This is a genomic window from Nocardioides sp. Z43_10 (genome assembly GCF_059766615.1).
Map to the genome: position 1 here is coordinate 1 of NZ_JCBAJY010000006.1, position 53,646 is coordinate 53,646.

Consider the following 53,646-nt stretch of genomic DNA (forward strand, 5'->3'; position numbering starts at 1 on the left):
AAGTTAAGCCTCACAGCGCCGATGGTACTGCAATCGAGAGGTTGTGGGAGAGTAGGACGCCGCCGGACAACACTTCAACGTAGAGGCCATCACAGACCCACGGGTCAGTGATGGCCTCTACGTGCATTTACTTCGCTACGCATTCGCCGCGTCTCGCCCTAGAGTCGATGCCATGGCGGAGCAGCCCGCACCACCACCGGATGCCCCACGTGCGCACCCCGGGCGCTGGGCGCTGAACCAGGTCGAGCGGTCCGGCGGCTTCACGACCCGGGTCACCTGGAGTGCTCCCGACGGCACCATGGCCCGCTGGGCGTCGCGATCGGCCCGGCGTCGTGGCCGGATGGAGTTGCTCGACGCTACGGGTAGGAGCGCCGGCTTCGTGGAGGCGGATCCGACGACTGCACGCCTGCTGGATCGGGCCAACCGGGTGGCCGCCACGTCCTTCGCGCTCGGTGGGGCACTCTTCGCGATCGGTGCGCTACTGGCGCAGCTGGGCAGCGGGACCGTGTGGGACGTCGACGCGGTCTATCTCGTCGGGGGAGTGCTCTTCAGTGTGGGCGGCTACGTGTCGCTGCTGCAGGCCTCCAACACGCCCACCGAGATCGACGAGCGCGGCTCGCTTTCCTCGCCCCGATGGCGCTGGTTCACCGTCGAGGCGCGACAGATCGGCTGGCTCAGCGCGGCCGTGCTGTTCGTCGGCACCCTGCTCTTCGGTGCCAGCCTCGTCGCGGCTTTCGCCTCGGGCCTCACTCCACGTCAGAGGGACGGCGGGATCTGGTTGCCCGACATGGTCGGTTGTGTCTGCTTCCTGGTCTCGGGCCACCTCGCCCTCGTGGAGGTGGGACACGGTCGGATCTGGCGGGTCGTCAACGACCTCGGCTGGTGGATCGTCGCGGTTAACCAGCTCGGGTCGATCATCTTCTTCGTGGCCGGGGTCGCCTCGTTCACACTCCCTTCCACCTCCACCGACCTGGATCCGGGGTTGGCGAACTGGGGGACCTTCGTCGGGTCCGCGTGTTTCGCGGTGGCGGGGGTACTCCAGCTGTTCGAGCGACCGACGGTCGCGAGGGCGGCTGAGCGGCGCTAGCTGCTGATCGGGGCCTGGAGGAGCCCGGCGATCGCGTCGCACAGGAACGCGCCGGCCTCGCTCCAGCGGGCGGGCTCGCCGGAGCGCTCCGCGCGCTCCTCGATCTCGGCGCAGGCGGTGGAGACGAGGTGCGCCATGAGCCTGGCCCGTGACTCGATCACCGACCGGTCAAGGTCCGCGAGCCGGTCCGCGGCCGAGGCGACGATGCGTGTCGAGGTCACGTACTGCCCGCCCACGCGGTGGCGCATCAGGTCCGCGGTCGACGGGTCGGTCAGTGCCTGGCGCAGGAACCGCGCGCGCCACGACGGGGTCGGGAGCTCGGCGAACGCGTCGGTGAGCGGGATGACCAGCGCCCGGACGTCCCCGAGCAGGGACTCGGAGCACTCGAACATCTGCGCCTGGTTCGCCTCCACCGACGCGTAGTGCCGCTCGAGGAGCGCCTGGATCAACCCGGGACGCCCGCCGAAGTAGTACCGGACGGCGGAGTGGTTGCTGTTGCCCGCGGCCTCGGCCACCTGACGGTCCGAGACGGTGGCGATGCCGTGCTCGGCGAAGAGCCGCTCGGCGGCATCCAGGAGGGGCTGCCGGGCGTCCGGACGCGGCATGGGGTTCCTCTCGATCGGTGCGTCGTCTCATCCCGAGGATGTCATTTCGGCGTTTTAAGCCACGTGGCTTAGTATTGCACATTCCGCCCGACCGAGCTCTGCCGATACACCTGCCGCGACCCCTGCACGGGGCGCCGCACGAGGAGACCGACCTTGCCCACGAACACCGACGCCACCCCGGACCAGTCAGGTCCGGCCGACGCGAAGTATCCGCCACCGCCGCCGGAGAGCTCCGCCGAGCGCAAGGGTCGGCTGATCGCGCTCTTCGTGATGCCGTTCCTGATCATCACCATGATGTACGCGACCTACATGGGGACCATGCACGACCCGCACCCGCGCGACCTGCCGGTCGCCGTCGTGGGTCAGGGCGCCGCCGCTGAGCGATTCGCCGACAAGCTCGAGTCGGGCTCCGACGGCGGACTCGAGGTGCGCCTGCTCGACGACGCGTCCGACGCCGAGGAGCTCATCGGTGAGCAGGAGATCGCGGGAGCGATCACCGTCCCGGCCGAGCGTGGCGCCAAGGCCAAGGTCCTGCGGGCGATGGCCGGCGGCGCGTCGCAGGCCACGCTCGTCGACCAGACGCTGACCTCGGCCGCCGTCGCCGAGTCCTGGGGTGTCGACACCGTCGACATCGAGCCGCTGCCCGAGGGCGACGGATCCGGGACCATGGTGCTGTTCGCCGCGATGGGCATGATGCTCGCCGGCTACGTGCCGCTCAGCGGCCTGCTGATGGGCACCCCGAACCTGCTCCGGGTCCGCCGCTTCCTGCCGCTCTCGATCGGCTGGGGTGTGCTGACCAGCTCGCTGATCTGGTTGATCCTGGACCCGATCGTCGGCGCCGTCGACGGGCACTTCCCGCTGTTCCTGGGGGTCGGCACGCTGGCCACGGTCGCGGTCGCGAACGTCCAGCTGCTGTTCACCAAGGTGCTCGGCCCGTTCGCGGTGCTGCTGGGCATGCTGCTCCTGGTCGTCTTCGGCGTCCCGTCCTCCAACCTCGCGCTCTCGGTGCACACGATGCCGGAGTTCATCCAGTGGCTGAACGGCGTCCTGCCGCTCCCGGCCGCCGGTGAGGCGCTGCGCTCGGCGATCTACTTCGACGGTGCCGGCTTCGGCGGGCACCTGCTGACCCTGGTCCTCTGGCTCGTCGTCGGTGTGGGCCTGTCGGTGCTCAAGGAGCGTCGCTCCGGCCACCTGGTGGTCGGCGGGCCGCTCTACACCGAGCCCGACGCGCCGCTCCCGGCGCTGTCCGGTGGTCCGGTGCGGCGCTACCGCACCCGGCTGATCGCCGTCGCGCTCTTCCCGCTCAGCATCGTGGTCACCGTGGTGACGGTGATGAGCCTGTCGATGCACCAGCCCGAGGTCCACGACATGCCGGTCGCCGTGGTGGGTCAGCCCGCCCAGGCCGACCAGGTCGTGGCCGGTCTCGAGCCGGACCTCGGCGCGTACCTGGACCTGCGGGTGGTGGAGTCCGCCGAGGAGGCCGAGGAGCTGATCCGCAGCCAGGAGCTGGTGGCGGCGTACGTGCTGCCCACCGTCGCCGACGCACCCGCCACGCTGATCACGGCCGGCGGCGCCGGCGCCAGCCAGCAGTCGGCCGTCACCCAGATGTTCTCTTCGGTCGCGGCCGGCAGCGGAGTCGAGCTGGCCAGCGACGACATCGCCCCGCTCACCGACGACGACGCCGGTGGCGCCAACAGCATGTACGTCGGGATGGGCTGGATCATGGCCGGCTTCCTCTTCTTCGCGGTGATGCGCGGCGGAGCGCCCGACCTGACCCGCACCCGTCAGCTGCTCCCGCTGGTCGCCGGTTGGTCGGTGGGCATCTCGGTGTGGCTGTGGTTCCTCTACGACGTGCTGATCGGCGCGGTCAACGGCTACGCGCTCGAGATGATCGCCTTCGGGTCGATCACCGTCTTCTCGGTCGCCTGGGCCAGCGCCGTGCTGATCCGGGTCCTCGGGCTCGGCGCCCTGGTGCCGGTGATGATCGTGGTCATGCTGGCCGGTGTGCCCGCCTCCGGCGGTGGCCTGTCGCTCTACATGGTCCCGGAGATGTTCCGTCCCCTCGCCGACGTCCTGCCGCTGCCCGCGGCCGTGGACATCGCCCGCTCGCTGGTCTACTTCGACGGCGTCGGCGTCGAGGGCAACCTGCTGGTGATCGGGATCTGGGGCGCGGTCGCCCTGCTGCTCAACTTCGCGGTGGTCGACCCGTGGCTGAACCGTGCGAAGGCCCTGGCGCCGGCTCCGATGGGCCCGCGCTACCGCCCCGAGCGCCCGAAGAAGTCCTCGGAGAGCGACGACCTGGAGCTCGAGCTGGAGCGAGAGCTGGCGATGGAGCTCGAGCGCGAGCTGGAGAGCGAGCTGGATCGCGCGGACACCGAGCGCGAGATCAGGCGCCGCAGCTGACGCCCTCGCCTGGGCGCCCGGTCTCCCCGGGCGCTCAGGCGAGCTGCAGCGTGGTCAGGCAGGTGGGGTCGTCCGGCCCGGTGGCCACGTCGGCCTCGCCGCTGCGCCCGTCGTAGCTGACCCGCAGCGTCGCCTCGATGTCGCGGGGCAGCCAGAAGCCGGTGAACCCGTTGGCGAACGTGGTCCGCGTCTCGGCCACCAGCACCTTCCCGTCCGCATCGACGATCTCGACCTCGATCTCGGCCTCCGACAGCTCGCCCTGGCAGGTCGTCAGCGAGTGGTTGAAGCACTCGTGGGTCTCGTCGACGTACGGCGCCACCGACAGGTAGAAGCGGTCGTCGGCGACCGCCAGGGACACCTCGTCGTCACCCGAGGTGAGCACCAGCTCGTCGGGACGCACCGAGGCGATCAGGTCGGTGGGCCGGTCGTCGCCGCCGAGCCGGTCGAGGTGGTCGATCACCTCGGCGGTGTCCATCCCCGCCAGGTCGTGCTCGGCCAGCACCTGCTCGGCGCGGTCCGGTGCCGCGGCCGTCGGCTCGTCGCTCTCACCGGCGCAGCCGGTGAGCGTCAGGCTCAGGCCGAGCGCCAGCGCAGCCAGCATGGGGGCCCCCGTGATCGTCATAACGCCACGATCTCCCGGGTCCGCGCGCCCCGCCCGCGGCACAAGGTCCCCTCTGCGCGGACCGTTGTGCCCGGATCGGGCAGGATGCGCCCATGGATCTCACCTACTTCCGCCTCGACGGCGACGCCCTGGTGCCCACCGAGGTCGCGCTCAGCGGCTGGGGCGCCGACCACGTCCACGGCGTAGCCGTCAGCGGAGCCCTCGCCCGGGCGGCCGAGCGGTGCCTGGGTCAGACCGGCAGGGCCGACCTCCAGCCGGCGCGCTACACCGCCGACCTGTTCCGCGCCGTCACCACCGCGCCGTGCCTGGTCACCGCCGAGGTGGTCCGCGAGGGGCCGCGACTGTGCCTGATCGACGCCGTCCTCACCCAGGGCGGGCGTCCGGCCGCGCGGGCCAGCGCGCTGTTCCTCAAGCCCACCGAGAGCGCCGCGGGCGAGGTCTGGACCCCGGCCGAGCGGCCGCTGGCCCCGCCCGCCGACGTGGTACCGCCCTCCGAGGAGCCTCGGGTCCCGTTCCTGCACAGTGACGCCGGCTGGTCGCAGGACTTCCGCACCCACCAGAACGCCTCGCACAAGCAGTCGTGGACCACCGCACTGGCGGTGGTGGACTCCGAGGCGGTCACGCCGTTCCAGGCCGTCGCGGCTTGCGCGGACGGGATCAACCTGGTCAGCAACTGGGGGACCAGGGGAGTGGAGTACATCAACACCGACATCACGCTGACGCTGGTGCGCGAGCCGGTCGGCGTGGAGATCGGGCTCTCGGCGCTGGACCGCGTGGAGCGTGCCGGGATCGCGGTCGGCGCGGCTGCCGTCTTCGACCGCAGCGGTCCGCTGGGCACCGTGGTGGCCACCTCGCTGGCCAACGCCCGGCGCACGGTCGACCTGGCGGCCAAGGTGGACGAGGACGAGGCCCGGCGCGCGTCCAGCGTCTGAGTCGGAAGGCTGCGCGGGCGCAGCGCCGTCGCCTACCGTCGAGAGCATGCCCCTGCCTCGCCGCCGTACGACGTCGCGCCCGCGCGCCGCGCTGCTCACCCTGGTCGCCGGGCTCGTCCTGGCGTGCGCCATGACCGGCGCGCCGGCGTCCTCGTCCGCACCCCGCGGCGAGGCTCCGGCCGCGACGCGTGCGCAGGCCGTCGACAACCCGCTGGCCGGTCGCCCGTGGGGCGTCTACCAGGGCAACGCGGACCAGGCGTGGCGGCCCTACGTGAAGGCGACCGGGAAGCGCAAGCAGCTGCTCGCCAAGATCGCACTGCGCCCCAAGGCCAAGTGGTTCGGCGCCTGGATCCCCGATGCCCAGATCGGCGCGAAGGTGCGCGACTACATCGCCAACTCCACCGGGGGAGACCCCGAGGTGATGGTCCAGATGACCATCTTCCGGATGGTGCCGTGGGAGCACGCCGCCTGCAAGCGGCTCCCGAGCGCTGCCCAGCAGAAAAGCTACCGGCGTTGGATCAACCGCTTCGCGGCCGCCGTCGGCGAGACCCACGCGGCGATCATCCTGCAGCCGGACGGCCCGTTCGCGCTGTGCGCCCCGCGCGGCTCCCGGCTGCCCTCGCGGCTGATCGGCTACGCGGCCAGGAAGCTGGCGGCGCTGCCGCACACCAGCGTCTACATCGACGCCGGCGCCTCCGACTGGCCCAAGGACGACCCGGCCGAGGCCGCCCGGATCCTGATGCCCGCCGGCATCCAGCACGTGCGTGGCTTCGCGCTGAACTCCACCCACTACGTCTCCACCGCCAGCGACATCGCCTTCGGCACCCGGCTGGTCGCCGAGCTGGCCAGGCGTGGGGTCCCGGGCAAGCACTTCGTGATCAACACCGCCCAGAACGGGCGGCCCTTCCTGTTCGGCGACGCGGTCGGCTCGCACCCCGACAACGCCGACACCTGCCGGACCAGGACGCAGACCCACTGCGTGACGCTCGGCATCCCGCCGACCACCGACGTGGCCAACCCGCGGTGGGGGCTGAGCGCCACCGAGCGCGCACAGGCGCTGACGCACGTCGACGGCTACCTGTGGTTCGGCCGGCCGTGGCTGCACATGCAGGCGGACCCGTTCGTGATGAGGCGGGCACTGGCGATCGCCCGCACCACCCCGTACTGAGCCGCCCGCGCTGGCAGCCGGTGGTCTGGACCGGCACAATGACCCGGCACCTGCCCCTGCTCTCGGGAGAACCATGTCATCGCGCCCCCGGCTCCGCCCTGCTCTGTGGAGCCTGCTGCTGCTCGCCCTGCTGCCCCTGACCCCCCTGACCGCCCACGCGGCGATGCCCGAGGCGACCACGGCGTCGCTGAGCGGGACCGCCGCCGCGGCCGGCGCTGCGAGCACGCTGAGCCTGCGCCTGACCGGCACCGACGGGCGGCCGATCGGCCGGGCTCCGCTGAGCGTGGAGCGGCGGGTGGGCGGCGTCTGGGAACCGGTGGCCAGCGACGCGGTCACCGACGCCGAGGGGCGCGCCACGGCCCACGCGACGATGTCGCGCGTCGTCGCGGACAACGTCTTCCGGGTCCGCTACGCCGGGGACGCGACGTACGCGCCCTCGACGTCCGCACCGGTCCAGGTCGCGCTCGTGAAGCGGGGGAGCACCCTGACCCTGTCCGGCCCGGGCCGGGTCGTCGACGAGCGCTCGGCCGTCCTGCGGCTGCGCTGGGTCAGCGGCAACGGCGAGCCGGTCAGCGGCCCGGTGCGGGTCCAGACCCGGGCGGGCGGGACGTGGCGCGCGCACACGCAGGTGCGCACCGACGCCCAGGGCCAGGCCACCGTCTCGGTCACCCCGCGCAGCGACAGCCGGTGGCGCGCCGTCGCCGACGGGCTGGACTGGGTCAGTGGCGACACCAGCGGGGTCCTCGCCATCGACAACGTGGCCCCCGGCGTCCCGGTCACGCTGCCGGCCAAGGCACCCAAGCCGCGCCGCAAGCTGCCCAAGCAGCCGCACGCCGTCGGCGTCGGCGCCAACCCCACGGTGAGCACCATCTCCACCAAGGTGTGGAGGCAGATGCGCGGGGTCTCCTGGCGCCGCGGCTGCCCGGTCGGGCGCGCCGGGCTGCGCCACCTGCGGGTGAACTACTGGGACTACGAGGGCTACCGGCGCCGCGGCGAGATGATCGTGGCCGCCTCGGCCGCCGAGCGCGTCGCCCGGGCGCTGCGCGCGATGTACGACGCCAAGCTGCCGATCCGCTCGATGTACCGCGTGGACCGCTTCGGCTACTCGCGCAAGCTGCGCGGCGGCAACGACTACGCCTCGATGGCGGCCGGCAACAGCTCGGCGTTCAACTGCCGCGACGTCGTCAACAAGCCCGGGGTCCGCTCGCCGCACTCCTACGGACGCTCGGTGGACATCAACCCGTGGGAGAACCCCTACCGCTCGCGCACCGGCCTGGTGCCCAACACCTGGTGGCACAGCCGCAGCCACGCCCGGGTGGCCTGGCGCTCGCGCAGCCACCAGGTGGTCCGGCTGCTGGACCGGCACGGGCTGCGCTGGACCTACGGCACCGGCGACAGCCACCACTTCGACGCGATCACCGCCAGCGGCCGGGTCCTGCGCGCGCCGCGGTGCGCCGGGGTGTGCCACTGATGAGCTGCGTGTTCTGCGCCGTCGCGGAGGGGGAGAGCCCGGCCGAGAAGGTGCTGGAGACCGACGAGTTGGTGGCCTTCCTGGACCAGCGCCCGGTCTTCAAGGGCCACACGCTGCTGGTGCCGCGCGCCCACGTCGAGACGCTGCCCGAGCTGCCCGCGCCGCTGCGCGACCCGTTCCTGGCCGCCGGGCAGCGACTGGCCACCGCGATGGTCGAGGGGCTGGGCGCGCAGGGCTCGTTCATGGCCGTCAACAACACCGTGAGCCAGTCCGTGCCGCACCTGCACCTGCACGTCGTGCCGCGCACCAAGGGCGACGGGCTGCGCGGGTTCTTCTGGCCTCGCCACGGCTACGCCTCGCCCGAGGAACGGGGGGAGTACGCCGCACGACTGCGGGCGGCTCTAGAGTGACGATCGGTCCACCCCACCAGCGTCGAGGAGTGTAGTCACATGGGTCGTTTTGACGGTCGCGTCGCAGTCATCACCGGAGCCGCGCGCGGCATCGGCTTCGGCACCGCCCAGCGTTTCGCGGACGAGGGCGCCTCGGTCGCCATCATCGACCTCGACGAGGCAGCCGCCGCCGAGGCCGCCGGCCGTCTCGGCGCCACCAAGGCGATCGGGATCGGCTGCGACGTCGCCGACGCCGCCTCGGTCGACGCCGCGATCGCCCGCGTGGTCGAGGAGCTCGGCGGCATCCACATCCTCGTCAACAACGCCGGCGTCACCCGCGACAACCTGCTGTTCAAGATGTCCGAGGACGACTGGGACATCGTGATGAACGTCCACCTCAAGGGTGCGTTCCTGATGACCAAGGCGGCCCAGAAGCACTTCGTGGCGCAGAAGTACGGCAAGATCCTCAACCTCTCCAGCGTCTCCGCGCTGGGCAACCGGGGCCAGGCCAACTACTCCGCCGCCAAGATGGGCGTCCAGGGCTTCACCCGCACGCTCGGCATCGAGCTCGGCCCCTTCGGGATCAACGCCAACGCCATCGCCCCCGGCTTCATCGCCACCGAGATGACCGACGCCACCGCCGCCCGGCTGAAGATGGACGTGGAGGAGTTCCGCAAGCTCAACGCGGAGGCCAACCCCGTCAAGCGGGTCGGGTTCCCCGAGGACATCGCGGCCGCCGCCGCGTTCCTGTGCAGCGACGAGGCCTCCTACATCACCGGCCAGACGCTCTACGTGGACGGCGGCGCCAAGCTCGGCTGAGCGCGCCCGTCACCGCGGGCGCGCCTCCCTGGCCGACGGGCGGCGCGCCCGCACACTTGCTCAGAACCCTTCCCCGCTCGATCCTGCAGGAGCTTCCCGTGCACCGTGTCCGTCTCTCCGTCGTCGCTTTGGTCGCCGCCACCACGATGCTCGCCGGCTGCGGCGGCGGTGACGACTCGTCCGGCCCGCCGAAGGGCCAGGACGTCTCGGAGGGGGCCAGCCTCAACGCGGTCTGGCCGCTGACCGGGCTCGACGCGAAGGGCGACAAGGGGGCCACGCGCGACCACCCGGTGATGGTCGTCAAGATCGACAACACCTCCTCGGGCAGCCCGCAGCTCGGCCTCGGCTCCGCGGACCTCGTGGTCGAGCAGCTGGTCGAGGGCGGGAGCACCCGGCTGGCCGCTTTCTTCTACTCCAAGCTCCCCGACAAGGTGGGCCCGGTCCGCTCGATGCGCGCCAGCGACATCGGGATCGTCTCCCCGGTCGACGGCTCGGTGGTCACCAGCGGTGCCGCCGGCGTCACGATCGCCCGGGTGAAGAAGGCCGGCATCCCCTTCTTCGAGGAGGGCGCGCGCGGGATCAGCCGCGACTCGGCCCGCTCCGCGCCGTACAACGTCTTCGCGGACCTGGGCTCGGTGGCCAAGGCCATCGACGCCGACGAGGCGCGTCCCGACGACTACCTGGCCTGGGGCGAGGAGGCGGACTTCCCCAAGGGGCAGCCCGCCAAGACCGTGTCGGCCTCCTTCTCCGGTGGGCACACCACGAACTGGTCGTTCGCCAAGGGCGGCTACACCAACGAGAGCTCGCTGGCCGCCGACGGCGACGACTTCGCGGCCGACAACGTGCTGGTGCTCCGGGTCAAGGTCGGCGACGCCGGCTACAAGGACATGGCCGGCAACCCGGTCCCCGAGACGATCTTCTCGGGCAAGGGCGAGGCCCTGCTGTTCCACGGCGGGCGTGCCGTGCGCGGCACCTGGAGCAAGTCCGGCCTCGACGGCGCGCTCAAGCTGCGCACCAAGGCCGGCGAGCTCACCGTGCCGGCCGGGCACACCTGGATCGAGCTGGTGCCGGCCACCGGGGGCGACGTCACCTTCAAGTGAGGCTCAGGCCTCCGGGTCGGTGCGGGGGAGCTCCACCCCGGAGTCGACCAGCGCGCGCAGTCCCGCCAGGATGAAGCCGATGGCGGTCTCCACGCGCGCGCTGGCCGCGTGCGGGTCCTCGCTGGTGGAGACCGACTCGCCGGCCGAGGACATCGCCCCGAAGAAGATCCTGGCGAAGGTCTGCAGCATCTCCTCGTCGAGGTCCCAGGTGCCCGCGCTGAGCACGGCGCGGACGATGTCGACGACGTTGGCGAAGGTGGAGCGCTCCTCCTGCTCGCGGAAGCGCTCGTAACCGAGGACCGAGGGGCCCTCCTGGATCACGATCCTGCGGTAGGTGGGCTGACGCACCACGGCGAGGAACGCGCGCAGGCCGGCCAGCGACTTCTCCCACGGGTCGCTCTCGCCGCGCAGGGCCCGCTGGATCGTCTTCGACGACTCCGTCTCGACCTTCTCGAAGACGGCCTCGAAGAGCGCCTGCTTGCCGCTGAAGTGGTGGTAGAGCGCGCCCTTGGTGACCTGCGCGCCGGACACGATCGCGTCCAGCGACGTGCCGGCGTAGCCCTGCTCGGTGAAGAGCTCCTCGGCCACCTCGACCAGCGCCCGCTTGGTCGAGGCGGAGTACTGGGCGCGCCGGCTGGCACCCGGGGCCGCGGTGCCCTTGGTGCCCAGCAGCTTCGGTGCCGAGGGCTTGCTCATCCGCGCAGTCTAGGGCGGGCCCGGGCCCGGCGCCTCAGGTCGGGCGGGGCGCATCATCGCCGGGGGCGTCGCTATTCTTCGCGGTCGCGTCATGATTCTTCGCGGTCGCGTCATGATTCTTCGCGGTCGCGTCATGATGGAGGCATGGACGAGTTGCGTGCGGGCACGCTGCTGGTGGCGACCCCGGCCCTGATCGACCCCAACTTCGCCGACACCGTCGTGCTGCTGCTCGACGTGGGCCCCGACGGCGCCCTCGGCGTCGTCCTCAACCGGCCCACGCCGGTCCTGGTCGCCGACGTGCTCGAGGGGTGGAGCGACGTGGTCATCGAGCCGGAGGTGCTCTTCCGCGGGGGCCCGGTCGGCACCGACGGGGCGCTGGCGGTGGGGCGGCTGCGCGACGCCGAGGACGCTCCGGTGGGCTTCCGTGAGGTCTTCGACACGCTCGGGATGATCGACCTGGACGCCCCCGTGGAGCTGATCGACGGGAGCCTCTCGGACCTGCGGATCTTCGCGGGGTACGCCGGGTGGGGGATGGACCAGCTGCGCGCGGAGGTGGAGGAGGGCAGCTGGTACGTCGTCCCGGGTGATCCCGACGACGCGTTCCGCACCGACACCGGCGACCTGTGGCGCGACGTGCTGCGCCGTCAGCCCGGCGAGCTGGCCTGGCACTCCACACGGCCGGTGGATCCCGAGCTGAACTGACCTAGACTGCTCTGTCGTGAGCACCTTCGGATTCTCTTCAGGCGACACCGACGTCCTCGAGGACCGGCGCACGGTCCCGACCGACGCGGGTGACCACGAGCGCTTCTCCCACTACGTGCCCAAGGACAAGCTGACCGAGGCGATGGTGATGGGCTCGCCGGTGATCGCGCTGTGCGGGAAGGTGTGGGTCCCCAGCCGGGCTCCCGAGAAGTACCCGGTGTGCCCGGAGTGCAAGGAGATCTGGGAGTCCATGCAGGACGGCGACGGCTCGGGCCCGGACGCGTGACGGGGCGGCCTGACGCCGTCCCTGCCCCGGCTCTCTCCCCGGCCTACCCCGAGCGTGCGGCGTGGGGGACCGCGCCCTCGCTGCGCGCCTGGCAGTCGGCGGCGATGGCGAAGTACTTCGAGGAGTCGCCGCGCGACTTCCTCACCGTGGCGACCCCGGGGGCAGGCAAGACCACCTTCGCGCTCACCGTGGCCGCGGAGCTGCTGAGTCGACGGGTCATCGACCGGATCACGATCGTCGCTCCCACCGAGCACCTCAAGACCCAGTGGGCCCAGGCGGCCGCCCGGGCCGGGATCCCGATCGACCCGACGTACGCCGCCGGCAAGGGCCGGACCTCCAAGGACTACGTGGGCATCGCGGTGACCTACGCCGGGGTGGCGGTCAACCCGCTGGCCATGCGCATCCGCACCGAGAACTACAAGACGCTGGTCATCCTCGACGAGGTGCACCACGCCGGTGACGCGCTCTCCTGGGGCGAGGGGGTGCGCGAGGCGTTCGAGCCGGCGGCGCGCCGTCTCGCGCTGACCGGCACGCCGTTCCGCTCCGACATCAACCCGATCCCGTTCGTCACCTACGAGCCCGGTCCCGACGGGGTGCCCCGGTCCCGGGCGGACTTCACCTACGGCTACGCCCACGCGCTGGCCGACCACGTGGTGCGCCCGGTGCTGTTCATGGCCTACTCCGGCGAGATGCAGTGGCGCACCAGCGCCGGCGACGAGGTGGCCGCCCGGCTCGGCGAGCCGATGACCAAGGACCTGGTGCAGCAGGCGCTGCGCACCGCGCTGGACCCGCAGGGCTCGTGGATGCCGTCGGTGCTCGAGGCCGCCGACAAGCGGCTCTCGGAGGTACGGCGCCACGTGCCCGATGCCGGTGGGCTGGTCATCGCCTCCGACCAGGACTCCGCCCGCGCCTACGCCAAGCTGCTGCGCCAGATCACCGGCCAGGCACCGACGGTGGTGCTCTCGGACGAGAAGACCGGGTCGAAGAAGATCGCCGCGTTCACCGAGAGCGACGACCGGTGGATGGTCGCGGTCCGGATGGTCTCCGAGGGCGTCGACGTGCCGCGCCTCGCGGTGGGCGTGTACGCGACGACGATCTCGACGCCGCTGTTCTTCGCCCAGGCGGTCGGCCGCTTCGTCCGCGCCCGGCGGCGCGGGGAGACGGCCTCGGTGTTCCTGCCCTCCGTCCCGTCGCTGCTCGGGCACGCCTCGGAGATGGAGGTCGAGCGCGACCACGTCCTACAGCGCAAGGTCAGCGAGGACGGCGACATCTTCGCCGCCGAGGACGACCTGCTCGCGCAGGCCAACGCCAGCGAGTCGGCCTCCTCCGAGCTGGAGTTCGCCTACGAGGCGATCGGCTCCCAGGCCACGTTCGACCGGGTCCTCTACGACGGCGGCGAGTTCGGCCACGCCGGGGAGGTGCACGTCGGCTCCGACGAGGAGATGGACTTCCTGGGCATCCCCGGGCTGCTCGAGCCCGACCAGGTCCGCGAGCTGCTGCAGACCCGACAGAGCGACCGGGCCCGCATGCAGAAGGAGAGCGCGCCCGCGCCGTCCGCGGCCGACACGGTGAGCGAGGTGTCGACCCACGAGCAGCTGGCGGTGCTGCGCCGCGAGCTCAACGGCCTGGTCGCCGCCTGGTACCACCGCACCAGCCAGCCGCACGGCGTCACCCACGCCGCGCTGCGCAAGGAGTGCGGGGGACCGGCGGCCGCGATCGCCACCGCGGAGCAGCTGCACGCGCGCATCGACCGGATCCGGGAGTGGGCGCTGCGCAAGAGCTCCTGAGCCCGCTTCCCCCGGGCGTCCTACCGCCCGCGCCCTACACTCGGCGCATGGTGGCGGAGACCTCCCAGACGCTGGACCGGGGGCTGCAGGTGTTGGCGGTGCTGGCCGGGACCCCGGGAGGACTCACCGTCACCCAGCTCGCGGGCCGGCTCGGGGTGAACCGCACGGTCGTCTACCGGCTGGTCAGCACCCTCGAGCAGCACGCCCTGGTCCGCCGCGACGGCCACGGCCGGCTCTACGTCGGGCTCGGCGTGCTGACCCTGGCCTCGGCCGTCCAGCCCGTGCTGCGCGACCTGGCCACGCCCGTGCTGCGCGCGCTGGCCGAGGAGATCGGCTGCACCGCCCACCTCAGCGTCGCCGACGGTGAGGAGGCGCTCGCGCTCGCGGTCGTGGAGCCGTCGTGGACCGACTTCCACGTCGCCTACCGGGTGGGTGCCCGGCACCCGCTCACCCTCGGGGCCGCCGGCCGGGCCATCCTGGCCGGCCGGGAGGCCGACGGAGCCGGCCACGTGGTGACCTACGGCGAGCTGCAGCCCGGTGCGCGCGGGCTGGCGGCGCCGCTGCCGGGCGTGCCGGGACTCGAGGCGAGCGTCGGGATCGTCACCATGGGCGACCTGGAGGAGTCGCAGGTCTCCGCGCGTGTCGTGGCGGCCGCCGCCGAGGTCGCCCGCCGGCTCGGCTAGGGCGCCGCGGGCCCCAGGCTGGCGGCGGCCAGCGGCAGCACCCGGTGCGGGATCTGGGTGGCGAGGGCGATCACGGTGGAGCCGCGGGTGATCGCCGCGTCGGAGAGCACGAGGTCGATGACGCGCTGCAGGTCCGCGTTCGAACGCGCCACGACCCGGCACCACAGGTCGCCCGCCCCGGTGATCGTGTGCGCCTCCAGCACCTCCGGGATGCGGGCCAGGTGCGCGGTGACCCGGTCGTGGCCGCCCTCGCGGGTGGGGTCCTGGCGGATCTCCAGGGTGAGGAACGCGCTGACCGGGAAGCCGAGCGCCTCGGTGGACAGCTGCGGCCCCCAGCTGGTCACCACGCCTCGGGCGACGAGCTTGTCCAGCCGGGCCTGCGCCGTGCCGCGGGCGACGCCGAGGCGCCGGGCCGCCTCGAGGATCGGGATCCGCGGCTCGTCGCAGAGCAGCACCAGCAGCCGGTGGTCGAGGTCGTCCATGCAGGCATCCTCGTGCCGGCGGGGCACGGTGACAACCCGATGCGCAGTGAAACCGGCGCTGGCTGGACAGACTGCCCACTCTTCGCACGCACTGTTGCGCAGCCTGCGCGGCGCGGTCAGGGTGGCGCGCATGACCACGACACGGCACACCGGCCCCGGCCAGGACCGGCCCGAGCACCACGAGCTGACCGCGGACGAGCTGCGCGCCGGGCTCACCCTCGAGCAGCTGCGCGAGCTGGTGGGCCTGGTCGAACACGACCCGGCGCAGGACCCGTTCCCGGTCTCCGCCCTGGACGCGATCGGGTTCGTGGTGGGCAACGCGACCCAGAGCGCCACCTTCTACCAGCTCGCGCTGGGCATGGAGCTCGAGGCCTACCGCGGGCCGGAGACCGGGGTGCGGGACTCCAAGAGCTACGTGCTGCGCTCGGGCTCGGCCCGTTTCGTCTTCACCGGCGGCGTCACCCCCGACAGCGCGCTGCTCGACCACCACCGCCGGCACGGCGACGGCGTCGTCGACCTCGCCCTCGAGGTGCCCGACGTGGATCGCTGCATCGCCCATGCCCGGGCCCACGGGGCGACGGTGCTCGTCGAGCCGCACGAGGAGTCCGACGAGCACGGCACGGTCCGGCTGGCCGCGATCGCGACGTACGGCGAGACTCGGCACACGCTCGTCGACCGGTCCGCCTACTCGGGGCCGTACCTGCCCGGCTACGTCGCGGCCGGTACCCGGGTGGAGCGCCGCGAGGGCCACCCCAAGCGGCTCTTCCAGGCTGTCGACCACTGCGTCGGCAACGTCGAGCTCGGCCGGATGGACGAGTGGGTGGCCTTCTACAACCGGGTGATGGGCTTCACCAACATGGCCGAGTTCATCGGCGACGACATCGCCACCGACTACTCGGCGCTGATGAGCAAGGTGGTGGCCAGCGGCAACCACCGGGTGAAGTTCCCGCTCAACGAGCCGGCCGTGGCCAAGAAGAGGTCGCAGATCGACGAGTACCTGGAGTTCTACGACGGCGCCGGGTGCCAGCACATCGCGCTGGCCACCAACGACATCCTGCGCAGCGTCGACGTCCTGCGCGGCAACGGCATCGAGTTCCTCGACACCCCCGACTCCTACTACGAGGACCCCGAGCTGCGCGCCCGGATCGGGGAGGTGCGGGTCCCCATCGAGGAGCTGCGCAGGCGCCGGATCCTCGTCGACCGCGACGAGGACGGCTACCTGCTGCAGATCTTCACCCGCCCGATGGGGGACCGCCCGACGGTCTTCTACGAGCTCATCGAGCGCCACGGCTCGCTCGGCTTCGGCAAGGGCAACTTCAAGGCCCTGTTCGAGGCGATCGAGCGCGAGCAGGAGGCCCGCGGCAACCTGTGAGCGCTCAGAGCACCTTGGACAGGAACGACCGGGTGCGCTCGTGCTGGGGGTCGGCCAGCACCGCCGCGGGGTCGCCCTGCTCGAGGATCACGCCGCCGTCCATGAAGACCAGCTTGTCGCCCACCTCGCGGGCGAAGCCCATCTCGTGGGTGACGACCATCATCGTCATCCCCTCGGTGGCCAGGTCCTTCATCACCGCCAGCACGTCGCCGACCAGCTCGGGGTCCAGCGCCGAGGTTGGCTCGTCGAAGAGCATCATGTCCGGGTCCATCGCGAGCGCCCGAGCGATCGCGACGCGCTGCTGCTGGCCGCCGGAGAGGTGCGCCGGGTAGGCGTCCTCCTTCTCGGCGAGCCCGACCTTGGCCAGGTTGCGCCGGGCGATAGCGACGGCCTCCTCCTTGCCGCGCTTCTTCACGCGCCGCTGGGCGATGGTGAGGTTGCTGAGCACCGACAGGTGCGGGAAGAGGTTGAAGGACTGGAAGACCATGCCGATGCGGCTGCGGATCTCGTCCACATCGACGTCGGGGTCGGTGATCTCCACGCCTTCGACGAAGATCCGTCCCGAGGTGGGCTGCTCGAGCAGGTTCACGCAACGCAGCAGCGTGGACTTGCCCGAGCCCGAGGGGCCGATCACGCACACCACGTCGCTCTGGTCGACGTGGAAGTCGATGCCCTTGAGCACCTCGTTGAGACCGAACGACTTGTGCAGGTCGATCACGTCGATCGCCGAGCCGGCGTGCGCCTCGCGCATGGGGCTCGTGGTCGGATGACTCATCAGCGGGCCTTCTCTGCGCGGGCTTCGAGGCGACGCACCAGTATCGCCAACGGGACGGTGATCAGGAGGTAGCAGACGCCGACCGCGAGGAGGGCGGTCATGCTCTTCTCCTGGTTGAGCGTGTCGCGACCGAACTTGGTCAGCTCCAGGGTCGTCGTGCTCAGCCCCAGCAGGTAGACCAGCGAGGAGTCCTTGGTCAGCAGGATCAGCTCGTTGGTCAGCGGGGGCAGCACGATCCGGAACGCCTGCGGGACCACGATCGAGATCATCGAGCGGGTGTGCGACATGCCCAGCGAGCGGGCCGCCTCGGTCTGCCCCTTCGGCACGGCCTGGATGCCGGCCCGGATCGTCTCGGCCATGTACGCCGCGCCCACCAGGCCGAGGGACACGGTGACCGTGCCGAGGATGCCGCCGGGGACCTCACGACCCGGGAACGCGATCGGGATGCCGTAGTAGAACGCGATGAAGACCACCAGCGCCGGGACGCCGCGGAAGAGTTCGATCACCGCGGTGGCGATCCAGCGGTAGGGCCCCACCGAGGAGAGCCGCATCAGCGCGAGCAGCAGGCCGACGACGAGCCCGAACGCGAACGCGCACGCGGTGTAGAGCAGCGTGTTCTTCAGCGCCGTCGTGATGATCTCGGGGAACATCTCCCGGATCACGTCGACGTCGAAGAACGCGCGCTGCAGCTCGCCCCAGTTGGCGACCAGTGCGAAGCCGCCCAGGACCGCCAGCAGGATGGCGTACTGGATCCACCGGACGATCTGCGCGCGCTTGCGCGGGCTCATCGCCATCACTTGGCCGGGGCGTCGCCGAAGTACTTCTTGTAGATCTTGTCGTACGTGCCGTCGTCCTTGGCCTTGGCGAGCACCTCGTTGACGGCGTCGATGAGCTCGTCGTTGCCGTCCTTGGCCACCGCGAAGCCGTACTGCTCGCCGGTGTCGAACTCCGCGGCCACCTCGACCTGGGGGTTCTTGGAGACGTAGTCGTAGAGCACGGTGTTGTCGTTGATGCCCGCGTCGACCTGGCCGTTCTTCACCGCCTGGGTGAGCAGTGCCAGGTCCTCGAAGTCGCGGATCTCGACGCCGTCGGGGGCGTTCTCGGTCGCGTACTTCTGGCCGGTGGTGCCCACCTGCACCGCCAGCGACTTGCCCTTGAGGTCGTCGAGGGACTTGATGTCGGAGCCGGCCGGCACCAGCAGGGCCTGGGTGGCGTCGAAATAGGGGTCCGCGAAGTCCATCACCTTGGAGCGCTCATCGGTGATGGTCATGCCGGCGGCGGCGATGTCGCACTTGCCCGTCGACATGGCCTGACCGGTCTCGATGCCCTCGAACGGGGTGTCGAAGATGTCCTGCTCGAGGTCGAGCTCCTCGGCGACCAGGTTCATCAGGTCGACGTCGAAGCCGACCACCTTGCCGCCCTCCTGGTACTGGAAGGGCTCGTAGGGCATGTGGGTGCAGACGGTGAGCTTGCCGTCCTTGATCAGCTCGACGCCGGCGTCGGTGGTGACCTTGTCGGTGTCGCTCGCGCAGCCCGCAAGCACGGTCGCGAGTGCGGTGATGGCGAAGGCGGAGGTGATTGCGCGGGGTGTCATGGCGCATAACCCTAGACCAACCGGCGCGCAGCGGCGCGGCGAAGTGACCAGATCAACGCGTGGCGGAGGCGATGACCCGATGGCAACCTATCTGGCGTTCCTGCGGGCGATCAATCTCGGTGCCCGGCGCAAGTACCCGATGGCCGAGCTCCGGGCCTGCCTGAGCGAGGCCGGCTTCGGGCCGGTGGAGACGCACATCCAGACCGGCAACGTCCGGCTGAGCACCCGGATGCGCTCGCGGACCAGGGTCGAGGAGGCGCTGGAGGGGGTCTTCCTGGCCGACCGCGGGTTTGAGGTGCCGACCATCGTCCTGCGCCCGGACGAGCTCGCGACCGTCGCCGCGGACGCCGCCGAGCTGGCCGCGTCGGGGCCCGAGGGCGGCGGACACTACGTGTGCCTGCTCAAGCACGACCCGGACCCCGACGGCGTCGCTGCCCTCGAGGCGCTGCGCTACGACGAGCACCGCGCGGTCGTGCGAGGGCGGGCGGTGCACCTCCTCGTCGGGGCGACCTACCTGGGCAGCGGGCTGGACGCGGCACGGGTCGAGCGGCTGCTCGGGCCCGCGACGGCGCGCAACGAGCGGGTGATCAGGGCACTGGCACAGAAATGGGGCGTCGGCTGAGGTGGCGCACCGAGGCGCTGGCCAGGGTGAGCAGCGCGATCGCGACGTAGAGGAGCCCACCGAGCAGGATCACCCGCCGGACCCCGAACGCGTGCCCGAGCGGGCCGAAGAGCAGCTGGCCCACCGGGAGGGCGGCGAAGGAGCCCAGGGCGTCGAAGGAGTACGCGCGGGCGAGCACCTCCTCGGCGACGTTCTCCTGCATCGCCAGGTGCCAGCCGATGCTGAACAGCTCGATGCCGGCGCCACCGAGGAAGGCGGCCACCACCAGCGTCACGAGGTCGGGGCCCGAGCCCAGCGCCACGATGGGCAGCCCGGAGACGGCACAGCCGAGCATGCCCGCGCGCAGCGGCCGGCGCAGGCTGATCCGGCTCAGCGCGAGCGTCGTGACGAGCAGGCCCCCAGCGAAGGCCGAGAGCGCCAGGCCCCAGCCCTGGGGGCCGAGGGTGGCGCCGGCGAGGCCGGGGCCCAGGGTGGACCAGGCCCCGCTCTGGATGGCGTTCAGCACGGTCAGCGCCAGCACGACGACCCACAGCCAGCTCGTGCTCCGCACCACCGCCCACCCCTCGCGGAGCTCGGCTCCCACCGAGGCGGAGCGGCGACCCGGAGCCCGACTGGGGAGCCGGACCCGGGTGAGCAGCGCTGCGGAGACCAGCCAGGCCGAGGCGTCCACCGCCAGCGCCCAGCCCGGACCGAGTGCGACCACGAGGACGCCGGCCATCGAGGGGCCCAGGACCGCGATCGCGGCGCGGGTCATCCCCAGCACCACGTTCGCCTCCTGCAGCAGCGACGACGTCACCAGCTGCGGCACCACGCTCGACATCGCCGGGATGGCCGCGGCCGCGACGGTGCCGTTGATCGCCGCGAGCGCGACGAGCTGCCATAGCTGGGCGCTGTCGGTGATGACCAGCGTGGCCGTCGTCGCCTGGCTGAGCCCGGCGAGGAGGTTGCTGACCCGCAGCACCGTGGCCTGGCCGACCCGGTCGGCGAGCACGCCGCCGGCCAGCAGCAGGGCGACCAGCGGAATGCTGTGGGCGGCGAGCACGACCCCGAGGGCGCTGGGGGAGTCGTCGATGCTCAGCACCGCGAATGCGAGCGCGACCGGGGCCATCGTCGTGCCCGCGAGGTTGACCGCGCGGGCGGCGACGAAGCGACGGAAATTGGGTTGGCCAAGGGCAAGGGCGGATCGGCCCAGCATCATCGCCCCCCGTCGGCGCCCGAGAACGGCCCGCTCGACGGGCCAGGGTGTGATGACACTACAGACGGGGCCGCGCCGTGCAGGAGGTTATCGATCCGTGACCCGACTGCGGCGCGATTGCTGCTTGACCGCCGCTGGGGAGCAGGGGGTAATGAGACCTCCTCACCCCTCGATCTCGGGAGTCCCATGTCTGAGCAGCACCAGGCCGGCCCGCCGGCGTCCGTCCCCTCGTCCTCCCCGCAGCCGGCGGGGTCCGCCCCGGCGACGCGGCGCACGGTGCTGTCCGGCGGCGCGGCGCTGGCTGCCGCCGGGATGGTGGCGTGGCCCGCGAGCGCCGAGGCCCGGCCGCGACTGCGCGGCCGGACGATCCGCCCGCGCACCCGGCTCACCGTGCTCGGCACCACCGACCTGCACGGCAACGTCCTGAACTGGGACTACTTCAAGGACACCGACTTCTCCAACCAGGCCGGGGACCAGATCGGGCTGGCGAAGATCGCGACGCTGGTCGAGGCCCTCAAGGAGGAGCGCCGGGGCGAGCCCCTGCTCACCCTGGACGCCGGGGACACCATCCAGGGCACCCCGCTGGCCTACTACTACGCCCGGATCGACCCCATCACCCAGGGGGCCGTCCACCCGATGGCGCGGGCGATGAACCTGGTCGGCTACGACGCCGCCGCCCTGGGCAACCACGAGTTCAACTACGGCATCGACACGCTGCGCACCTTCGAGTCGCAGCTGAACTTCCCGCTGCTGGCCGCGAACGCGGTCGACCCGGCCACCAAGCGCCCGGTCTTCGCGCCGTACCTGATCAAGCGGTTCAAGACCTCCTGGGGCTACCCGCTCAAGGTCGGGGTGCTCGGCCTGACCAACCCGGGGGTGGCGATCTGGGACAAGGCCATCGTGGAGGGCCGGATCGAGTTCCCCGGGCTGGTCGAGCAGGCCAAGCGGTTCGTGCCGCGGCTCAAGCGGATGGGCTGCGACGTCGTGGTGATCTCCGCCCACTCCGGCGCCGACACCAGCTCGTCGTACGGCGACGCGCTGCCGTTCCCCGAGAACGCCGCGAGCCTGGTGGCCGAGCAGGTGCCCGGGGTCGACGCGATCCTGGTGGGCCACGCGCACAAGGAGATCGGCGAGCGCTTCGTCACCAACAAGGCGACGGGCCGCGAGGTGCTGCTGTGCGAGCCGCTGTACTGGGGCATGCGGCTGGCGGTGATGGACTTCCGGCTCGAGTGGCGCAAGGGCGGCTGGCGGGTCGACTCGGCGCACGCGCAGACCCTGAACTCCAACACCGTCGACGCCCACCCCGCGGTGGCCGCGGCCGTGCGCGAGCAGCACGCCACCGTCGTGGAGTACGTGAACTCGGTGGTCGGGTCCTCCACGACCGAGCTGCTGGCCAGCCGGGCGATGGTCGAGGACGTCGCCATCATCGACTTCATCAACTACGTCCAGGCCGACGCGGTGAAGAAGGCCCTGGCCGGCAGCGCCGCCGCCGCGCTTCCGGTGCTGTCGATCGCGGCACCGTTCAGCCGGACCGCGCGGTTCCCGGCCGGGGACGTGACCGTGCGCGACGTGGCCGGCCTCTACGTCTTTGACAACACCCTGCTCGGCGTCCGGATCACCGGCGCGCAGCTGACCGACTACCTGGAGTTCTCGGCGCGCTACTTCAAGCAGGTCACCGGCGCGGGCCCCTTCACGATCGCCGAGGTGACCAACGCCGTCACCGACACCGCGCCCAACGGCACCCCGGACTACAACTACGACATGGTCGCGGGCCTGGACGCCGACCTGGGCTACGACATCGACATCAGCGCGGCGCCCGGGGCGCGGATCAGGAACCTCACCTACGCCGGGGAGGCGGTGCGACCCGAGCAGGAGTTCGTGCTGGCGGTGAACAACTACCGCCAGTCCGGGGGCGGCAACTTCCCGCACGTGCGGGACGCCGAGGTGCTCTACAACGCCCAGGTGGAGATCCGCCAGCTGCTCATCGACTGGGTCATCGAGAACGAGGTGATCGACCCGGCCCTGTTCGAGTCGGTCGACTGGCGCCTGGTCGCGGGCACCTCTGCGGTGACGATCACCGGCTAGGCAGACGCGCCGGCCGGGGCGGGGTCACTCTCCGCGGAACACCGGCCGGCGCTTCTCGCCGAACGCACGCATCCCCTCGGCGACGTCGCCGGTGCGCAGCAGCAGGCTCTGGCCGCGCCGCTCGTTCTCCAGCGCGCTCTCGAGTCGGTGCAGGGTGGCGGCGTTGACCGCGCGCTTGGTCGCGGCGAAGGCGAGCGGCGGGCCGGCGACCAGCCGCCGCACGATCGTGTCGACGACCGCGGGGAACTCCTCGTCGGAGGCCAGGTGGCTGACCAGCCCCGCCTGGTGGGCCTCGCGGGCGGTGAGGGGCTCGGCCAGCAGCGCCATCCGCATCGCCCGGGCCCGGCCGATGCTCGCCGCGACCGTGGCGCTGGCGCCTCCGTCGGGCATCAGCCCGACCCGGGCGAAGGCGAGCAGGAACGACGCCGACTCGCTCGCCACCGCGAGGTCGCAGGCCAGCGCGGCGGAGCAGCCGACCCCGGCGGCCACCCCGTTGACGGCCGCCACCACGGGCTTGTCGATCGAGACGATCGCCCGGATGATCCGGTTGGCGCGGTCCAGGGCGGTGACGTCGAAGTGCTCGTGGGCGTCCTCGCCGGAGAGGTCGGCCCCGGCGCTGAACGCGGCCCCGGTGCCGCTCAGCACCACCACCCGCACCTCCTCGCGCGAGGTCGCCTGCTCGACGAGCTCGGCGAGGCCGTCGGCCATCGTGTCGTTCAGCGCGTTGAACTGCTCGGGCCGGTTGAGGGTGATCCACAGGGCGCCGTCGGTGACGCGGGTCTCCAGGTCAGCCAACGAGGACACCGGCCTCGCGCATCCGGGCGACCGCCCGCTCGGTGGTCTCGGGCGCCACCCCCGCGCACAGGTCGAGGAGCACCCGGGTGGTGAAGCCGGCCTCCGCGGCGTCCAGCGCGGTGGCGCGCACGCAGTGGTCGGTGGCGATGCCGCACACGTCGACGTCGCGCACGCCCCGCTCGCGCAGCCAGTCCGCCAGCGGCGCCCCCTGCGCCGTACGCCCCTCGAAACCGGAGTAGGCGGCCGCGTGCTCACCCTTGCGGAAGATCGCGTCGAGGGGCTCGGGGTCGAAGTTGGGGTGGAACGCCTCGCCCGCGGTGCCGACCTCGCAGTGCACCGGCCAGGAGCTGTCGAAGTCGGGCTCGCTCGACCAGTGGTGGCCCGGGTCGACGTGGTGGTCCTTGGTGGCCACGACGTAGGCGTAATCCTCGACGCCGGGCAGGCCGTCGCGGCGCCGATGCAGCAGCGAGGCGATGTCGGCGGCCACCTGGGCGCCACCGGCGACGGGCAGCGAGCCGCCCTCGCAGAAGTCGTTCTGGACGTCGACGATGATCAGGGCGCGCACCATGGGGGGACCTTAGTACGTCGCGGGCCGCCCGCACTCACACATGCAGGGTCTCGATCACCGGCTCCCCACGCGACATCGACTGGGCGGGGACCGGCAGTTCGGCGCGTGCCGCCTGGTGCCTGGCCCGGGCGGCCTCGAGGGGCTCGCGGCCGACGACCTCGCCCTTGCGCACCAGCTCAGTCATCAGCGGGCGGTCGTCGCCGTCGTCGGCGGGGATCACGCCGATGCCGACGACCTCGGCCTCCGCAACGCCTGCCGCGCTGAGCCGGCGCAGCGCGGACTTGCGCCCGCCCAGGGACGCCTTGTCCTTGCTCTTCTTGGCCACCGGCACCATCTCGCCGTCGTCGCCCTCGCGTGCGACCAGCTTGTAGACGAAGCCGGAGGTGGGGTGCCCGCTCCCGGTGACCAGCTGGGTGCCGACGCCGTACCCGTCCACCGGGGCGGCGGCCAGCGCGGCGATCGCATACTCGTCGAGGTCGCTGGTGACGATGATCCGGGTGTCGTGCGCGCCGAGGTCGTCGAGCTGGCGGCGTACGTCGCGGGCGAGCACCCCGAGGTCGCCGGAGTCGATGCGCACCGCGCCGAGTCCGGTGCCGGCCACCTCGATCCCGAGCCGGACCGCCTCGGCGATGTCGTAGGTGTCGACCAGCAGGGTGGTGCCGGCCCCGCAGCTGTCGACCTGGGCCCGGAAGGCGTCGCGCTCGGTGTCGTGCAGCAGCGTGAAGCTGTGCGCGCTGGTGCCGGTGCTCGGCACGCCGTAGCGCTGGCGCGCGGCGAGGTTGGAGGTGCTGCGGAAGCCCGCCACGTACGCCGCGCGCGCCGCCGCGACGGCCGCCTCCTCGTGGGTGCGCCGCGAGCCCATCTCGATGCAGGGCCGCTCGCCGGCGGCGCAGGTCATCCGCGAGGCGGCGCCGGCGATGGCGGAGTCGTGGTTGTAGATCGACAGCAGCAGGGTCTCCAGCAGGACCGCCTCGGCGAAGGTCGACTCGACGACCAGGACGGGGGAGTAGGGGAAGTAGACCTCGCCCTCGGCGTAACCCCAGATGTCGCCGGAGAACCGGAAGCCGGCCAGCCACTCGAGCGTCCGCTCGTCGACGATGTCGGCCAGCACCGCCAGCGACTCCTCGTCGAAGCGGAAGCGCTCGAACGCGTCGAGCGCGCGGCCGACGCCGGCCACCACGCCGTAGCGCCGGCCCTCGGGCAGACGGCGGGCGAAGAGCTCGAAGACCGAGCGTCGCTCGGCCGTGCCCGCGTGCAGGGCCGCCTGCAGCATGGTCAGCTCGTAGTGGTCGGTCAGCAGCGCAGTCGAGTCGCTCACAGGAGACTTCACGCGCGCCAGCCTAGGGGGCCGCGGTGCCTCCGCCGAGCACCTGTCCGGGGTGTGCCACGATGGAGGCGTGTCTGTGTTGGTGTCTGCCGCAAGCTCCGTCGAGGTCGACCCGACGACCATCCCGGACGAGATGACCGTCCTGTCCACGCCATGGGTCACCATCGTGTGGAACGACCCGGTCAACCTGATGTCCTACGTCACCTACGTCTTCCGCACCTACTTCGGCTACGACAAGGCCAAGGCGGAGCGGCTGATGATGGAGGTGCATGAGGACGGGCGCTCGGTGGTCAGCAGCGGCACCCGCGAGGAGATGGAGCGCGACGTGCAGGCGATGCACGAGTACGGGCTGTGGGCCACGATGGAGCGTCAGGGATGAGCGGGTTCCAGCGCCACCGCCGCAGCGGCCGGGTGATCGCGAACTTCACCGGCTTCGAGGCGGACCTGCTGCGCTCGCTGGCCTCCCAGCTCGTCGAGCTGCTGCGCAACGAGCGGGCGGTCCCGCAGGACGGCCTCGACCCGTTCGAGGCGATGATGGACTTCTCCGGCCCGACCACGGCCCCCGAGGACCCGGTGCTGGCGCGGCTGTTCCCCACCGCCTACGCCGACGACGAGGAGGCGGCCGGCGAGTTCCGCCGGTTCACCGAGGGCGCGCTGCGCGACGGCAAGGCGGCCGCTGCCTGCACGATCATCGACACCCTCGAGGAGGCCGGGCTCCCGCCGGAGCTGACCGAGGAGGGGCTGCACATCGACGTGGAGCTCGACCCGGAGACGGCGCTGGCGTGGATGCGGTCGTTCACCGACCTCCGGCTGGCGCTCGCCACCCGCCTCGAGGTCACCGAGGGCGACGAGGAGTACTGGTACTCCCTGCCCGACGACGACCCGCGGACCCAGGCCCACGACATCTACGAGTGGATCGGCTACCTGCAGGAGACCCTGATCGCCGCCGTCACCGGGTGACGGCGGCGACCCGCGACCTCAGATGACGCCCATCGCGAGCATCGCGTCGGCGACCTTCATGAAGCTGGAGATGTTGGCTCCGGCCACGTAGTTGCCGGGGGCGCCGTAGGCGTCCGCCGCGGCCGCGCAGCGCTCGTGCACGTCGACCATGATCTGGTCCAGACGGGCCTCGGTGTGGTCGAAGTGCCAGGAGTCGCGCGAGGCGTTCTGCTGCATCTCCAGGGCGCTGGTGGCCACCCCGCCGGCGTTGGCGGCCTTGCCGGGGGCGAAGAGCACCCCGGCCCCGGTGAGCACGTCGGTGGCCTCGGGGGTGCAGGGCATGTTGGCGCCCTCGGCCACGGCCAGCACGCCGTTGGCGACCAGGGCCCGGGCGGCGTCCGCGTCGAGCTCGTTCTGGGTGGCGCAGGGCAGCGCAACCTCGCAGGGCACGCTCCACACCGACGCGCCGGCGTGGTGGGTGGCCTTGGGGCGCTGGGCGGCGTAGTCGGAGACCCGGCCGCGGTCGACCTCCTTGACCTGGCGCAGCAGGTCGATGTCCAGGCCGTCCTCGTCGACGACGTAGCCGCCGGAGTCGGAGCAGGCGACGACCTGGGCGCCGAGCTGCTGGGCCTTCAGCGCGGCGTAGATCGCCACGTTGCCGGAGCCGGAGACCACGACGCGCCGCCCGGAGAGGTCGAGGTTGCGGGTGGCGAGCATCTCGCGGGTGAAGAAGACGGTGCCGTAACCGGTGGCCTCGGTGCGCACCTGGGACCCGCCGTAGGACAGGCCCTTGCCGGTGAGCACGCCGGACTCGTAGCGGTTGGTGATCCGCTTGTACTGGCCGAAGAGGTAGCCGATCTCGCGGTGCCCCACGCCGATGTCACCGGCGGGGACGTCGGTGTACTCGCCGAGGTGGCGGTACATCTCGGTCATCATCGACTGGCAGAAGCGCATCACCTCGGCGTCGCTGCGGCCCTTGGGGTCGAAGTCCGAGCCGCCCTTGCCGCCGCCGATCGGCAGCCCGGTGAGAGCGTTCTTGAAGATCTGCTCGAAGCCGAGGAACTTCACGATGCCGAGGTTGACCGTCGGGTGGAAGCGCAGGCCGCCCTTGTACGGGCCCAGCGCGGAGTTGAACTCCACCCGGAAGGCGCGGTTGATCTGGACACGGCCCGTGTCGTCGGTCCACGGCACCCGGAAGATGATCTGCCGCTCGGGCTCGCAGATCCGCTCGATGACGGACCCGCGCGCGTACTCGGGGTGCTTGGCGATGACGGGGCCGAGAGACTCGAGGACCTCGTGCACCGCCTGGTGGAACTCGCGCTCGCCGCGGTTCCGTTCGAGCACCGTGTCGTAGGCGGATTGCAGGTCGGGGGCGAGAGTGCTCATGCCTCAAGGCTACGGAGGGGTTACACATGCCTCACCATCGACCGCCTGCTGGGCCGGTGGCGCGAACGCCGAACGGGCTCGCCTAGGCTGGCGCGGTGCTGACCATCGACCAGGCGACGTACGACGCGATCGTCGCCCACGCCAAGCGCGACCACCCCGACGAGGCATGCGGGATCGTCGCCGGTCCGGAGGGCAGCGACCGCCCCGAGCGGCTGGTCGAGATGGTGAACGCCGCGGGCAGCCCGACGTTCTACGAGTTCGACTCCACCGAGCTGCTCGCCCTCTACAAGCAGATGTGGGCGCGCGACGAGGAGCCGGTGGTGGTCTACCACTCGCACACCGCCACCGAGGCCTACCCCTCGCGCACCGACATCGGGCTCGCCAGCGAGCCCGGCGCGCACTATGTGCTGCTCAGCACCCGTGAGCACGGGAATAACGAGGGCCCTGTGGAGTTCAGGTCCTACAGAATCGTCGACGGCGAGGTGACCGAAGAAGAGGTCAACGTCGTCGAGCACCTACCGGCAAGGAGCCCCAGCTGATGGCCATCGAGGTCCGGATCCCCACGATCCTTCGCACGTACACCGGCGGCGAGAAGGCCGTCCCCGCCGAGGGCGCGACCCTCTCGGCGGTGATCGAGAGCCTCGAGGCCAACCACCCCGGCATCCGCGCGCGGCTGATCGAGGGCGAGGACCTGCGCCGCTTCGTCAACGTCTACATCAACGACGAGGACGTCCGCTTCATCGGTGGCCTCGAGGCCCCCCTCTCCGACGGCGACCAGGTCGTCGTGCTGCCGGCGGTCGCCGGCGGCGCTCGCTGAGCGACCCGGCATGGAGCCGGTGAGCGCCTCGCGTCGCACGTTCGTTCTCGTCGACGGCGAGAACATCGACGCGACCCTCGGGCTGACGGTCCTCAACCGGCGACCCGAGCCCGAGGAGCGGCCGCGCTGGGAGCGGGTCACCGCCTACGCGGAGAAGCTGTGGGGCCAGCCGGTCACCGGGCTGTTCTTCCTCAACGCCTCCAACGGCACCCTGCCGACGAGCTTCGTGCAGGCGCTGCTGGCGATGGACTACCGGCCGGTGCCGCTGTCGGGGCGCTCGGACGAGAAGGTCGTCGACATCGGTCTGCAGCGCACGCTGACGGCGCTGGTCGAACGCGACGCCGACGTGCTGCTGGTCAGCCACGACGGTGACTTCGTGCCGCAGGTGGAGGCGCTGCTCGACGGCCGCCGCCGCGTCGGGGTCTTGGCGCTGCGCGAGTTCGTCAACCAGCGCTTCACCGCGCTCGGGGTCCAGATCCACGACCTCGAGGACGACGTGGCCGCCTTCAACGTGCCGCTCCCGCGGGTGCGGATCATCCCGCTCGACGACTTCGACCCCGAGCGCTTCCTGCGCTGACTGGAAGGTGCGCGCATGCGCTTCGACAACCTCCTCGCCTCGGTGGGCGGCACTCCGCTGGTCGGTCTGCCGCGGCTGTCCCCGAGCCCCGAGGTGCGCCTGTGGGCGAAGCTGGAGGACCGCAACCCGACCGGCTCGATCAAGGACCGCCCGGCCCTGAGGATGATCGAGGAGGCGGAGAAGGACGGCACCCTGCGTCCCGGCTGCACGATCCTGGAGCCGACCTCGGGCAACACCGGGATCTCGCTGGCCATGGCGGCCAAGCTCAAGGGCTACCGCATCGTCTGCGTGATGCCGGAGAACACCTCCCAGGAGCGCCGTCAGCTGCTGCGGATGTGGGGCGCCGAGATCGTCTCCTCGCCGGCCGCCGGCGGCTCCAACGAGGCCGTCCGGGTCGCCAAGCAGGTCGCCGCGGAGCACCCCGACTGGGTGATGCTCTACCAGTACGGCAACGAGGCGAACGCGCTCGCGCACGAGCAGGGGACCGGCCCCGAGCTGCTGGCCGATCTTCCCTCGATCACCCACTTCGTGGCCGGCCTCGGCACCACCGGCACCCTGATGGGCGTCTCGCGGTTCTTCCGGGCCGCCAAGCCGGACGTGCGGATCGTGGCCGCGGAGCCCCGCTACGGCGAACTGGTCTACGGGCTGCGCAACCTCGACGAGGGCTTCGTCCCCGAGCTCTACGACGCCTCCCTCATCGACTCGCGCTTCTCGGTGGGCCCACGTGACGCCGTGCGCCGGGTCCGCGAGCTGCTCGAGCTCGAGGGCATCTTCGCCGGGGTCTCCACCGGCGCGATCCTGCACGCCGCGCTCGGGCAGGCCGCCAAGGCGGTCAAGGCGCAGGAGAGTGCCGATATAGCCTTCGTGGTATGCGACGGCGGCTGGAAGTACCTGTCGACAGGGGCCTACGAGGGCACCGTCGACGACGCCGAGGACCGGCTCGAGGGCCAGCTCTGGGCCTGAGCGGCAACGGCGCGCTCGCCCTCGCGGTTCTCCTCGCCGCCGTGCTGCTCGGCCCGGCCGCCTCCGGCCTGGGCCAGGGCCCGGGGCCGGCGCGCCAGGCACCGGCGCAGCTCACGCTCGTGGAGCCCGCGTCGGACTCCGGGGCGAGGCGCCCCACCCGCACGGTCACCTACCACGTCGAGACGCGGGGGCGGATCAGCACGAGCCTCGCCGGCTTCCGCCGGCTGGCCCAGGAGACCTACGACGACGCGCGCGGCTGGCGCAGGGGCGGCATCGCCTTCCGCGCGGTGCGCCGCGGTGGCGACTTCACGCTCGTGCTCAGCGCGGCCCGCCGGGTGCCCGACTTCTCGCCCGGGTGCAGCGCGCAGTGGAGCTGCCGGGTGGGCCGCTACGTGATCATCAACCAGGACCGGTGGAAGCACGCCAGCCGGGCCTGGCGCGCGGGGGGCGGCAGCCTGCGCGACTACCGGCACATGGTCGTCAACCACGAGACCGGCCACTGGCTCGGGCTGGGCCACCGCGGCTGCACCGGCCGGCGCAACCCGGCGCCGGTGATGATGCCGCAGTCCAAGGGTCTCGCCGGCTGTCGCTTCAACGCGTGGCCGGGCGCCTCGGAGGTGCGCGCCGTACGCTGACGCGACGTCGCCCGCGGGAGATTCTCCGCCCGGTTGGCTAAGCAACGCCCGCCGACGGCCGATCTGTCCTCTCGTGCAGCCCCCCGAGACAGGCACGCAGATGGATGACCTGGACGAGATCATCCAGGAGTTCCTGGTGGAGAGCCACGAGAACCTGGACCAGCTCGACCACGACCTCGTCGAGCTCGAGCAGGCCCCGGGCTCCCAGGCGCTGCTCTCGAGCGTGTTCCGCAGCATCCACACCATCAAGGGCACCAGCGGCTTCCTCGCGCTGGGCCAGCTCGAGACGGTCACACACGTCGGCGAGAGCCTGCTCAGCCGGCTGCGCGACGGCCTGCTGGAGCTGACCCCCGAGATCACCAGCGCGCTGCTGGACATGGTGGACGCGGTACGTCGCATCCTGGCCCAGATCGAGGCGACCGGCACGGAGGGCGAGGGCGACCACACCGAGCTGGTGCGCCGGCTGACCGCGCTGCAGGAGGCACCGGCGAGCGTGCAGGCAGCGCCGACGGCGGAGCCGGTGGTGGAGTCTGAGCCGGAGCGTCGCTCGGTCACCGAGAGCACGATCCGGGTCGACGTGGAGCTCCTGGACTCGCTGATGAACCTGGTCGGGGAGCTGGTGCTGACCCGCAACCAGATCATGCAGCGCGCCGCCAGCCGCCAGGACACCGAGATGCTGCGCACCTCGCACCGGCTGAACGTGATCGCCGGGGAGCTGCAGGAGGGCGTGATGAGGACGCGCATGCAGCCCGTCGACACGGTGTGGAGCAAGCTGCCGAGGGTGGTCCGGGACCTGTCGCTCGCGCTCGGCAAGCAGCTGAGGGTGACGATGGAGGGGCGCGACACCGAGCTCGACAAGACCATCCTGGAGTCCGTCAAGGACCCGCTGACCCATCTGGTGCGCAACGCGGTCGACCACGGGGTGGAGACCCCCGAGCAGCGACTGGCCGCCGGCAAGCCCGCGGAGGGCGTGCTGGTGCTCAGGGCCTTCCACGAGGGCGGCCAGGTCAACATCGAGATCTCCGACGACGGCGCCGGCATCGACCCCGACCGGCTGCGTGCGCGAGCGGTCTCCCGGGGGATCCTCAGCGCCGAGGCGGCCGCCCGGATGGGGGAGCGCGAGGCGCTCGGGCTGATCTTCGCCCCCGGGTTCTCCACGGCGCAGAAGGTCACCCACGTCTCCGGGCGAGGCGTCGGGATGGACGTGGTGAAGACCAACATCGAGAGGATCGGCGGACTGGTCGACGTCCAGAGCGTGCTCGGCGAGGGCACCACGATCCGGATCAAGATCCCGCTGACGCTGGCCATCATCCCCGCTCTCGTGGTCACCACCGGCCAGCAGCGCTACGCGATCCCACAGGTGAACCTGCTGGAGCTGGTGCGCCTGGAGAACGGCGGCCACGGCGCGAACGGCCCCGGGATCGAGAGCATCCAGGGCACGCCGGTCTACCGGCTGCGCGGCCGGCTGCTGCCGCTGGTCAGCCTGCGCGAGCAGCTCGGTCTCGACCCGTCGCCCGCGCAGACGACGTTCATCGCGGTGCTGCAGGCCGACGAGCGGCAGTTCGGCCTGATCGTCGACGACATCAGCGACACCGAGGAGATCGTGGTCAAACCGCTCGGCCGGCAGCTGCGCCACGTCCCGCTCTACGCCGGCGCCACCATCATGGGCGACGGCCAGGTGGCACTGATCCTCGACGCGATGTCGCTGGCGCAGCGCTCCGGCGTGCTGAGCGAGGCGACCGCCGGGCGCGGTGAGCGCGAGCAGGAGGCCAGCGCCACGCCCGACGCCGACCAGGTGCAGCTGCTGCTGGTGGGCCTCTGCGACGGACGCCGGGTGGGGCTCCCGCTGGCCGCCGTCGACCGGCTCGAGGTGTTCCCCACCGGCCGCATCGAGCGGGTAGGACCGCACCCGGTGGTGCAGTACCGCGACACCGTGCTGCCGTTGGTCCACCTCGACGCCGTGTTCGGTGCCTACGGCGAGCCGGACGCCGAGTCGGCGAAGGTGGTGGTCTGCCTGCACGAGGGGGTCCTGGTCGGCTTCGTGGTCACCCAGATCCTCGACATCGTCGACGCCCGGCTCGACGTGCGCAGCCCGCTCGACACCGGCGGCCACCGCGGCTCGGCGGTGGTCAGCGGCCGGGTCACCGAGCTGGTCGACGTGGCCCGGGCGGTCACCGGTCTCGACCCGTCGCTGTTCACCCCCGCCGCCTCCCGCGACCTCGTGGGGGTGTGACATGTCCGAGAAGTTCTGCACGTTCCTGCTCGACGGCCAGCTCTTCGCGATCCCGGTCGAGACCGTCCAGGAGGTGCTGCGCCAGCAGGAGATGACCGTCGTCCCGCTGGCCCCCGCCGCGGTCTGCGGCCTGCTGAACCTGCGAGGCCAGATCGTCACGACCATCGACCTGCGGGTACGCCTGGCCATGCCGCCGGGCACCGGCGGCGCTGCCCGGGTGCACGTGGTGGTGCGCACCGCCGAGGGGGCCGTCAGCCTCCTCGTGGACCAGATCGGCGACGTCCTCGAGCCGCCGGCGGCCAGCTTCGAGGCCGTCCCGGGCACCGTCCCGGCGGGGATCCGCGCCCTGGTGGAACGGGTCTGCAAGCTCGACGGCCAGCTGATGCTCGTGCTCGACACCGAGCTCGCCGCCACGGTCGGGGACGTCGTCCCCGCCCCCGCGTGAGACTCCCTCACGTGCCCCCCACCCCCACCTGTTGCGCGCTCGGGGCGCTCGACTGCAAGGACCTTCGATGAGCTCTCCGGCCACGTCCCTCGGTGCCTATTTCCGCAACCTCAAGGCCGACCGCAAGATGTTCACGCTGGCGGCGGCCTGCCTGCTGCCCGCCGTGCTGGTGGGCTCGCTGTCGGTGTACCTGATGCGGGGAGTGACCGCGGCCGACGAGGCCGCGCTCTCGATGGGGAGGATCGAGGCCGCGCTCTTCCATCTCGACCTGCGCAACAGCGAGCTGAAGGGGACCGCCTACCGCTCGCTCCTCGAGGACGACGTAACGGCCGTCGCCCAGGACGCCGCCGACGACATCGCCTCCGTCGACGAGGTGTTCACCGCGCTGGCCGGCATCGAGGTGTCCGGCGAGGACCTGACGGGCGCGTTCGCAGACCTGCGGCGCAGCCTCGACGCGAACAACGCGCTGGTGGACGAGATGGTGCAGGCTGCGCTGGGCGACCGCGCCGCCGCGGAGCGGCTGAAGCCCCGGGTGGTGCAGTCCAACGCCGCGCTCGACCAGGTCCTGGAGGGGATGAGGACCGGCATCACCGAGGCCGTGGCGGAGAAGGAGGACGAGGCGGCGCAGCTCGAGTCCGAGCTCAACGTCATCGTGGTGATCGCCCTGGTGGCGGGCATCGCGATCGCCTGCCTGCTCACCTTACTGATCGCCCGGACGCTGACCCGCCCGCTGCGCCGGACGGTGGCCGTGCTGGAGGCGGTGGCGGCCGGCGACCTGTCGCAGGACCTGATGGTGGACTCCGCCGACGAGGTCGGCCGGATGGGGATCGCGCTGAACACCGCGCTGGGCCGGCTGCGGGAGTCGATGAGCGCGATGGGCGGCAACGCCGAGGCGCTCTCGTCGGCCTCGGAGGAGCTCTCGGCGGTGTCGGCGCAGATGACCGGGGCGGCCGGGGAGTCCGCGCAGCAGGCGAACCTGGTCTCGGCGGCGGCCGAGCAGGTCTCGCACAACGTGCAGACGGTGGCGACCGGGACCGAGGAGATGTCGGCCTCGATCCGGGAGATCGCCAAGAACGCCTCCGATGCCGCGGGCGTGGCGGCCCGGGCGGTCACGGTGGCGGAGGCGACCAACGCGACGGTGGCCAAGCTGGGGGCCTCGTCGACCGAGATCGGCAACTCGGTCAAGGCGATCAACTCGATCGCGCAGCAGACGAACCTGCTGGCGCTGAACGCGACGATCGAGGCGGCCCGTGCCGGCGAGGCCGGCAAGGGCTTCGCAGTGGTGGCCAACGAGGTCAAGGAGCTGGCCCAGGAGACCGGGAAGGCGACCGAGGACATCGGCGCCCGGATCGAGGCGATCCAGGTCGACACGGCGGCGGCGATCTCCGCGATCGCCGAGATCGGGTCGATCATCGCCTCGATCAACGACACCCAGACCACGATCGCCTCCGCGGTGGAGGAGCAGACCGCGACCACCAACGAGATGGGGCGCAACGTGAGCGAGGCGGCGACGGGGTCCGCGCAGATCGCGGCCAACATCACCTCGGTCGCCCGCGCTGCCTCGGACACCACCAGCGGCGCCCACGACACGGCGGCGGCGGCGCAGGAGCTGTCGCGGATGGCGGCGCAGATGCAGCACCTGGTCGGCCAGTTCCGCTGCTGAGCGCCACGCCGTCACCCCTCCGAGCGCCGAGCACTCGACGCTGCCGACCGACCCGAACAGGCAGGCCCAGCACCTCATGACACCCATCTCGGTCCTGGTCGTCGACGACTCCGTGGTCGTCCGCCGGCTGGTGACCGACGTCCTGAACGCCGCCGGGGGGATCCAGGTGGTCGGCGTCGCGGCCAACGGCCGGATCGCGCTCGCCAAGATGCCCCAGCTGAACCCGGACCTGATCACCCTCGACGTCGAGATGCCGGTGATGGACGGGCTGGAGACCCTGCGCCACCTGCGCCGGGACTACCCGGGCACCCCGGTGATCATGTTCAGCACGCCCACCGAGGACGGGGCGCAGGCCACCCTGAACGCCCTGGAGCTCGGTGCGAGCGACTACGTGACCAAGCCCGCCAACGTCGGCAGCGTGACCGCGTCCCTGGCCAGTGTGCGCGAGCAGCTGGTGCCCCGGATCAGGTCGCTGTGCGGTGCCCGGGTGCCGGCGGTGCCGACGGTCCCGGCCCCGGCCCCGGCGCCGGGGGCCGCGGCACCGGTCGCCGCCGGCGGGCCGCCCCGGCCGGTCGAGGCGCTGGTCATCGGCGTCTCCACCGGGGGGCCCGACGCGCTGGCCACCATCCTGCCCGCGCTGCCCGCCTCGCTGCCGGTGCCCGTGCTGGTGGTCCAGCACATGCCCGCCACCTTCACCCGGCTGCTCGCCGCGCGCCTCGACGCCACGTGCGCGCTGAGCGTCGCGGAGGCCCACGAGGGCGACGTCGTCGAGCCGGGACGGGTCCTGATCGCGCCGGGGGACTGGCACCTGCGGGTGCGCCGCCGGGGCCTGGCCACGACCGTGGCGCTGGACCAGGGCACCCCGGAGAGCTTCTGTCGTCCCGCCGTCGACGTGCTCTTCCGCTCCGCGGTCGAGGTGTACGGCGGGGGCCTGCTGGCCGCCGTGCTCACCGGGATGGGCTCCGACGGCGTCAAGGGAGCCCACGCGATCCGCGAGGCGGGAGGCCAGGTCGTCGCCCAGGACCAGGCCAGCTCGGTGGTCTGGGGGATGCCCGGGGCCGCGGTGGCGGCCGGGGTGGTCGCGGAGGTCGTCGCGCTGGACGCGATCGCGGCCACGCTGACCCGGCGGATCATGGCCGGGCGAGTCACCTGGGGGACGCGATGAGCACCATGTCGCCGGCGGACTTCGACTTCATCAGCTCCGTGGTCCGCACCGACTCGGCCATCGTCCTGGAGCGCGGCAAGGAGTACCTCGTGGAGTCGCGGCTGCTGCCGGTGGCCCGCGTCACCGGCAGCGAGACCATCTCCGCGCTGGTGCGCGAGCTGCGCCGCAGCCCCGCCGGCCCGCTGCGGGCCAGGGTCGTGGAGGCGATGACCACCAACGAGACCTCCTTCTTCCGGGACGTGCACCCGTTCACCGCGCTCGCCGAGACGGTGCTGCCCGAGCTGATGGACAAGCCACGCGCGCAGCGCACGCTGAACATCTGGTGCGCCGCCGCCTCCAGTGGGCAGGAGCCGTACAGCATCGCGATGCTCCTGGCCGCGGCGTTCGCCCAGGCTCCCGGATGGCGCGCCCACCTGGTGGCCAGCGACATCTCCGAGGAGATGCTCGAGCGGACCCGGGCCGGGCGCTACAGCCAGCTGGAGGTCGACCGCGGTCTGCCGGACCAGCACCTGGCCCGGCACTTCACCCGGGTCGGGACGCACTGGCAGGTCGCCGAGCCGCTGCGCCGGATGGTCGAGACCCGGCTGGTCAACCTCGACGCCCCGTGGCCGGCGCTGCCGCAGATGGACGTGGTCTTCCTGCGCAACGTGCTCATCTACTTCGACGTCCCCACCAAGCAGCGGATCCTGCGCCGGCTGCGCGGCGTGATGGGGCCCGGCTCGTACCTCTTCCTCGGCGGCGCCGAGACCACCCTGAACCTCGACGCGGGCTTCGAGCGCGTCCAGATCGGACGTGCGCCGGCCTACCGGCTGCGCGCCCGCTGAGCTCAGCGCCGTCTCGGCGCGCGCACGTCGAGGTTCTGGCGGGCGTTGAGCTCGCTGTGCGCCAGGGCCGGCAGCCCGAGCAGGTCCGTGGCGAGGTTGGCCACGTCCGCGTTGCGCACCGGCTGGCGTCGCGCGCCGTACGAGGGCTGCCGCGAGCCCGGGCGCGCGTAGTCGCGGTTCAGCGCGTAGAGGTCCGCCCCAGCGGCCACCCGCGGGCCCCGGACGATGAACGGGACGCGGAAGCTGCGCGAGTCGGCGGTGTCGTAGTGCCCGGTGCCCCGGCCGCCGTGGTCGGCGGTCACCACCAGCGCGGCGTGGGCGCGCAGCCACCGGTCCCTTCGCATCGCGGCGACCACCCGACCCAGATCCCGGTCGGCGTGGCGCACGGCGCGTAGGTAGGGACGTGAGAGCCAGCCCGCGCGGTGGCCGGCCGAGTCGGGTCCCGCGAGGTGGACGAAGGTGAACGCCCGGTAGGTGCGGCGCAGGTCGGCGGCCGCCAGCCGGGCCAGCGCGGTGTCGTCCTCGCGCCGGGCGTAGCGCGCGATGCTCGGCCACGAGCGCGCCAGCAGGTCGAACTTCGGCTTGGTGGCGAAGAGCGCGCCGCACCCGCCGGCGGCCCGGACCACGTCGAAGACCGACTGCACCCGGCCACCGGCCCGGTCGTGGACGGTGCCGCCACGGTCCTCGTTGAAGTCGATGCCGTGGCCGCCGCGGCGCGCGTCGACGCGGCGCGAGGTCATCATGCCGGTGTGGTTGGGCAGCGTGATCGTCTGCTCGACCTCGGTGCGGGCGTTCATCGTGGAGGCGCCGCGGGCGACCAGCCGGTGCAGGACCGGCGTGCCCGCCCGCCCGAGCCTGCGGATCGCGACCGGGGTGAGCCCGTCCAGGGAGACCACCACCACGGCGCGCACGGCGCCGCGCGCCACGGTGCGCCCGTGGCACTCGCGCGGCGGCGGGGCGCTGGCCGAGACCAGCGCCGCCACCACGACGGTGACCAGCACGAGGGCCAGCGCGGTGAGGCGGCGGCGGGCCGGTGACCTCCGCGGCGTCATCGCACCACGCTACGACGCCGGCGGCGTTCACGCACGTGACCGCGATCTCGGCGTGAGGTGGCTCGCTTTGCTAACCCTCGGACGTGCGGTGGCCCTACATTGGGCAGTCGTTGTCACTGCGCGTGCTTTGGGGAGGCCGGATGAGGCTCACGGTCGTCGGCTGCTCCGGCTCCTATCCCGGGCCGGACTCGGCGGCGAGCTGCTACCTGCTCGAGGCCCCGCACGAGGGCCGCACGTGGCGGGTGCTGCTCGATCTGGGCAACGGGGCGCTGGGGGCGCTGCACCGCCACGTCGACCCGCTCGCCGTCGACGCGGTCGTGCTCAGCCACCTGCACGCCGACCACTGCCTGGACCTGTGCGGCTACTACGTGATGCGCAAGTACCACCCGACCGGCGCGCAGCCGCGGATCCCGGTGTGGGGACCCAGCGGCACCGCGGCGCGCCTGGCCCGGGCCTACGACCTGCCCGAGGAGCCGGGCATGGGCGAGGAGTTCGACTTCCGCACCTACGACGGCCCCTTCACCGTCGGGCCGTTCCGGATCGACCCGGTCCCGGTGGTCCACCCGGTGCCGGCCTACGCGCTGCGGGTCACCGGGGCCGGGCGCACGCTCACCTACACCGGGGACACCGGGCCGTGCGAGGCGCTGGACCGCGCCGCCAAGGGGGTCGACCTGCTGCTGGCCGAGGCGTCGTTCCGCAGCGGGGTCGAGAACCCCGAGGACCTGCACCTGACCGGCGCCGACTGCGGAGAGGTGGCCACGCGCAACGGCGTCGGCCGGCTGATGCTGACCCACATCCCGCCCTGGTACGACGGGCGCGACGTGCTCGCCGACGCGCGCGAGACCTGGGCGGGGCCGCTGTCCCTGGCGGTCGCCGGCGCGGTCGTCGAGGTCTGAGCGCTCACACCAGGCCGGCGGCGTGCACGCACATCGCCACCTGGACCCGGTTGGTCGCCTGCAGCTTCTCGAAGGTCCGCGACACGTGCGCCTTGACCGTGGGCACCGAGAGGTAGAGCTCGCGGGCGATCTCGGCGTTGCTGAGGCCACGGCCCACGCAGACGGCCACCTCGCGCTCGCGCTCGGTGAGGGAGGCGAGCCGCTCGTCGGCGCGCTCGTCGCGCTCGGGGACGGTCTCGCTGCGCACCCGGCTGATCAGGGTCCGGGTGGCCGAGGCCGACAGGATCGGCTCGCCTTGGGCGACGCGGCTGATCGCTGCGACGATCTGGGCCGGCTCGGTGTCCTTGAGCAGGAACCCGTCGGCCCCGGCGGCGACCGCCTCCACGACGTACTCGTCGGCGTCGAAGGTGGTCAGCACGATGACCTTGGGCGGGTCGGGCGCCGCGCACAGCGCCCGGGTCGCCTGGAGGCCGTTGAGCACCGGCATCCGCACGTCCATCAGCACCACGTCGGGGCTGAGCCGGGCGGCGGCGTCGAGGGCCTCGCGTCCGTCGCCGGCCTCGCCGACCAGGTGGAGGTCCGCACGGCCACCGAGCATCAGCGTCAGCGCCGAGCGCACCAGCGGGTCGTCGTCGACGATCAGGACTCGGGTCACGGCGCCCACGGTATCCATCCGCGCAGCACGAACGCGTCACCGTCGCGGTGGTGCTCGAGGCGGCCGCCGCTGAGCTCGGCCCGCTCCTGCAGCCCGATCAGGCCCAGGCCGGCGCCGGGGGTGGAGCCGCGGCGGAAGCCGATCGGGTTGCGCAGCACCACGTCCAGCCCCTGCTCGGGGGAGCCGCTGAGCCGGACCTGGACGAGGGCCCCGGGGGCATGCTTGGCGGCGTTGGTGAGCCCCTCCTGCACGATCCGGTAGACCGTGCGCCCCGCCGTCTGGGGCACCTCCTCACGCGGACCGGCCAGGTCGTCGGCGAAGTCCACCCGGACCCCGCCGGCGCGGGCCTCCGCGATCAGGTCGGCCACCGCGGCGTACGTCGGCTGCGGGCGGTCGAGCCCGGCAGCCGGCTCGTGACCGCGCAGCACCCCCAGGACGCCGCGCAGGTCGTCCAGCGCCCGGTGGGCGGTCTGCTGCACCTGGGCGGCGCCCCGGCGCATCTCGTCGACGCCCAGGTCCTCACGGAAGGCCAGCGCGCCGGCGTGCATCGACACCTGGGAGATCCGGTGGGCCAGCACGTCGTGCATCTCGCGCGCGATGCGGGCCCGCTCGGTGTCGCGCGCCCTGCTCACGTGCAGCGCCTGCTCGGCCTCGGCCCGCTCGGCGCGGCGCTGCAGGGTCCAGATCAGCTCGCGGCGCGAGCCGATGAACATCCCCCAGCCCAGTGCCCCGCCGATCACCGTGGCGTTCAGCAGCAGCATCACCCACAGGGGAGTGGTGCCGATGTTCTCCCGGGTCGCGGTCCAGATCTGGGCCGCGACCAGGCTGATCGCGGCCACGATCGCGATCTGCGCGAACCGGCGATGGGTCGCCAGGGAGACCGCGGCCAGGGTCGCCGGGCCGGCGGCGAGGCCGGAGACGGCGCTGGCGACAGCGGTGACGACGGCGACCGGGACCGGCCACCGACGACGCCCCAGGACGAGCGCGAAACACGGGATCCCCACGGCGAGGTCGACCCAGAACAGGGTCGGATGCAGGGATAGCTGCTCGCTGGAGACCGGCAGCATCACCAGCGCCCAGAACGCGGCACAGACCAGCAGGCGCCACAGGTGCTGCCAGGCCCGCAGGGGCGGCTGGTACTCCTCGGGCACGGGTGACTCCACGCGGACAGGCTAGGTGCCCCGGGCGGTGAGCCGGCAGCGGCGCGGGGAGTGGGCCACCCCCTACTTTGGTCTCGCGGCCCGCGCCTCGTGTCGGATGGCCAGCGCGGGCCGCGCACGGCAGGGTAGGGGCCATGATCAAGGTCGAAGGACTCACCAGACGCTACGGCGACTTCAACGCCGTCGACGATGTCAGCTTCGTGTGCCAGCCGGGACAGGTCACCGGCTTCCTCGGTCCCAACGGGGCCGGCAAGACCACCACGATGCGCATCCTCGTCGGGCTCACCGCCCCCACCCGCGGCACCGCGACGATCGGGGGGATGGACTACCGCGACATCCCCAACCCCGGCCGGCACGTGGGAGTCCTGCTGGACGCCTCCGCCCAGCACGCCGGCCGGACCGGCCGCGAGGTGCTGAGCCTGGGCGCGAAGACGATGGGACTGCCGTCCTCGCGCGTCGACGAGATGCTCGAGCTGGTCAGCCTCTCGCCCACGGAGGCCAAGCGGCGCATCCGCAACTACTCCCTCGGCATGCGCCAGCGCCTGGGCATCGCGCACGCCCTGCTCGGTGACCCGTCGGTGCTGATCCTCGACGAGCCGGCCAACGGACTCGACCCGGCCGGCATCCGCTGGATGCGCGGGCTGCTGCGCGGGTACGCCGAGCGCGGCGGCACCGTGCTGCTCTCCAGCCACCTGCTCAACGAGGTGGAGCAGATCGCCGACGAGATGATCCTGATCGGCCGCGGCAAGATCGTCGCCCAGGGCGACCGCGACTCGCTGCTCTCCGGCGCGGGCACCGAGTCCGCGCTGGTGACCTCGCTGGACAACGAGGCGCTGGGCCGGACCCTGTCGGCCCAGGGGGTGGCGGTCACCGCCTCCGGCTCCGAGCTGCGCGTCGAGGCCAGCCCGGAGACCGTCGGCCGCGCCGCGCTGGAGGCCGGCGTCGTGCTGACCGACCTGCGCACCGGCAGCGCGGGCCTGGAGGATCTCTTCCTCGAGCTCACCGCCGGCACCCAGCGCGAGGGCCACCCCGACGCCGCGACCCAGCAAGGAGTCCACGCATGAGCACCACCGATCCGATCTCCGTCCAGACACCTCGCTCCGGCTGGGGAGGCCTCGACGTCTCCGGCACCGCCCGGGTGCCGTTCGCCCGCCTGGCCGCGGTGGAGTGGCGCAAGATGTTCGACACCCGCGGCGGGTTCTGGCTGTTGCTGATCACGCTGCTGATGCTGTTGGGCACGATCGGGCTGACGCTCCTGGTGGTGGCGCTCGAGGACGCGCAGGTCACCGCCAACGATCTGTCGCAGATCCTGACGATCCCGCTCTCCCTGCTGCTCCCGGTCTTCCCGATCCTCGCGGTCACCAGCGAGTGGAGCCAGCGCACCGGCCTGGTCACCTTCGCGCTGGAGCCGAACCGGCTGCGGGTGCTGCTGGCCAAGGCGGCCGCGGTCGTCGCGCTCGCCCTGGCGACCCTGGCGGTCGCCATCATCCTCGGCGCGATCACCAACCTGGTCGGTGCGGCGCTCGTCGGCCGGGAGGCCGAGTGGGACCTGGGGGTCCGCTCCCTGATCGGGCTGGTGCTGGTGCAGCTGCTGTACTTCCTGATGGCCTTCGGGCTGGCCACGGTGATCCTCAACACCCCGGGATCGATCACGGTCTTCTACGTGGTGGCCCTGCTCCTGCCGCTGATGGTCTACTCGACGCTCTACTTCGTCTTCGACTGGGCCCAGGACCTGATCCCGTGGATCGACCTGCAGTACGCCACCGCTCCGTTCCTGGAGTCCGGCGACATCGGCGGGCTCGACATCGCCCGGGTCCTCGTCGCCACCGTGATCTGGATCGTGTTCCCGATGGTCATCGGCGGGCGGCGGGTGCTCCGCTCCGAGCCCAAGTAGCACCAGCGGGGGACCCCGGGTGTCGCGGCTTCCGCCCAGCGGCGGCCTGCGCGACACTCGGGGTCCGTCCACGAAGGGAACCCGCATGACCCAGCCGACCACCCGAGACCCGCTGTTGCTGAGCGACCTGGCCACCGAGCTGATCGGCACCCTGCCCGACCACCCGGCCGGGCGGACGGCGCGCACGGTGATGTCCGGCTCGACGATGCGGGCCGTGGTGATCGCCCTGGCCGCCGAGCACGAGCTGGCCGAGCACGACGCACCGCCGGCCGCCGTGCTCCAGGTGCTCGCCGGACAGGTGCGCCTGGTCGCGGGGGACGAGAGCTGGACGCTGAGCGCCGGCCAGCTCATCCCGATCCCGCAGCAGCGCCACTCGGTGCACGCCGACGAGGACTCCGCGATCCTGCTGACGGTCGCCCTCCACTGAGACGCGTGGGGGCGGTCGCCGGATAGGGTCCTGCGCATGACCTCCTCTGCTCCTGCACCCCGCGTGGACGGCCGCGCCGACGACGAGCTGCGCCCGATCACGATCACCCGCAACTGGCTCGACCACGCCGCCGGATCGGTGCTGGTGGAGTTCGGCAAGACCCGGGTGCTGTGCGCCGCGTCGGCCTCCGAGGGAGTCCCGCGCTGGCGCAAGGGCTCCGGGCTGGGCTGGGTCACCGCGGAGTACGCGATGCTCCCCGCGGCGACCAACACCCGCTCCGACCGGGAGTCGGTGCGCGGCAAGATCGGTGGGCGCACCCACGAGATCTCGCGGCTGATCGGCCGCTCCCTGCGCGCGGTGATCGACTACAAGGCGCTGGGCGAGAACACCATCGTGCTCGACTGCGATGTCCTGCAGGCCGACGGCGGCACCCGCACCGCGGCGATCACCGGCGCCTACGTGGCGCTGGCCGACGCGGTCAGCCACCTGCGCGCCAAGGGTGCCCTCAAGGGGCAGCCGCTGACCGGGTCGGTGGCCGCGGTCAGCGTCGGCATCATCGACGGGGTGCCGCGCCTGGACCTGCCCTACGTCGAGGACGTGCGCGCCGAGACCGACATGAACGTGGTGATGACCGGCGAGGGCAAGTTCGTCGAGGTGCAGGGCACCGCCGAGGGCGCGGCGTTCGACCGCGCCGAGCTCGACGCGCTGCTCGCGCTCGCGGAGAAGGGCTGCGCCGACCTCACCCTGATGCAGCACGAGGCTCTGGCCCGGGAGATCGGCGCGTGAGCCGCGTCTTCCTGGCCTCGCGCAACCGCAAGAAGATCGTCGAGATGCAGCGGCTGCTGCGTGAGCACGCCCCGGACGTCGAGGTGCTCGGCATCGACGACGTCGAGGGGTACGACGAGCCGGTCGAGGACCAGCCGACGTTCGCGGGCAACGCCCTGCTCAAGGCCCGGGCCGGGGTCGCCGCCACCGGGCTGCCGTCGCTGGCCGACGACAGCGGACTGTGCGTGGACGCGCTGAACGAGATGCCCGGGGTGCTCTCCGCGCGGTGGAGCGGCGACGCCGACGCGACCGACAAGGACCTGGCCAACAACCGGCTGCTGCTCGCCCAGCTGCGCGACGTACCCGACGAGCGGCGCGGCGCGCACTTCACCTGCGCGGTGGCGTTCTGCCTGCCCGACGGCAGCGAGCAGGTCGTCGAGGGCCGGATGACCGGCCGGGTGATCCGCGAGATGCGTGGCGAGGGCGGCTTCGGCTACGACGTGCTCTTCGTGGCCGACGAGCACGTCGACCCCGAGCGGACTTCGGCCGAGCTGAGCCCGGCCGAGAAGGACGCGGTCTCCCACCGGGGCCGGGCGCTGCGCGAGATCGCGCCCGCCGTGGCTGCCGCGCTGGCCGGTGACCGCTCGTGAGGCGGCACCCCTTCGGGCTGCGCCGCACCTTCGCCCGGGCGGTGATCCGGCTGATCGGCTGGCGCCTGGTGGGCACGGTGCCGGCCAAGGGCATCCTGGTCGGCGCGCCGCACACCTCGAACTGGGACTGGGTGCTGACCCTGCTGATCGCCTGGAGCAACGGCGTACAGCCGCAGCTGCTGATCAAGCAGTCCTTCTTCAAGGGCCCCGTCGGCTGGCTGCTGCGCGCCACCGGTGGGGTGCCGCTGGACCGCGACAACCCCGGCGCCACCGTGCGCGAGCTGCTCGAGGCCGCCGCCACCCAGGACTCGTTCCTGCTCTGCCTGGCCGCCGAGGGCACCCGCAGCAAGGGGGAGTACTGGAAGTCGGGGTTCTACCGGATCTCCCAGCAGACCGGCCTGCCGATCAGCCTCGGCTTCGTCGACGGCCCCACCCGCACGCTCGGGATGGGCCCCACCTTCACCCCCACCGGCGACGTCCGGGCCGACATGGACCTGGTGCGTGCGTTCTACGCCGACAAGCAGGGCGTGCGGCCCGAGGGGCGCACCGAGCCGCGGCTGCGGGAGGAGGGTGGCTTGTGAGGGGCGCCGGTGGCTCGCGGGTTTCACGAGTTAACTCGTGAAACCCGCACTTACCACGCGTAGGAACACGTGGTAAGTGCGGGTTTCGCGTGGCCAGTGCGCCCGGAGAGATTCGAACTCTCACTTGACGGCACCTAAAGCCGTTGCCTCTGCCATTGGGCTACGGGCGCTCGGGCTGCAGTCTAGGGGTCAGGCGAGGCCCAGGTCGCGACGCAGCTTGGCGACATGCCCGGTGGCCTTCACGTTGTACTGCGCGACCTCGACTCGGCCCTCGGCGTCGATCACGAACGTCGAGCGGATCACGCCCTGCACGACCTTGCCGTAGAGCTTCTTCTCGCCGAACGCGCCGTACGCCGTGAGCACGGCCTTGTCGGGGTCCGAGAGCAGCGGGAACGTGAGCGCGTCCCGCTCACGGAACTTCGCCAGCTTCTCCGGCTTGTCCGGCGAGATGCCGAGGACCTCGTAGCCGGCCGCCTGCAGGGAGGCGATGTTCTCGGTGAAGTCGCAGGCCTGCTTGGTGCACCCGGGCGTCATCGCGGCGGGGTAGAAGTAGACGATCACCTTGCGCCCGCGCAGGTCGGCCAGGCTCACCGGCTGCCCGGTGTCGTCGGGCAGCGTGAAGTCGGGGGCGGGGTCGCCGGGAGCGAGGCGGACGGACTCGGGCACGGTGCTCTCCTGTCGAACGGTCACCGCACGTAATGTGCAGATCTGTAGTGTGGGTATGACATGACCGTCACGGCGGCCGCACCAAACCTACCGACGGCGCCAGGAGGTACCCGCATGCACGTCCCCGATGGCTTCCTGGACGCACCGACCTCGGTGACCACCGGCGTCGTCGCCGCGGTCGGCGTCGCGGTCGCCCTGCGCCAGGCGCGCAACGAGCTCGACGACCGGACCGCCCCGATGGCCGGGCTGGTCGCTACGTTCATCTTCGCCGGCCAGATGATCAACTTCCCGGTCGGCGCCGGCACCAGCGGGCACCTGATGGGCGGTGCCCTCGCCGCGGTCCTGGTCGGCCCCTGGGTGGGGGTGCTGTGCGTCAGCGTGGTCCTCCTGGTCCAGGCGCTGCTGATGGCCGACGGCGGGATCACCGCGCTCGGCACCAACGTGACGCTGCTGGCCCTGGTCGGGGTCGGCGTCGGCTGGCTCATCTTCCGGGCGCTGCTCGCGGTCCTTCCGCGCCGGATCGCCTGCGTGCCACCCGCCGCGGCGCTGGCGGCGTTCGTGAGCGTGCCGGTCGCGGCGCTGGTGTTCACCGGCCTCTTCGCCGTCGGGGGTACGGCGCCGGTCGACGTGGGCACGCTGGCGACCGCGATGATCGGCTGGCACAGCCTGATCGGCGTCGGCGAGGCCCTGATCACCGGCCTGGTCGTGGGCAGCGTGGTCTCGGTGCGCCCCGACCTCGTGTACGGCGCGCGCCGGGCGCTGGCCCGGCGCACCCTCGAGATCCGCACCGCGGAGCGTGCATGAGCACCCGGCCCGACACCCCGGCCAGGAGGCGCGTCTCCACCCGCGCCCTGTGGTGGACCGGGCTGCTGGTGTCCCTGGTGATCGCCGCGGTGTTGAGCTTCTACGCCAGCAGCCACCCCGACGGGCTCGAGTCGGTCGCCGAGAAGGCCGGGTTCCTCGAGCAGGCCGAGGACTCCCCGGCCGCGGACAGCCCGCTCTCGGACTACCAGACCAAGGGCGTCGAGGACGAGCGGCTCAGCGGCGCGGTCGCCGGCGTCGTCGGGGCGGCCGTCGTGCTGGTGGTGACCGGGGGCCTCGCCTACGGGCTGCGCCGGCGCCGCGACCCGGACCAGGACGCCTGAGGTGGGCGCCGGTCACGGCCACCGGCTCCACTACCACGGACACAGCCGGGTCCACCGGGCCCCGGCGCACCTCAAGCTGGTGGCGCTGGTGGCGTTCATGCTGCTGGTGGTGGCGACGCCGCACGACTGGTACGCCGTCTTCGGCGGCTACCTGCTCGTCGTGCTCGCGATGATCGCCGCCTCGCAGGTGCCCGTCGGCTACGTCGCCAAGCGGATGGTCGTCGAGGTCCCGTTCGTGGTGTTCGCGGTGCTGATGCCGTTCATCGCCACCGGCCCGCGGGTCGAGGTCGCCGGGATCGCGCTGTCCGAGCCGGGACTGGTGGCGGCCTTCGGCTTCCTCGCCAAGGCGACGCTCGGGGTGATGGCCTCGCTGACCCTGGCCGCCACCACCGAGCCGGTCGACCTGCTGCGCGGCCTGGAGCGGCTGCGGATGCCGGACCTGATCGTGCAGATCATGGGCTTCATGATCCGCTACCTCGACGTGGTCACTGCGGAGCTGGGCCGGATGGTGACCTCGATGAGGTCACGGGGCTGCGATCCGCGCTCGCCGCGCTACTGGCCGGTGCTGGCCCGCTCGCTGGGGGCGCTGTTCATCCGCTCCTACGAGCGCGGCGAGCGGGTCCACCTGGCGATGATCTCGCGTGGCTACACCGGCACCCTGCCCGACCTCGGGGGACGTCGATGAGCGTGCCGGTGCTCGACGTACGAGGTCTCGCCTACGCCTATCCCGACGGCCACCAGGCGCTCTACGGCGTCGACCTGCACGTGCACGCGGGGGAGCGGGTCGCGCTGCTCGGGCCCAACGGCGCCGGCAAGACCACGCTGGTGCTGCACCTCAACGGGATCCTGAGCGCCCAAGCGGGCTCGGTGGCGGTCAGCGGGCTGCCGGTGGAGAAGCGCAACCTCGCCGAGATCCGCCGCCGGGTCGGGATCGTCTTCCAGGACCCCGACGACCAGCTGTTCATGGCGAGCGTGCGCCAGGACGTCGCGTTCGGGCCGGCGAACGCCGGGGTGCGCGGCGCGGAGCTGGAGCGCCGGGTGATGGCGGCCCTGGACCGGGTCGGGATGGCGGACTTCGCCGACCGTCCGCCGCACCACCTCTCCTTCGGCCAGCGGCGCCGGGTGGCGGTGGCCACGGTGCTGGTGATGGAGCCGGAGATCCTGGTGCTCGACGAACCGTCCTCCAACCTCGACCCCGCCTCGCGCCGCGAGCTCGCCGACGTGCTCCGTTCGCTGGACGTGACGGTGCTGATGGTCACCCACGACCTGCCCTACGCCCTCGAGCTCTGTGCCCGCTCGGTGGTGCTGCACGACGGCGTCGTGGTGGCCGACGGGGCGACGTACGACGTGCTCACCGACGACGCGCTGATGAGGGCCAACCGGCTCGAGCTGCCGTTCGGCTTCGACCCGCGCAGCACGGGGCCGCCGCAGAGGGCCAAGGGTTGATAGCCTTCGACCCACCCGTCCGTCCCCACGTCCCCAGGAGCAGTGAGAAGTGAGCCAGGAGATGTCCTCCCTCGAGCACGAGATTGAGGAGACCCGCGAGCGTCTCGCCTCCACCATCGACCAGCTGGTCTACCGCGCCAGCCCCAAGACGATCGTGCGACGCGAGATCACGACCGTGAAGGCCTACTTCGTCGACGAGGCCACCGGTGCTCCCCGCACCGACAACATCATCAAGGTCGCGGGCGGCGTGCTGGGCACGATCGCGTTCTTCGTGCTCGCCCGCAAGATCACCCGCTGAACGCCGGCCTCGTGACGGACAAGACTCCGATCAAGATGCTCCACGACCGGATCCTCGTGGAGGTCGACACCGACGCGGGGGAGCGGCGCTCCTCGGGCGGGATCGTCATCCCGGCCACTGCCGCGATGGGCGCTCGGCGCCTGGCGTGGTCGCGGGTCGTCGCGGTCGGACCGCAGGCACGCTCGGTCGAGAAGGAGGACCGCGTGCTCTTCGACCCCGAGGACAAGGCGGAGGTCGAGGTCAACGGCGAGCTGTACGTCGTGATGCGTGAGCGCGACGTGCATGCGGTGGCCGCGGACCGCCTGGGCGACACCGCCACCGGGCTCTACCTCTGAGGTAGCCCACCGACCCAGGTGGGCACACACACGACCGGCCCGGCAGAAGCGTGACTTCTTCCGGGCCGGTCTGATGCTGCCTCAGATGCTGTGCTGATTCAGATGCTGTGCTTGCCGCGGGTGCTGCTGTCGTCCACGCTCCCATCGACGCCGGTGCCGGTGGTGCCTGCGCTGGTCGACCCGGTGCCGGTCGTGGCGGGGTCGACGTGGGCGGCGGCCGCCTGCTCGTCGGCCGCGGCCGTGCCGCGGGGGTCGAGCTGCTCGGCGCGACGCAGCTGCTCGGCGTGCTGGGCGCGGTCGGCCTCGACGCGCTGCTGGTGCTCGCGCGCCGCTGCCTCGAGCTGCTGGGCCTCGGCCGCCTTGCGGTCGGCCTCGGCGCGCATCCGGGCCGCCTCGGCGTCGATCTCGCGTGCCTCGGCGGTGCGCTTGTTCAACTCGGGCTCGCGGCGTGCGGCCTCGTGTCGTAGTCGGGCGGCCTGCTCACGCTTCTTGGCCTTGGACTTCTTGCTCATCGCCACGGCGATCGCGGCGAGCGCGAGCACGACGATGACGGCGATGATGATCCAGCCCCACTCAGGCATGGTTCCTCCTAGCTCGGTGACCGAGGTCCGGTAACCCGATCGGGAGCGGCCAAACCTGGCCCTGGCGCGTCAGTGGGCGGCGAGGTGCTTGCGCCGACAGCTGCCGCGGCCGGAGCGTTCGGTCGGGCCCGGCTCAGTCGCGCTGCTCGCTCAGGTCGAACCCGCGGGGGACCAGGGCGAAGACGAGCAGCCCGACGACCAGCAGCGTGACCCCGCCGATGAGCCCGGTCTGGGTCAGGGCCTCGGCGAACGCCGCGCTGGCGAGGTGGGCCAGCTGGGGGAGCCCGGCGCTCGAGGCGATCGCGCCGGCGGCGCCCAGCGAGTCCTCGGCGGCAGCCGCCAGGGCCGGGTCCAGGCCCTGCGAGACGAGCGCGCCCAGGTCGAGGCGGGCGCCGTAGGTCACCGACGCGATGCTGCCCAGCACGGCGACGCCGAGCACCGTGCCCAGGTCGTAGGAGGTCTCCTCGATGGCGGCGGCGTTGCCCGCCTTCTCGGTGGGGGTGCTCGCCATGATGATGGCCGAGGCGATCGCCAGGGATCCTCCGCCCGCGCCGACCAGCGTCAGCGCGAGGGCCACCGCCGGGTAGGTCAGCTCTCCGGGGACCAGCGACAGCGAGAGGAGGCCGACACCGGCCACGCCCAGGCCGCCGGCCAGCGTGCTCCGGGCCCCGATCAGGGCGGCCAGCGACGGCGCCGCCGCCGAGGCGACAGCGGCGCCTGCGGCCAGCGGCAGCAGGTGCACGCCGGCGGCGAGCGGCGAGTGCCCCTCGACCAGCTGGAGCCACTGGGTGATCAACAGCAGCGCCGCGACCATCGCGAACATCGACGTCAGCGCGGCGAGGGTGCCGGCGGCGAAGGGGGCCCTCGCGAAGAGCCGGACCTCGAGCAGCGGGTCGGGGCGGCGCAGGCAGCGCAGCACGAACCAGCCGAGCAGGAGGACGGCGAGACCGGCCGCCGCCCACCCCGCCGGGTCGGTCAGGCTCTCCTCCTTGCCGAAGCGCTTCACGGCCCAGACCAGGGTGCTCATGCCGGCCACGGAGAGCACGGCCGCGACGTAGTCCCAGCGTCCCGGGTCGGGGTCGCGGGCCTCCGGCAGGATGACGGCTCCGGCCACGATCGCGGCCACCATCAGCGGCACGTTGACGAGGAAGGCCGCCTGCCAGCTGAAGTGCTCCAGCAGCAGGCCCCCGACGATCGGCCCGACCGCGATCCCGAGGGCTGAGGTGGCCGCCCAGACGCCGAGGGCGCTCGCCCGCTCCCCGGGGTTGGTGAAGACGCTGCGGATCAGCGACAGCGTGGTGGGCATGATCATCGCGCCCCCCACCCCGAGCAGGGCACGCACCGCGATCACGGCCCCCGGGCTGTCGGCCAGCCCGACCAGCGCGGAGGTGGCGCCGAAGACGACGAACCCGGCCAGCAGCATCCGCTTGCGGCCCCACCTGTCGGCCAGCGCGCTCATCGAGACCAGCAGCCCGGCCAGGACCAGCGAGTAGGCGTCGACCACCCACAGCTCCTCGTCCGCACTGGGCGCCAGATCGGCCGCCAGGTCGGGCAGGGCGACGATGAGCACGGTCATGTCCATCGACACCACGAGCAGGCTCGCCGACAGCACGGCCAGGGCCGCCCAGCGCTGGGGCTTGGACAATGAGGGCGTCATCTCCGCCCGATGTCTGGCCAACCCGTGTCTACCCATCTCGGGCGTGAGACTAGGCCCCGGCCTCGCGACCCAACGCAGCAGGCCCCCGGCCGACTGTGTCGGACGAGGGCCTGCTGGGTGGTACGCCATCGCGGACTCGAACCGCGAACCCGCTGATTAAGAGTCAGCTGCTCTGCCAATTGAGCTAATGGCGCACGCCGTGAAGCGAGATGAACTCTAACAGCGCCTTCTCCGAGAGGGGAAATCGAGGGGGGGGTGAACCGGCCCCTGGGGGCGCCGCACGGCCGCATTCAGGCCTGCGCGAGCACCGCCTGCGCGGCGTTGTGGCCCGCGATCCCGCTGACCGCGCCGCCGCGTCGCGCCCCGGAGCCGCACAGCAGCACCGAGTCGACGGGCGTCTGCACGCCCCACTGCTGGGCCGGGGTCTCCAGCCGGGAGCGGGTCGGCGCCCACGGCCAGTCGAGGTCGCCGTGGAAGATGTGCCCGCCGGGCATGGCCAGCTCGCGCTCGATGTCCTGGGGGATCTTGACCTCGATGCACGGCTCCCCGTGCGCGTCGCGGGTGAGGCAACCGTCGATGGGCTCGGCGAGGTGCTCGTCGAGGGAGACCCGGGCGCGCCGAAGCGCGTCGGCCTTGACGCCCTCGGGGTCGCGCGCGAACACCGAGGCCGGCGTGTGCAGCCCGAAGTAGGTGAGGGTCTGCCGGCCCGCGTCCTGCGGGTCGCCGAGGATCGAGGGGTCGCTGATCGAGTGGCAGTAGACCTCCCCGGGCAGCCGCTCGGGCAGCCGCCCCTCGGCTGCCGTGCGGTACGCCGCCTCGAGGTCGGCGTAGCCCTCGCCGAGGTGCAGGGTGCCGGCGAAGGCCACCGCCGGGTCGACGCCCGACTTCAGCCGCGGCAGCCGGTCCAGCAGCATGTTGACCTTCAGCTGGGAGCCCTCCGGCTTGGTGGCGGGGTCCTCCGGCTCGCCCATCAGGATCTGCAGCACCCACGGGGCGACGCCTGCCAGCACCCGCCGCCCGGTGACCGAGCGGCGCCCCTCGTCGCCGTCCCAGGTCACCTCGGCGCCCGCCGCGTCGGCGCGGATGGAGCTGACGCCCGCCCCGGTGAGGATCTCCGCCCCGGCCTCGGCGGCGCGGGCGCGCAGGGCGTCGGTGAGGGCGCCCATCCCGCCCACGGGCACCCGCCACTCGCCGGTGCCGTTGCCGATCAGGTGGTAGAGGAAGCACCGGTTCTGGATCAGCGAGGGGTCGTGCAGCGAGGCGAAGGTGCCGATCAGGGCGTCGGTGGCGACCACGCCGCGCACGGTGTCGTCGCGCAGCCGCGCCTCGATCGTGGCTCCCAGCGGCTCGGTGACGAAGTCGCGCCACACCCCGGGGTCGATCTGCTCGCGCACCGCGCGCTCGTGGGGCAGCGGCTGCAGCAGGGTGGGGGCCACCACCCGGGCCAGGGCCGCGACGTCGGCGTAGAGCGCGCGCCACGCGTCGTACTCGTCGTCGGAGCCGGTCAGGGCGCGGAAGGAGGCACGGGTGGCCTCGCCCTCGGGGCGCTCGACCAGCAGGCCGCCGGGTCGTCCCTCGCGCAGCGTCGGGGTGTACGACGCGGTGGAGCGCGAGGTGAGCCGGACATCGAGGTCGAGGTCGGCCATCAGCTCGTCGGGCATCAGGCTGACCAGGTAGGAGTAGCGCGACATCCGGGCCGCGAGGCCGGGGAAGGCCGGCGTGGAGACGGCGGCGCCGCCGGTGCGCGCCAGCCTCTCCAGGAGCAGGACCGAGAGCCCGGCCCGGGCCAGGTAGGCCGCCGAGACGAGCCCGTTGTGCCCTCCTCCGACGATCACGACGTCATAGTGGCTGCGAGATGTCGGCATTGAGCCAACCTAGCCGCCGGTGACCGACCGGGGGGTTAGGGTGTCCTAACTTCATCGACAGGGGGGGGGCGGCGTGGCCCGGATCTTCCGTGATGCCCGGGGCATCGCGCACGTGCTGGGCCGCGACGCGAACGACACCGCGCACGGGCAGGGCGTGGCGATGGCGCGGGACCGCTCCTGGCAGCTCGAGCACCAGCGCCGACGCGCCACCGGGACCAGCGCCGAGCTCCTCGGCGCCCCGGCACTCGCCTGGGACCGGTTGGCACGGCGCGCCGGGATCGCCGTCGTCGCCGAGCGTGCCCATGCCGCGCTGGGGGAGGAGACGCGCGCCTTCGTCGCGTCGTACGTGCGGGGCGTCAAT

At 72.3% G+C, this 53,646-nt stretch carries 60 protein-coding genes, 2 tRNA genes and 1 rRNA gene (1 of these 63 only partly in view); 42 read left to right on the forward strand and 21 right to left on the reverse strand.

All coding sequences use genetic code 11. The annotated features are described in order from the left end of the window. Together rrf and AC6EI4_RS11995 are read left to right on the forward strand one after the other, a co-directional pair. Positions 1–68 (forward strand): 5S ribosomal RNA (gene rrf, locus AC6EI4_RS11990); the annotation flags it as partial. 104 nt (positions 69–172) lie between these two features. Further along, complete coding sequence (locus AC6EI4_RS11995) at positions 173–1,087, forward strand: hypothetical protein (RefSeq protein ID WP_498451604.1); 915 nt, start codon at positions 173–175, stop codon at positions 1,085–1,087. Here the strand turns inward: AC6EI4_RS11995 and AC6EI4_RS12000 are convergent. Further along, positions 1,084–1,692 carry a TetR/AcrR family transcriptional regulator gene (locus tag AC6EI4_RS12000; protein WP_498424365.1) on the reverse strand — a complete coding sequence of 203 codons (609 nt, stop codon included), beginning with the start codon at positions 1,690–1,692 and terminating at the stop codon, positions 1,084–1,086. The genes AC6EI4_RS11995 and AC6EI4_RS12000 overlap by 4 nt on opposite strands. Positions 1,693–1,845: 153 nt before the next feature. Here AC6EI4_RS12000 and AC6EI4_RS12005 point away from each other — a divergent pair, with 153 nt between their 5' ends. Beyond that, entirely contained in the window at positions 1,846–4,095 is a 2,250-nt protein-coding gene (locus tag AC6EI4_RS12005) for a hypothetical protein (protein WP_498451605.1), read from the forward strand. A 34-nt stretch (positions 4,096–4,129) separates the two neighbouring features. Here AC6EI4_RS12005 and AC6EI4_RS12010 read toward each other — a convergent pair whose 3' ends face one another. Beyond that, positions 4,130–4,717, reverse strand: a complete 588-nt coding sequence (locus tag AC6EI4_RS12010; RefSeq protein WP_498451606.1) for a CueP family metal-binding protein — start codon at positions 4,715–4,717, stop codon at positions 4,130–4,132. Positions 4,718–4,809: 92 nt separating this feature from the next. Between AC6EI4_RS12010 and AC6EI4_RS12015 the strand changes: the two genes are divergently transcribed. The 6 genes from AC6EI4_RS12015 (at position 4,810) to AC6EI4_RS12040 (ending at position 10,596) form a co-directional block, all read left to right on the forward strand. Further along, positions 4,810–5,649 (forward strand): acyl-CoA thioesterase domain-containing protein, encoded by an 840-nt coding sequence (locus AC6EI4_RS12015; protein WP_498451607.1) that lies wholly within the window; start codon positions 4,810–4,812, stop codon positions 5,647–5,649. 46 nt (positions 5,650–5,695) lie between these two features. Next, entirely contained in the window at positions 5,696–6,817 is a 1,122-nt protein-coding gene (locus tag AC6EI4_RS12020) for a glycoside hydrolase family 6 protein (protein ID WP_498451608.1), read from the forward strand. A 73-nt stretch (positions 6,818–6,890) separates the two neighbouring features. Beyond that, entirely contained in the window at positions 6,891–8,288 is a 1,398-nt protein-coding gene (locus tag AC6EI4_RS12025) for a M15 family metallopeptidase (RefSeq protein ID WP_498451609.1), read from the forward strand. Continuing rightward, a complete protein-coding gene (locus tag AC6EI4_RS12030) occupies positions 8,288–8,698 on the forward strand; it encodes an HIT family protein (protein ID WP_498451610.1) in 411 nt (136 codons plus the stop codon). Before AC6EI4_RS12025 ends, AC6EI4_RS12030 begins: the two co-directional genes overlap by 1 nt. 39 nt (positions 8,699–8,737) lie before the next feature. Continuing rightward, positions 8,738–9,496: an SDR family NAD(P)-dependent oxidoreductase gene (locus tag AC6EI4_RS12035; protein ID WP_498424355.1), complete on the forward strand. Its 759-nt coding sequence runs from the start codon at positions 8,738–8,740 to the stop codon at positions 9,494–9,496. A 98-nt stretch (positions 9,497–9,594) separates the two neighbouring features. Further along, positions 9,595–10,596 (forward strand): DUF3048 domain-containing protein, encoded by a 1,002-nt coding sequence (locus tag AC6EI4_RS12040; protein ID WP_498451611.1) that lies wholly within the window; start codon positions 9,595–9,597, stop codon positions 10,594–10,596. A gap of 3 nt (positions 10,597–10,599) precedes the next feature. Here AC6EI4_RS12040 and AC6EI4_RS12045 read toward each other — a convergent pair whose 3' ends face one another. Further along, positions 10,600–11,292: a TetR/AcrR family transcriptional regulator gene (locus AC6EI4_RS12045; RefSeq protein WP_498451612.1), complete on the reverse strand. Its 693-nt coding sequence runs from the start codon at positions 11,290–11,292 to the stop codon at positions 10,600–10,602. A gap of 144 nt (positions 11,293–11,436) precedes the next feature. Between AC6EI4_RS12045 and AC6EI4_RS12050 the strand changes: the two genes are divergently transcribed. Genes AC6EI4_RS12050 through AC6EI4_RS12065 form a run of 4 tightly spaced genes read left to right on the forward strand, consistent with a single transcriptional unit; the run spans position 11,437 to position 14,750 of the window. Next, positions 11,437–11,994 (forward strand): YqgE/AlgH family protein, encoded by a 558-nt coding sequence (locus AC6EI4_RS12050; protein WP_498451613.1) that lies wholly within the window; start codon positions 11,437–11,439, stop codon positions 11,992–11,994. A gap of 16 nt (positions 11,995–12,010) precedes the next feature. Then, positions 12,011–12,280 (forward strand): DUF3039 domain-containing protein, encoded by a 270-nt coding sequence (locus tag AC6EI4_RS12055; protein WP_498424350.1) that lies wholly within the window; start codon positions 12,011–12,013, stop codon positions 12,278–12,280. Continuing rightward, positions 12,277–14,067, forward strand: coding sequence for a DEAD/DEAH box helicase (locus AC6EI4_RS12060; RefSeq protein WP_498451614.1), 1,791 nt, complete (start codon positions 12,277–12,279; stop codon positions 14,065–14,067). The genes AC6EI4_RS12055 and AC6EI4_RS12060 overlap by 4 nt, the downstream gene beginning before the upstream one ends. 47 nt (positions 14,068–14,114) lie before the next feature. Beyond that, positions 14,115–14,750: an IclR family transcriptional regulator gene (locus AC6EI4_RS12065; RefSeq protein ID WP_498451615.1), complete on the forward strand. Its 636-nt coding sequence runs from the start codon at positions 14,115–14,117 to the stop codon at positions 14,748–14,750. On the opposite strand, the gene AC6EI4_RS12070 is transcribed toward AC6EI4_RS12065, so the two are convergent. Continuing rightward, positions 14,747–15,232: an Lrp/AsnC family transcriptional regulator gene (locus tag AC6EI4_RS12070; RefSeq protein ID WP_498451616.1), complete on the reverse strand. Its 486-nt coding sequence runs from the start codon at positions 15,230–15,232 to the stop codon at positions 14,747–14,749. The two genes, AC6EI4_RS12065 and AC6EI4_RS12070, sit on opposite strands and share 4 nt — an antisense overlap. A gap of 130 nt (positions 15,233–15,362) precedes the next feature. On the opposite strand from AC6EI4_RS12070, the gene hppD reads away from it, so the two are divergent. Continuing rightward, positions 15,363–16,604 carry a 4-hydroxyphenylpyruvate dioxygenase gene (hppD, locus tag AC6EI4_RS12075; RefSeq protein WP_498451617.1) on the forward strand — a complete coding sequence of 414 codons (1,242 nt, stop codon included), beginning with the start codon at positions 15,363–15,365 and terminating at the stop codon, positions 16,602–16,604. Between the two features lie 4 nt (positions 16,605–16,608). Here the strand turns inward: hppD and AC6EI4_RS12080 are convergent, their stop codons facing one another. From AC6EI4_RS12080 to AC6EI4_RS12090, 3 genes are read right to left on the reverse strand one after another with little or no spacing between them, the layout of a single operon-like run. Beyond that, on the reverse strand, positions 16,609–17,379 hold the full coding sequence (locus AC6EI4_RS12080; protein WP_498424341.1) for an amino acid ABC transporter ATP-binding protein: 771 nt from the start codon (positions 17,377–17,379) through the stop codon (positions 16,609–16,611). Continuing rightward, positions 17,379–18,167 carry an amino acid ABC transporter permease gene (locus AC6EI4_RS12085; RefSeq protein ID WP_498424340.1) on the reverse strand — a complete coding sequence of 263 codons (789 nt, stop codon included), beginning with the start codon at positions 18,165–18,167 and terminating at the stop codon, positions 17,379–17,381. The genes AC6EI4_RS12080 and AC6EI4_RS12085 overlap by 1 nt, the downstream gene beginning before the upstream one ends. Before the next feature lie 5 nt (positions 18,168–18,172). Then, positions 18,173–18,973 (reverse strand): basic amino acid ABC transporter substrate-binding protein, encoded by an 801-nt coding sequence (locus AC6EI4_RS12090; RefSeq protein WP_498424339.1) that lies wholly within the window; start codon positions 18,971–18,973, stop codon positions 18,173–18,175. Positions 18,974–19,052: 79 nt separating this feature from the next. On the opposite strand from AC6EI4_RS12090, the gene AC6EI4_RS12095 reads away from it, so the two are divergent. Then, a complete protein-coding gene (locus AC6EI4_RS12095) occupies positions 19,053–19,595 on the forward strand; it encodes a DUF1697 domain-containing protein (RefSeq protein WP_498451618.1) in 543 nt (180 codons plus the stop codon). Here the strand turns inward: AC6EI4_RS12095 and AC6EI4_RS12100 are convergent. After that, positions 19,561–20,790 (reverse strand): MFS transporter, encoded by a 1,230-nt coding sequence (locus AC6EI4_RS12100; RefSeq protein WP_498451619.1) that lies wholly within the window; start codon positions 20,788–20,790, stop codon positions 19,561–19,563. The two genes, AC6EI4_RS12095 and AC6EI4_RS12100, sit on opposite strands and share 35 nt — an antisense overlap. A gap of 186 nt (positions 20,791–20,976) precedes the next feature. On the opposite strand from AC6EI4_RS12100, the gene AC6EI4_RS12105 reads away from it, so the two are divergent. Then, the gene (locus AC6EI4_RS12105) at positions 20,977–22,875 is read left to right on the forward strand and encodes a bifunctional metallophosphatase/5'-nucleotidase (RefSeq protein ID WP_498451620.1); all 1,899 of its coding nucleotides are present in this window, start codon (positions 20,977–20,979) and stop codon (positions 22,873–22,875) included. A 24-nt stretch (positions 22,876–22,899) separates the two neighbouring features. Here the strand turns inward: AC6EI4_RS12105 and AC6EI4_RS12110 are convergent, their stop codons facing one another. From AC6EI4_RS12110 to AC6EI4_RS12120, 3 genes are read right to left on the reverse strand one after another with little or no spacing between them, the layout of a single operon-like run. Beyond that, a complete protein-coding gene (locus AC6EI4_RS12110; RefSeq protein ID WP_498451621.1) occupies positions 22,900–23,679 on the reverse strand; it encodes an enoyl-CoA hydratase-related protein in 780 nt (259 codons plus the stop codon). Continuing rightward, positions 23,663–24,238, reverse strand: a complete 576-nt coding sequence (locus tag AC6EI4_RS12115; protein WP_498451622.1) for a nicotinamidase — start codon at positions 24,236–24,238, stop codon at positions 23,663–23,665. Before AC6EI4_RS12115 ends, AC6EI4_RS12110 begins: the two co-directional genes overlap by 17 nt. A 34-nt stretch (positions 24,239–24,272) precedes the next feature. Further along, entirely contained in the window at positions 24,273–25,568 is a 1,296-nt protein-coding gene (locus AC6EI4_RS12120) for a nicotinate phosphoribosyltransferase (RefSeq protein ID WP_498451623.1), read from the reverse strand. A gap of 130 nt (positions 25,569–25,698) precedes the next feature. Here AC6EI4_RS12120 and clpS point away from each other — a divergent pair, with 130 nt between their 5' ends. Together clpS and AC6EI4_RS12130 are read left to right on the forward strand one after the other, a co-directional pair. Beyond that, positions 25,699–25,944 carry an ATP-dependent Clp protease adapter ClpS gene (gene clpS / locus AC6EI4_RS12125; RefSeq protein WP_498424374.1) on the forward strand — a complete coding sequence of 82 codons (246 nt, stop codon included), beginning with the start codon at positions 25,699–25,701 and terminating at the stop codon, positions 25,942–25,944. Beyond that, a complete protein-coding gene (locus AC6EI4_RS12130; protein ID WP_498424325.1) occupies positions 25,941–26,525 on the forward strand; it encodes a DUF2017 domain-containing protein in 585 nt (194 codons plus the stop codon). The genes clpS and AC6EI4_RS12130 overlap by 4 nt, the downstream gene beginning before the upstream one ends. Positions 26,526–26,543: 18 nt before the next feature. Here AC6EI4_RS12130 and gdhA read toward each other — a convergent pair whose 3' ends face one another. Next, positions 26,544–27,890 (reverse strand): NADP-specific glutamate dehydrogenase, encoded by a 1,347-nt coding sequence (gene gdhA, locus AC6EI4_RS12135; protein WP_498451624.1) that lies wholly within the window; start codon positions 27,888–27,890, stop codon positions 26,544–26,546. 95 nt (positions 27,891–27,985) lie between these two features. On the opposite strand from gdhA, the gene AC6EI4_RS12140 reads away from it, so the two are divergent. From AC6EI4_RS12140 to AC6EI4_RS12185, 10 genes are all read left to right on the forward strand, one after another. Continuing rightward, positions 27,986–28,429 carry a M67 family metallopeptidase gene (locus tag AC6EI4_RS12140; RefSeq protein WP_498424322.1) on the forward strand — a complete coding sequence of 148 codons (444 nt, stop codon included), beginning with the start codon at positions 27,986–27,988 and terminating at the stop codon, positions 28,427–28,429. Next, the gene (locus tag AC6EI4_RS12145) at positions 28,429–28,707 is read left to right on the forward strand and encodes a MoaD family protein (RefSeq protein WP_498424320.1); all 279 of its coding nucleotides are present in this window, start codon (positions 28,429–28,431) and stop codon (positions 28,705–28,707) included. Before AC6EI4_RS12140 ends, AC6EI4_RS12145 begins: the two co-directional genes overlap by 1 nt. A 10-nt stretch (positions 28,708–28,717) precedes the next feature. Next, on the forward strand, positions 28,718–29,284 hold the full coding sequence (locus tag AC6EI4_RS12150) for an NYN domain-containing protein (RefSeq protein ID WP_498451625.1): 567 nt from the start codon (positions 28,718–28,720) through the stop codon (positions 29,282–29,284). A gap of 15 nt (positions 29,285–29,299) precedes the next feature. Further along, positions 29,300–30,247: a PLP-dependent cysteine synthase family protein gene (locus AC6EI4_RS12155; RefSeq protein WP_498424317.1), complete on the forward strand. Its 948-nt coding sequence runs from the start codon at positions 29,300–29,302 to the stop codon at positions 30,245–30,247. A 41-nt stretch (positions 30,248–30,288) separates the two neighbouring features. Then, on the forward strand, positions 30,289–30,882 hold the full coding sequence (locus tag AC6EI4_RS12160; RefSeq protein WP_498451626.1) for a DUF3152 domain-containing protein: 594 nt from the start codon (positions 30,289–30,291) through the stop codon (positions 30,880–30,882). Between the two features lie 100 nt (positions 30,883–30,982). Then, a complete protein-coding gene (locus AC6EI4_RS12165) occupies positions 30,983–33,115 on the forward strand; it encodes a chemotaxis protein CheW (RefSeq protein ID WP_498451627.1) in 2,133 nt (710 codons plus the stop codon). Position 33,116: 1 nt separating this feature from the next. Further along, entirely contained in the window at positions 33,117–33,560 is a 444-nt protein-coding gene (locus AC6EI4_RS12170) for a chemotaxis protein CheW (protein ID WP_498451628.1), read from the forward strand. Between the two features lie 67 nt (positions 33,561–33,627). Further along, entirely contained in the window at positions 33,628–35,223 is a 1,596-nt protein-coding gene (locus AC6EI4_RS12175; protein WP_498451629.1) for a methyl-accepting chemotaxis protein, read from the forward strand. A gap of 76 nt (positions 35,224–35,299) precedes the next feature. Continuing rightward, positions 35,300–36,388, forward strand: a complete 1,089-nt coding sequence (locus AC6EI4_RS12180; protein ID WP_498451630.1) for a protein-glutamate methylesterase/protein-glutamine glutaminase — start codon at positions 35,300–35,302, stop codon at positions 36,386–36,388. Continuing rightward, positions 36,385–37,212, forward strand: a complete 828-nt coding sequence (locus AC6EI4_RS12185; RefSeq protein WP_498424306.1) for a CheR family methyltransferase — start codon at positions 36,385–36,387, stop codon at positions 37,210–37,212. Before AC6EI4_RS12180 ends, AC6EI4_RS12185 begins: the two co-directional genes overlap by 4 nt. A 2-nt stretch (positions 37,213–37,214) precedes the next feature. On the opposite strand, the gene AC6EI4_RS12190 is transcribed toward AC6EI4_RS12185, so the two are convergent. After that, positions 37,215–38,264, reverse strand: a complete 1,050-nt coding sequence (locus AC6EI4_RS12190) for an alkaline phosphatase family protein (protein ID WP_498451631.1) — start codon at positions 38,262–38,264, stop codon at positions 37,215–37,217. 140 nt (positions 38,265–38,404) lie between these two features. Between AC6EI4_RS12190 and AC6EI4_RS12195 the strand changes: the two genes are divergently transcribed. Further along, entirely contained in the window at positions 38,405–39,160 is a 756-nt protein-coding gene (locus tag AC6EI4_RS12195) for an MBL fold metallo-hydrolase (RefSeq protein WP_498424302.1), read from the forward strand. Between the two features lie 4 nt (positions 39,161–39,164). On the opposite strand, the gene AC6EI4_RS12200 is transcribed toward AC6EI4_RS12195, so the two are convergent. Both AC6EI4_RS12200 and AC6EI4_RS12205 read right to left on the reverse strand, forming a co-directional pair. Beyond that, positions 39,165–39,815: a response regulator gene (locus tag AC6EI4_RS12200; RefSeq protein ID WP_498451632.1), complete on the reverse strand. Its 651-nt coding sequence runs from the start codon at positions 39,813–39,815 to the stop codon at positions 39,165–39,167. Then, positions 39,812–40,978 carry a sensor histidine kinase gene (locus AC6EI4_RS12205; protein ID WP_498424298.1) on the reverse strand — a complete coding sequence of 389 codons (1,167 nt, stop codon included), beginning with the start codon at positions 40,976–40,978 and terminating at the stop codon, positions 39,812–39,814. The genes AC6EI4_RS12200 and AC6EI4_RS12205 overlap by 4 nt, the downstream gene beginning before the upstream one ends. A gap of 131 nt (positions 40,979–41,109) precedes the next feature. Between AC6EI4_RS12205 and AC6EI4_RS12210 the strand changes: the two genes are divergently transcribed. The 6 genes from AC6EI4_RS12210 (at position 41,110) to AC6EI4_RS12235 (ending at position 45,292) form a co-directional block, all read left to right on the forward strand. Beyond that, positions 41,110–42,039, forward strand: coding sequence for an ABC transporter ATP-binding protein (locus AC6EI4_RS12210; RefSeq protein WP_498424296.1), 930 nt, complete (start codon positions 41,110–41,112; stop codon positions 42,037–42,039). Next, on the forward strand, positions 42,036–42,869 hold the full coding sequence (locus AC6EI4_RS12215; protein ID WP_498451633.1) for an ABC transporter permease: 834 nt from the start codon (positions 42,036–42,038) through the stop codon (positions 42,867–42,869). Before AC6EI4_RS12210 ends, AC6EI4_RS12215 begins: the two co-directional genes overlap by 4 nt. Before the next feature lie 85 nt (positions 42,870–42,954). Next, positions 42,955–43,296, forward strand: a complete 342-nt coding sequence (locus AC6EI4_RS12220; protein ID WP_498451634.1) for a cupin domain-containing protein — start codon at positions 42,955–42,957, stop codon at positions 43,294–43,296. A 36-nt stretch (positions 43,297–43,332) separates the two neighbouring features. Continuing rightward, positions 43,333–44,082, forward strand: a complete 750-nt coding sequence (rph, locus tag AC6EI4_RS12225; protein ID WP_498424292.1) for a ribonuclease PH — start codon at positions 43,333–43,335, stop codon at positions 44,080–44,082. Continuing rightward, entirely contained in the window at positions 44,079–44,711 is a 633-nt protein-coding gene (gene rdgB, locus AC6EI4_RS12230; RefSeq protein ID WP_498451635.1) for an RdgB/HAM1 family non-canonical purine NTP pyrophosphatase, read from the forward strand. The genes rph and rdgB overlap by 4 nt, the downstream gene beginning before the upstream one ends. Next, positions 44,708–45,292 (forward strand): 1-acyl-sn-glycerol-3-phosphate acyltransferase, encoded by a 585-nt coding sequence (locus tag AC6EI4_RS12235; protein WP_498424289.1) that lies wholly within the window; start codon positions 44,708–44,710, stop codon positions 45,290–45,292. Before rdgB ends, AC6EI4_RS12235 begins: the two co-directional genes overlap by 4 nt. A 97-nt stretch (positions 45,293–45,389) precedes the next feature. Here AC6EI4_RS12235 and AC6EI4_RS12240 read toward each other — a convergent pair. Then, positions 45,390–45,462 (reverse strand) — tRNA-Leu (locus tag AC6EI4_RS12240). A gap of 19 nt (positions 45,463–45,481) precedes the next feature. Continuing rightward, the gene (bcp, locus tag AC6EI4_RS12245) at positions 45,482–45,958 is read right to left on the reverse strand and encodes a thioredoxin-dependent thiol peroxidase (RefSeq protein ID WP_498451636.1); all 477 of its coding nucleotides are present in this window, start codon (positions 45,956–45,958) and stop codon (positions 45,482–45,484) included. Positions 45,959–46,072: 114 nt separating this feature from the next. Here bcp and AC6EI4_RS12250 point away from each other — a divergent pair, with 114 nt between their 5' ends. From AC6EI4_RS12250 to AC6EI4_RS12275, 6 genes are read left to right on the forward strand one after another with little or no spacing between them, the layout of a single operon-like run. Next, positions 46,073–46,762, forward strand: a complete 690-nt coding sequence (locus AC6EI4_RS12250) for an energy-coupling factor ABC transporter permease (RefSeq protein WP_498424287.1) — start codon at positions 46,073–46,075, stop codon at positions 46,760–46,762. Beyond that, positions 46,759–47,103, forward strand: a complete 345-nt coding sequence (locus AC6EI4_RS12255; protein ID WP_498451637.1) for a PDGLE domain-containing protein — start codon at positions 46,759–46,761, stop codon at positions 47,101–47,103. Before AC6EI4_RS12250 ends, AC6EI4_RS12255 begins: the two co-directional genes overlap by 4 nt. 1 nt (position 47,104) lies before the next feature. Then, the gene (gene cbiQ, locus AC6EI4_RS12260) at positions 47,105–47,788 is read left to right on the forward strand and encodes a cobalt ECF transporter T component CbiQ (RefSeq protein ID WP_498451638.1); all 684 of its coding nucleotides are present in this window, start codon (positions 47,105–47,107) and stop codon (positions 47,786–47,788) included. Beyond that, complete coding sequence (locus tag AC6EI4_RS12265; RefSeq protein ID WP_498424284.1) at positions 47,785–48,549, forward strand: energy-coupling factor ABC transporter ATP-binding protein; 765 nt, start codon at positions 47,785–47,787, stop codon at positions 48,547–48,549. The genes cbiQ and AC6EI4_RS12265 overlap by 4 nt, the downstream gene beginning before the upstream one ends. 49 nt (positions 48,550–48,598) lie before the next feature. Next, complete coding sequence (locus AC6EI4_RS12270) at positions 48,599–48,847, forward strand: DUF3618 domain-containing protein (protein WP_498424283.1); 249 nt, start codon at positions 48,599–48,601, stop codon at positions 48,845–48,847. 35 nt (positions 48,848–48,882) lie between these two features. Then, complete coding sequence (locus AC6EI4_RS12275) at positions 48,883–49,182, forward strand: GroES family chaperonin (RefSeq protein WP_498424371.1); 300 nt, start codon at positions 48,883–48,885, stop codon at positions 49,180–49,182. Between the two features lie 98 nt (positions 49,183–49,280). On the opposite strand, the gene AC6EI4_RS12280 is transcribed toward AC6EI4_RS12275, so the two are convergent. The 4 genes from AC6EI4_RS12280 to AC6EI4_RS12295 form a co-directional block, all read right to left on the reverse strand. Beyond that, positions 49,281–49,763 (reverse strand): hypothetical protein, encoded by a 483-nt coding sequence (locus AC6EI4_RS12280; RefSeq protein WP_498424282.1) that lies wholly within the window; start codon positions 49,761–49,763, stop codon positions 49,281–49,283. A gap of 133 nt (positions 49,764–49,896) precedes the next feature. After that, the gene (locus tag AC6EI4_RS12285; protein WP_498451639.1) at positions 49,897–51,420 is read right to left on the reverse strand and encodes an MFS transporter; all 1,524 of its coding nucleotides are present in this window, start codon (positions 51,418–51,420) and stop codon (positions 49,897–49,899) included. Positions 51,421–51,538: 118 nt separating this feature from the next. Continuing rightward, positions 51,539–51,614, reverse strand: a tRNA-Lys gene (locus AC6EI4_RS12290). A gap of 96 nt (positions 51,615–51,710) precedes the next feature. Then, positions 51,711–53,285: a phytoene desaturase family protein gene (locus AC6EI4_RS12295; protein WP_498451640.1), complete on the reverse strand. Its 1,575-nt coding sequence runs from the start codon at positions 53,283–53,285 to the stop codon at positions 51,711–51,713. Between the two features lie 73 nt (positions 53,286–53,358). Between AC6EI4_RS12295 and AC6EI4_RS12300 the strand changes: the two genes are divergently transcribed. Further along, positions 53,359–53,646, forward strand: the beginning of a protein-coding gene (locus tag AC6EI4_RS12300; RefSeq protein ID WP_498451641.1) for a penicillin acylase family protein. The gene runs 1,770 nt beyond the window's last position; the window shows 288 of its 2,058 coding nt (coding positions 1–288); it begins with the start codon at positions 53,359–53,361; its stop codon lies off the right edge, out of view.

Coding starts and splice junctions, on each gene's coding strand:
- hppD (WP_498451617.1), top strand. CDS start 15,363: ATGACCACGACACGGCACACCGGCCCCGGCCAGGACCGGCCCGAGCAC.
- AC6EI4_RS12095 (WP_498451618.1), top strand. CDS start 19,053: ATGGCAACCTATCTGGCGTTCCTGCGGGCGATCAATCTCGGTGCCCGG.
- AC6EI4_RS12210 (WP_498424296.1), top strand. CDS start 41,110: ATGATCAAGGTCGAAGGACTCACCAGACGCTACGGCGACTTCAACGCC.
- AC6EI4_RS12065 (WP_498451615.1), top strand. CDS start 14,115: ATGGTGGCGGAGACCTCCCAGACGCTGGACCGGGGGCTGCAGGTGTTG.
- AC6EI4_RS12155 (WP_498424317.1), top strand. CDS start 29,300: ATGCGCTTCGACAACCTCCTCGCCTCGGTGGGCGGCACTCCGCTGGTC.
- AC6EI4_RS12130 (WP_498424325.1), top strand. CDS start 25,941: ATGAGCGGGTTCCAGCGCCACCGCCGCAGCGGCCGGGTGATCGCGAAC.
- rph (WP_498424292.1), top strand. CDS start 43,333: ATGACCTCCTCTGCTCCTGCACCCCGCGTGGACGGCCGCGCCGACGAC.
- AC6EI4_RS12080 (WP_498424341.1), bottom strand. CDS start 17,379: ATGAGTCATCCGACCACGAGCCCCATGCGCGAGGCGCACGCCGGCTCG.
- AC6EI4_RS12025 (WP_498451609.1), top strand. CDS start 6,891: ATGTCATCGCGCCCCCGGCTCCGCCCTGCTCTGTGGAGCCTGCTGCTG.
- AC6EI4_RS12275 (WP_498424371.1), top strand. CDS start 48,883: ATGCTCCACGACCGGATCCTCGTGGAGGTCGACACCGACGCGGGGGAG.
- AC6EI4_RS12180 (WP_498451630.1), top strand. CDS start 35,300: ATGACACCCATCTCGGTCCTGGTCGTCGACGACTCCGTGGTCGTCCGC.
- AC6EI4_RS12020 (WP_498451608.1), top strand. CDS start 5,696: ATGCCCCTGCCTCGCCGCCGTACGACGTCGCGCCCGCGCGCCGCGCTG.
- AC6EI4_RS12170 (WP_498451628.1), top strand. CDS start 33,117: ATGTCCGAGAAGTTCTGCACGTTCCTGCTCGACGGCCAGCTCTTCGCG.
- AC6EI4_RS12145 (WP_498424320.1), top strand. CDS start 28,429: ATGGCCATCGAGGTCCGGATCCCCACGATCCTTCGCACGTACACCGGC.
- AC6EI4_RS12085 (WP_498424340.1), bottom strand. CDS start 18,167: ATGAGCCCGCGCAAGCGCGCGCAGATCGTCCGGTGGATCCAGTACGCC.
- AC6EI4_RS12045 (WP_498451612.1), bottom strand. CDS start 11,292: ATGAGCAAGCCCTCGGCACCGAAGCTGCTGGGCACCAAGGGCACCGCG.
- AC6EI4_RS12175 (WP_498451629.1), top strand. CDS start 33,628: ATGAGCTCTCCGGCCACGTCCCTCGGTGCCTATTTCCGCAACCTCAAG.
- AC6EI4_RS12295 (WP_498451640.1), bottom strand. CDS start 53,285: ATGCCGACATCTCGCAGCCACTATGACGTCGTGATCGTCGGAGGAGGG.
- AC6EI4_RS12100 (WP_498451619.1), bottom strand. CDS start 20,790: ATGCTGGGCCGATCCGCCCTTGCCCTTGGCCAACCCAATTTCCGTCGC.
- AC6EI4_RS12105 (WP_498451620.1), top strand. CDS start 20,977: ATGTCTGAGCAGCACCAGGCCGGCCCGCCGGCGTCCGTCCCCTCGTCC.
- AC6EI4_RS12220 (WP_498451634.1), top strand. CDS start 42,955: ATGACCCAGCCGACCACCCGAGACCCGCTGTTGCTGAGCGACCTGGCC.
- AC6EI4_RS12195 (WP_498424302.1), top strand. CDS start 38,405: ATGAGGCTCACGGTCGTCGGCTGCTCCGGCTCCTATCCCGGGCCGGAC.
- AC6EI4_RS12000 (WP_498424365.1), bottom strand. CDS start 1,692: ATGCCGCGTCCGGACGCCCGGCAGCCCCTCCTGGATGCCGCCGAGCGG.
- AC6EI4_RS12150 (WP_498451625.1), top strand. CDS start 28,718: ATGGAGCCGGTGAGCGCCTCGCGTCGCACGTTCGTTCTCGTCGACGGC.
- AC6EI4_RS12030 (WP_498451610.1), top strand. CDS start 8,288: ATGAGCTGCGTGTTCTGCGCCGTCGCGGAGGGGGAGAGCCCGGCCGAG.
- AC6EI4_RS12280 (WP_498424282.1), bottom strand. CDS start 49,763: ATGCCTGAGTGGGGCTGGATCATCATCGCCGTCATCGTCGTGCTCGCG.
- AC6EI4_RS12250 (WP_498424287.1), top strand. CDS start 46,073: ATGCACGTCCCCGATGGCTTCCTGGACGCACCGACCTCGGTGACCACC.
- AC6EI4_RS12190 (WP_498451631.1), bottom strand. CDS start 38,264: ATGACGCCGCGGAGGTCACCGGCCCGCCGCCGCCTCACCGCGCTGGCC.
- AC6EI4_RS12090 (WP_498424339.1), bottom strand. CDS start 18,973: ATGACACCCCGCGCAATCACCTCCGCCTTCGCCATCACCGCACTCGCG.
- AC6EI4_RS12115 (WP_498451622.1), bottom strand. CDS start 24,238: ATGGTGCGCGCCCTGATCATCGTCGACGTCCAGAACGACTTCTGCGAG.
- AC6EI4_RS11995 (WP_498451604.1), top strand. CDS start 173: ATGGCGGAGCAGCCCGCACCACCACCGGATGCCCCACGTGCGCACCCC.
- AC6EI4_RS12035 (WP_498424355.1), top strand. CDS start 8,738: ATGGGTCGTTTTGACGGTCGCGTCGCAGTCATCACCGGAGCCGCGCGC.
- AC6EI4_RS12050 (WP_498451613.1), top strand. CDS start 11,437: ATGGACGAGTTGCGTGCGGGCACGCTGCTGGTGGCGACCCCGGCCCTG.
- AC6EI4_RS12010 (WP_498451606.1), bottom strand. CDS start 4,717: ATGACGATCACGGGGGCCCCCATGCTGGCTGCGCTGGCGCTCGGCCTG.
- gdhA (WP_498451624.1), bottom strand. CDS start 27,890: ATGAGCACTCTCGCCCCCGACCTGCAATCCGCCTACGACACGGTGCTC.
- AC6EI4_RS12015 (WP_498451607.1), top strand. CDS start 4,810: ATGGATCTCACCTACTTCCGCCTCGACGGCGACGCCCTGGTGCCCACC.
- AC6EI4_RS12215 (WP_498451633.1), top strand. CDS start 42,036: ATGAGCACCACCGATCCGATCTCCGTCCAGACACCTCGCTCCGGCTGG.
- AC6EI4_RS12185 (WP_498424306.1), top strand. CDS start 36,385: ATGAGCACCATGTCGCCGGCGGACTTCGACTTCATCAGCTCCGTGGTC.
- AC6EI4_RS12165 (WP_498451627.1), top strand. CDS start 30,983: ATGGATGACCTGGACGAGATCATCCAGGAGTTCCTGGTGGAGAGCCAC.
- AC6EI4_RS12285 (WP_498451639.1), bottom strand. CDS start 51,420: ATGACGCCCTCATTGTCCAAGCCCCAGCGCTGGGCGGCCCTGGCCGTG.
- clpS (WP_498424374.1), top strand. CDS start 25,699: ATGACCGTCCTGTCCACGCCATGGGTCACCATCGTGTGGAACGACCCG.
- AC6EI4_RS12265 (WP_498424284.1), top strand. CDS start 47,785: ATGAGCGTGCCGGTGCTCGACGTACGAGGTCTCGCCTACGCCTATCCC.
- AC6EI4_RS12070 (WP_498451616.1), bottom strand. CDS start 15,232: ATGGACGACCTCGACCACCGGCTGCTGGTGCTGCTCTGCGACGAGCCG.
- AC6EI4_RS12255 (WP_498451637.1), top strand. CDS start 46,759: ATGAGCACCCGGCCCGACACCCCGGCCAGGAGGCGCGTCTCCACCCGC.